Genomic DNA, 57671 nt, shown 5'->3' on the forward strand with positions numbered 1-57671 from the left:
ACCATTGAGAATGTTGCACAAAAAGGTAGTTTAGCAATAATCAAAGTAGACAAAGATTCAAGAAAACGTTTAGCAGGTGCAGAATTTAAATGGCGTGATACAGTGACAGGAAAAGAAGGAACTGTTGTAGCTGACAAAAATGGTCAAGCGTTGATAACAGATTTACCAGTCAATCGTGTATACGAAATTACGGAAATAAAAGCACCAAACGGATATATCTTAAATAACAAGACCTACCGAATTATCCTAACGACTAATTTTGCTGATAAGATTGGTTACTATACCATTGAGAATGTTGCGTTACGTGGCAATTTAAAATTAGTAAAACAAGATGGTTACTCAAAACAACGTTTAGCAGGCGCACAATTTAGATGGCGTGACACAGTGAACGGGAATACAGGCGTAGTAACCGCTAATACTAATGGCGAAGCAACTTTGTATAATTTTTCTGTTAATCGGATTTATGAAATTACAGAAATAAAAGCACCAAATGGTTATGTACTTGACAGAACAGTGCATAGAGTTCTTTTACCCGCAAATTATGCTGGAAAAACCTACACGTTCACCAAAAATAATCAAGCACAAAAAGGCGCCATCAAAATTATTAAGCAAGATGGATATACGAAACAACGTTTAGCAGGCGCACAATTTAAATTCCGAGACACAACCAATAATTATACTGCAACGTTTACAGCTGATAGGAACGGTGAAGTACTGATTCCTGGATTAGCTGGTGATCGTATCTATGAGATTACAGAAATCAAAGCGCCAAACGGCTATACCATAGATAGACGTGTTCACAAAGTTGATTTACGTGGACAAGGTGGTAAAACCTATACATTAGTCTTAAATAATCAAGCACAAAAAGGCGCCATCAAAATTATTAAGCAAGATGGATATACGAAACAACGTTTAGCAGGCGCACAATTTAAATTCCGAGACACAACCAACAATTACACAGCAACGTTTACAGCGGATAGAAACGGTGAAGTACTGATTCCTGGATTAGCCGGTGATCGTATCTATGAGATCACAGAAATTAAAGCACCAAACGGCTATACTATAGATAGACGTGTTCATAAAGTTGATTTACGTGGACAAGGTGGTAAAACCTATACACTAGTCTTGAATAATACATCACAACAGGGCGCTATCAAAATTATTAAGCAAGATACGGATACAAAACAACGTTTAGCAGGCGCAAAATTTAGATTCCGTGATACGACCAATAACTATACTGCAACATTTACAGCAAATGGAAATGGTGAAGTACTGATTCCAGGATTATCGTCAGATCGTATTTATGAAATCACCGAGATTCAAGCGCCAACTGGGTATGCGTTGGATAGTAGGGTCCATCGGATTGACTTACGAGGCCAAGGCGCAAAAACGTATACGTTAGTGTTAAACAATAAAGCAAACTATGGTGCTATCAAAATTATTAAACAAGATGTTGAAACAAAAGTACGTTTAGCAGGCGCTGTTTTTGAATGGAAAGATACAACTAACGGCTATACACAAAGAGTGACAACTGGGGGAGATGGTACAGTTACTATCAGTGGACTATCCGTAAACCGAGTGTATGAAATTAGAGAAGTTCAAGCGCCAGCTGGTTATTCACGAAATACTACGCCAACACGTGTCAGTCTGATGCAAAATCATGCGGGTCAAACAATTGCAATTGTTCGAGAAAATCGCAGAATACCAGTTTATAATCCACCGCCACCAACAGTTTGGCCCTATGTGCCGCCAATCACTAACTATAATCCACCTGTGTACTATAATCCGCCAAGATATTATTATGGGGGATGTGTCATGGTCATTGTGGTGGTGTGTTGGTAAAAAACAAATAGAGAGAAAGGAGTATCTAATGAGTCAATCCGCTTTACCGAAACTTGGGGTGATTTCAACGGGCGCCCTTTTTGTGACTGATTTAATTGGTGTTATTCTTCTTTCAATCGTCACTTCCTACATTCTATACCGTTATTTTTTGAAACGAGGACAAATTACATGATTTATTTATATCAGTTATACAAAGTAATTATGTTCATTTTCTTAACCTATTTATTTACAAGTTTATTTCTCAGTTTTCGAACAAGAAAAAAAACAGGAAGAGAAGTCGAAGTAGCAGAAGAATTTTTCTGCTACTTTCTTGTACCGTGTGTAAACGAGGAGAAAGTCATCGGAGGAACATTAAAAAAACTGGTTGCTTTACCAATTCAGAAAAAGATAATTGCGATTGATGATGGATCAACGGACCAAACCAAAGCAATGATGGATAGTATTGCTGGTCCAATCCAAGTTCTGTCTCGTCAATTTCCCAATGCACAACAAGGCAAAGGAGCCGCTTTGAACCACGCTTTCCAAATTGTATTAGCCGATGCAGAAAAAAAAGACTATTCACGAAATCAAATATTGGTGGGAGTAGTGGATGCAGATGGTTTTTTTAGTGAGAATATTGTCAATGAACTAACTGATGTTTTTGCAGATACGACAGTCTGTGCTGCACAAACAAGAATCAAAATGAAAGATGTTACAAGTTTTATGTTTATTGCACAAGATGTTGAGTTTTTTACGATTAATAATTTTATTCAAAAGGCACGTCGGGCAACAAAAACCATCGGACTTGGTGGCAACGGTCAGTTTTTTCGGTTATCCATGATTACCGAACACTTAGGCTATCAGCCTTGGGGAAATGCTTTGTTGGATGACTATGAGTTAACCATTAAATTAATGCTGAAAGAGTTATCGATTGCTTATATTGACGAGGCCTTTATGGCTCAAGAAGCACTGAGAGATGTGAAACGTTTTATTCGTCAACGAAGTCGTTGGGTTCAAGGAAATTTAGATTGTCTAGCGTATTTACCCAGGGTGATCAAATCAAAGTCATTAACGCTAAGGCAGAAGTGCGGCATCTATTATTTTTTAGCGCAACCCTTTATTAATCTCGTCGCAGGAATCCTCGTTTTTGTTTTAACTGGGCTTCAACTGCAACACTTGTATAGGTTAGGTTTTTCGTTATCTCTAGGTATTAGTTTTGCTTTGGCTGTCGGTATTTCGCTAGTTTTCGGCATTTTTTTTACAATCAACTATTATCGCGAGTTGAAAAATTTTCAATTAGAAGTACCGGCAAAATTGGGGCTAATTAGTTTACCTTTTACTATTTCCTACATGTACTTAATTTTATTCGTTAGTGTGGTAATGGCTTATTATCGGTTTATTAAAGGTAATAGCACGTGGATAAAAACGGAACGCAATTGATTTTTTATTGCACTTTCCAGAGTTGCGTGGTATTATTTTTAATAGTTTAATAGCAACATGGTGATGGTGTTCACCACGAACTATTTATTGGACGAATAAATTAATGACGCCTACCAAACGGGAGAAGTGTACCCTTTGGTAGGCTTTTTCTGTACGCTAGGATCGGCGATAAGAAAATTGTAAAGGAGCATGTAAAGTGAAAAAAGAAACAAAGCAACTACTATCAATTGGCGGGTATATGGCAAAATGGTTGCTCATTACCGCAATTATTGGTTTATTTATGGGGGCGTTATCCGCCTTTTTCTTAAAGAGTCTCACTTATGTAACAGATGTTCGTTTAGCAAATCCTTGGTTACTCTTTATCCTCCCCATTAGCGGTGTCGTTTTTACGTATTTATATACGCGTTTTGGGAAAAATGCTAGCCGAGGAAATAACTTAGTGATTGAACAAGGCAATGGCGGGGAAGAAGATATTCCCTTGCGCTTAATTCCTTTAACATTGTTTGGCACGATTACTACGCACTTATTTGGTGGTTCCGTTGGTCGTGAAGGGACGGCGGTGCAAATGGGAGGCGCAATCGCGAATGCTGTAGGAAAAGTCTTTAAACTGTCCGCTTTGGAACGACAAGTAATTATTATTAGCGGAATTAGTGCAGGGTTTAGTTCTGTTTTTGGCACACCATTAGCGGGAACGGTTTTCGGATTAGAAGTTTTGGCAATTGGAAAAGTTCGTGCAGAGGCACTTTTCCCAAGTTTTTTTGCAGGCTTATTTGCTAATTTTGTAACTGAAAGTTTTGGTGTGACACATCCGCATTATCCGATGGGCAAAATTCCGACTTGGTCGGTTGAACTATTTGTAAAATTATTTTTGGCATCGATTTGTTTTGGCTTGGCAGGTTGGGTTTTTAGTCGTTCCATTGTCTTTTTAAAAAAGACCTATGCAAATTGGTTTGCTAATGTCTACCTTCGTGCGTTTCTTGGGGCGTCCATTGTCGTTCTGTTTGTGCTCGTCTTAAACAACCAACGTTATTTAGGCTTGAGTTTACCTTTATTAGAAGATGCATTTGCAGGTAATGCGCAGCCTTTTGATTTTGTTGGGAAATTATTCTTTACGGTGTTATCCTTGGGTGCCGGATTCCAAGGAGGAGAAGTGACGCCATTGTTTGAAATTGGGGCTACGTTAGGTAGTTCTTTGGCCCCTTTGTTACATCTGTCAATTCCTTTTTTAGCAGGTTTAGGATTTATTGGTGTTTTTTCTGGCGCCACGAATACGCCGATTGCTTGTTTCATTATGGGCATTGAACTATTTGGTAGTGAAGCGGCGGTCTATTTTTTCATGGTCTGCTTAATCAGTTTTATGTGTTCAGGAAATAGCGGTATTTATGCTTCACAACAAAGTTTGTATCGCAAAGGAACAGCAGAATATCCTCTCTTTAACGCATTAAAAAATCGACGTAAATAAGATGTTTTTTTACGAAAATATGCTAAACTAGAGAAGATGAGGTGAAGACATGAAAGACTATCAATATCCATTAGATTTAGATTGGACGACAGAGGAAATGGTGATTGTCACTAATATGTGGACAGCAGTTGAGCAAGCCAACGAAACAGGCTTACCTGTTGACAAATTTTTAACAACTTATCAACAATTTAAAACGGTCGTTAAAAGTATCGGCGAAGAAAAACGCTTAGGTCGTGAATTTGAAAATGCTTCAGGATATTCGTTATATCGTACGCTTCAACAAGCTAAAAAACAGGGAAGCGGCAAATTAAAGCTGGGGGATGATTAGATGACTGAAACGCAAAAATTTGTTCAAACAATTCAAAGTTGGCTTTTTGAAGCAGCCGATGTGATTCGGATGAACTTGGAATCAGAGTTAACCGTTCAACAGAAAAATGGCCGCACCGATTTAGTGACAAATATGGATGAACAAACCCAAGAATTTTTAATGAATAAAATTCAAACAAATTTTCCCGAAGATCAAATTTTAGGGGAAGAAAAAGGCTACAATACTTTAAAAAGTTTTGCTGGTCGCGTGTGGATCATCGATCCGATTGATGGCACAATGAATTTCGTGATGGAAAGAGAAAATTTTTGTATTATGTTAGCTGTTTATGAAGACGGCATTGGTAAATTAGGTTTTATCTATGATGTGATGCGAGAAGAACTTTATTGGGGTGGCAAAGGGCTTGGCGTTTATCGGAATAATCAATTATTAAAAGCGCCTACTATGAAAGCCTTGGCAGATGGATTATGGGGCATGAATGCTTACATGCATGGAAAAAATATTCATCACGCAACGGAAATCGGACAAGCAAGCATGGGCGTGCGTATTAGCGGTTGTGCAGGTTTGGAAATTATTGCCATGTTAAAAGGCAACCATCATGGCTATTTATCTAATCTAAGTCCTTGGGATTATGCAGCAGGCTTAGTACTTTTGGAAGAATTTGGGTTTAAATACTCTGGTATTACAGGAAAACCATTAACTTTTGCTGGCCGTGAATACTTTATTGCAGCAACTCCTGAAACCTATGATGAAGTATTTACCCGATATTTAAATGAATCGGAATAATCAAAGAAGAGCGTTGCTGAAAGGTAAGGCTCTTCCTCTTTTAAAAGAGAAAAATTTGTAAAAAAATGTCCTTGTTTTCAGAAAAAGCCGAATAATTTCTAAAACTTTCATTATTTTTGCAGGCGAAAGCCTTTTTTTAATGAAAAAAGTTTGCTATAATAAGCAGTCGGCTTTTATGGACTTAAGTAACATAAGCGTATATAGATAAGGAGCAATTAAATTGAAATACAGAGATGATATTCGTAACGTGGCAATTATCGCCCACGTTGACCATGGTAAAACAACCTTAGTAGATGAACTTTTAAAACAATCTGACACTTTAGATGGACACACACAATTACAAGAACGTGCAATGGATTCCAATGCACTTGAAAGTGAACGTGGAATTACTATCTTAGCAAAAAATACAGCCGTAGATTATAACGGTACACGTATCAACATTCTAGATACACCAGGACACGCGGACTTCGGTGGTGAAGTAGAACGTATCATGAAAATGGTAGACGGTGTTGTTTTAGTTGTCGATGCGTATGAAGGAACAATGCCTCAAACACGTTTCGTATTGAAAAAAGCATTAGAACAAAAAGTAACACCAATCGTGGTTGTTAACAAAATTGACAAACCTTCTGCTCGTCCTGAACACGTAGTAGATGAAGTTTTAGAGTTATTCATCGAATTAGGTGCAGACGACGATCAATTAGATTTCCCAGTTGTTTATGCTTCTGCTTTAAACGGAACTTCAAGTGAATCAGATGATCCAGCAGATCAAGAGCCAACAATGGCCCCAATTTTTGATAAAATTATTGAACATGTGCCAGCTCCAGTTGATAATTCAGACGAACCACTTCAATTCCAAGTCTCATTACTAGACTACAACGATTACGTTGGACGTATTGGGATTGGCCGTGTGTTCCGTGGCACAATGAAAGTCGGCGACCAAGTTGCGTTGATGAAATTAGATGGCAGCGTGAAAAATTTCCGTGTAACGAAAATTTTAGGTTTCTTTGGCCTACAACGTGTGGAAATTGATGAAGCAAAAGCGGGCGATTTAATTGCCGTTTCCGGAATGGAAGACATTTTCGTTGGGGAAACAGTTGTAGATGTTCACAATCAAGAAGCATTACCAATTCTACACATTGATGAGCCAACCTTACAAATGACTTTCTTAGTTAACAATTCTCCATTTGCGGGACGTGAAGGAAAATACATCACTGCTCGTAAAATCGAAGAACGTTTAATGGCTGAGTTACAAACAGACGTATCTTTACGTGTTGATCCAATTGGCCCAGATTCTTGGACTGTATCAGGCCGTGGCGAATTGCATTTATCAATTTTAATTGAAAACATGCGTCGTGAAGGCTATGAATTACAAGTTTCTCGTCCAGAAGTTATTGAGCGTGAAATTGATGGGGTTAAATGTGAACCATTTGAACGCGTTCAAATTGACACACCTGAAGAATACATGGGTAGCGTGATTGAATCACTAAGTTTACGTAAAGGCGAAATGCAAGATATGATTAATGCCGGTAACGGACAAATGCGTTTAATCTTCTTGGCACCAGCTCGTGGCTTAATTGGTTATTCAACAGAATTCTTATCAATGACTCGTGGTTATGGTATTATGAACCACACCTTCGATCAATACTTACCAATGATTCAAGGAACGATTGGTGGCCGTCATCAAGGTGCGCTAGTTTCAATCGATACTGGTAAAGCAACGACTTACTCAATCATGAGTATTGAAGAACGTGGTACAGTTTTCGTTGAACCAACGACAGAAGTTTACGAAGGAATGATTGTTGGGGAAAACAACCGCGACAACGATTTAACTGTGAACATCACAAAAGCTAAACAAATGACGAACGTTCGTTCGGCAACGAAAGACCAAACATCAGTCATCAAAAAACCGAAAAAATTAACGTTAGAAGAATCATTAGAATTCTTGAATGAAGATGAATACTGTGAAGTAACACCAGAAAGCATCCGTTTAAGAAAACAAATTCTTAACAAAAACGAACGCGAAAAAGCAAGCAAGAAAAAGAAAAAAGCTGAATAATTTTTCGACAAATAAACATTTAAACCAACTATGCTCGTTTTACTACGAAAATAGTTGGTTTTTTTGATGGCAAAAACGAATTAATGCGTATTTTAAGATAAAGTTATTTTTTTATGTGTGGATAACTACTCGTTATCCACAACAAGCAAATGTCGTTATTTTTGAAAGCTTTTGATAGCAAGCTTTCACAATTTTTCATTCTTTTTGATGTTTCACGTTAACTGGTGTTTCACGATTGTGTCTTGTTTTAACACACCTTGTTCCTGTTAGATTAGCGTGTTAAAATGACTTGTAGAACAAAGATTGGAGCGCAATAAATGAGTGCATTACAAGAATTATTAAAAGATACATTTGGCTATGATGATTTTCGGCCAGGACAAGAAACGATTATTCGTCATGTATTGCGACAAGAAAATGTCTTAGGCATTATGCCAACAGGTGGAGGCAAATCGATTTGTTATCAGTTGCCAGCCTTACTTTTGGATAATTTAACATTGGTGATTTCACCATTAATTTCTTTAATGAAAGATCAAGTAGACGCCCTGAATTTAATGGGAATTCCAGCTACATATATCAATAGTACCATTTCCTATCAAGAAATGAATCATCGTATTCAATTAGCGGTTAACAAAGAAGTCAAGCTATTGTATGTTGCGCCAGAGCGATTAGAATCTTATGATTTTCAACAGATGCTGACACATGTACCGATTGATTTATTGGCAGTAGATGAGGCACACTGTATTTCACAATGGGGGCATGATTTTCGTCCAAGCTATTTGCGTTTAGCAGAGATTATCGATCAATTTCAACAACAACCAACTGTGATTGCACTAACAGCTACAGCAACGCCACAAGTAGCGGAGGATATTGTCAAGCAATTAAGAATTCCATCAGAAAATGAAATCAAAACAGGATTCGCTCGAGAAAATCTATCTTTTCAAGTCGTGAAAGATCAAAACAGAGACGTTTTTCTTTTGGAATATTTAAAGATGAATACTGGGCAATCAGGTATTATTTATGCAAGCACGCGGAAGGAAGTTGAACGAATTTATCATTTATTAGAAAATAAAAAAATTGCGGCTGGGATGTATCATGGGGGCATGAGTGAACAGCTACGTAGTGAAAATCAAGAAGCGTTCTTGTATGATCAAGTGCAAGTGATGGTAGCAACAAATGCCTTTGGTATGGGGATTAATAAGAGTAATGTTCGTTTTGTCATTCATGCACAAGTACCAGGAAATATTGAATCTTATTATCAAGAAGCCGGCCGAGCTGGTCGTGACGGTCTGCCTAGTGATGCTGTGTTAATGTTTGCTCCACAAGACTTGCAAATTCAACAATACTTTATTGAACAATCTGAAATGACCATTGATTATAAGCAGAAAGAGTACTTGAAATTACGGGAAATGTCACAATATGCGAATGCACAAATGTGTTTACAAAAATATATTTTACGCTATTTTGGTGAAGAAGGGACGGACTGCGGTCGCTGCTCGAATTGTCTGGATAATCGAGAATTAGTCGATATTACGGTCGATGCCCAAAAAGTCTTGTCTTGTGTAAAACGTATGGGAGAACGTTTCGGTAAGGGCTTAGTTGGTAAAGTCTTGACTGGTTCAAAAGATCAAAAAATTGATCAATGGCATTTTGATCGTTTGCCAACATACGGACTAATGAAAGGTCGCACCCAAAAAGAAGTCACACAGCTGATTGATTATTTGACAGCAGAACGTTATTTAATTCCTTCTGATGGGCAATTTCCGTTGTTATCAGTCTCGACAGAAGGTGTTCAGGTGCTTTTAGGGGAACGGAAAGTCTTCCGAAAAGAAGACCAAAAAGTTCGAAAAGTAGCAGTGGATGATGCCTTGTTTGAACGATTGCGCGAATTACGTATGGACATGGCTCAAGAGGCAGGCGTGCCGCCATATGTAGTCTTTTCCGACAGTACACTTAAAGAAATGTGTGAAAAATTACCGCAAACAACGATTCAATTATTGCAAATAAAAGGGGTCGGCCAAAATAAATTAGATAAATATGGTACCGCCTTTTTAGAAGTAATTAAAGAATATCAAGAGACAAAAAAATGATATAGTTTGTTATTTTATTTAAAATTAAAAGCAGAAAATAAGAAAAAAGTCTTTTAATGTATTTGTTGTTGTAGTGATAAAATAAGCTTGTTATATAAAGAGATTTCTTACTTAATATATCGCTTGGTTTTAGAAAATTTCTTAAAGGAAATTTTCTGAAATCATCATGTATCTAACTGAGAATTATGTTATAATTATTTAATTAAGATAGGGAGGTTCTGTACAAATGGACGAAGGAATTTCAAAGAAATTTGCCATTCAATTATTAGAAGACGATGCAGAACGCATTAAAATGCTTATTCGTAATCAAAAAAACAGTTTGTGCATTTCTCAATGTAAAGCATTTGAAGAAGTGGTGGATACACAAATGTATGGTTTTTCAAGACAAGTGACCTATGCGACCCGTTTGGGGATTTTAACTAATGATGAAGGACATCGCTTACTAAGTGATTTAGAACGCGAATTGAATCAATTATATACAGATGTTTATGAAGAAACACAAGAAAAAAACGAGATTGGCAAGGAGGGTTAAGCTTTGCCAAACAAAGTAAAGAAACGGCATTTGCTAGACTATAGTATTTTTATTCCATATTTAATTTTAAGTATCGTGGGATTGATTATGGTATATAGTTCCACATCCGCATTACAAGTAATGAAAGGTTTTTCACCTACGTCATTCGTTATTAACCAGGTTGCCTTTTGGGTAGTAGGGTTAGTTGCAATGTTTTTTATTTATAAGATGAAAACATCCGTTTTCCAGAATCGAAGTTTTATCATGTTTGCCATTGCAGTAATTACGGTTATGGTTTTAGCCGTTCGGATTCCTGGTATCGGGAAAGAAATTAATGGCGCACGTGGTTGGATTGAGATTGGTGGATTTTCGATGCAACCAGCTGAGTATTTAAAAATCATGGTTGTCTGGTATTTGTCTTATATTTTAGCACGGCGACAAAAGACAATTAATGGAGGCATGGATCAATTTAAACAAGCTGCCGGGCGCCCGTTGATGCTCGTTTTTGTATTAATTGCTCTAGTTGCAATCCAGCCTGACTTCGGGAATGCGGCTATTCTAACATTAATTACCATCGTGATGGTTTTAGCAAGTGGGATTAATTATATGTATACCTACTTGGTCGGTGGCTTGGGCATTTTAGGTAGTATCACGGCTATTCAGTTATTAATTATGTCTAAAGGAAAAATTTTCCCAGCGCGTTATCAATATATTTATAATCGTTTTGCTGTTTTTAAAAATCCATTTTTAGATGAACGGAACTTAGGCCATCAGTTAGCTAATTCTTATTATGCAATCAGTAATGGCGGCTGGTTTGGCAAAGGTCTAGGGAATAGTGTTCAGAAAAAAGGCTTTTTACCAGAAGCACATACGGACTTTATCTTTGCGATTACTTTAGAAGAGTTAGGCATTATCGGCGGTCTAGCGATTTTAGGATTGTTGATGTTTATGATTGCGCGAATTATTTTAGTCGGTGTACGCTCGAAGAAACCTTTTAATTCACTAATGTGTATTGGAATTGGTACAATGTTATTAATTCAAGTCTTTATTAATGTTGGTGGGATTACTGGGATTATTCCATTAACAGGAATTACTTTCCCGTTCTTGAGTCAAGGTGGGAATAGTTTGCTGATTATTTCGATTGCTGTGGCCTTTGTCCTGAATATCAGTGCAGATGAAACACGTCAGAAATTAGAAAATGAGTACTATTTATCTTTAGAACAGAACCAATAAATTTGAAGGAAATTGATGGTAGGAGTGACGTTATGAAAAAGGTATTAGTTGCCAATCGTGGCGAAATTGCGATTCGAATTTTTAGAGCTTGTACAGAATTAGATATCCGTACAGTAGCGATTTATGCTGCAGAAGATGAGTATTCTGTTCATCGTTTCAAAGCAGATGAAGCGTATTTAGTTGGTAAAGGGAAAAAACCAATTGAAGCCTATTTAGACATTGAAAATATTATCCAAATTGCCAAAAAATCGGGAGCAGATGCCATTCATCCTGGTTATGGCTTTTTATCTGAGAACTTACGCTTCGCCGAACGTTGTGAAGAAGAAGGAATCATTTTTGTCGGACCTAAAACACATCATTTAGATATTTTTGGCGATAAAATTAAAGCGAAAGAAGCAGCTGTAGCTGCGGGGATTGCTTCGATTCCAGGCTCAGATGGGCCAGTAGCAACGGTGGAAGAGGTCGTAGCCTTTGGTGAAACGCATGGCTTTCCTATCATGATTAAAGCTGCTTTAGGTGGCGGCGGTCGCGGGATGCGGGTTGCCCACGATGCCAAGGAAGCACGAGAAGGTTACGAAAGAGCAAAAAGTGAAGCGAAAGCAGCCTTTGGTTCTGACGAGGTTTATGTTGAAAAGTATATTTCTAATCCTAAACATATCGAAGTACAAATTTTAGGCGATCATCATGGGAATGTCTTGCATTTATTTGAACGTGATTGTTCTGTTCAACGGCGCCACCAAAAAGTGGTAGAAGTCGCACCATGTGTATCAATGAATGAAGAACAACGAGCAGCCATTTGTTCGGCTGCTGTGCAGTTAATGGCGCATGTCGGCTACGTGAATGCGGGAACGGTTGAGTTTTTAGTAGAAGGGGATCAGTTTTATTTTATTGAAGTGAATCCTCGTGTTCAGGTAGAACATACTATCACAGAAATGATTACAGATATTGATATTGTGATCTCTCAATTACAAATTGCGCAAGGGCTTGATTTGCATAAAGATATGCATTTGCCAAAACAAAACGAATTGACATTAAAAGGCGCGGCTATTCAATGTCGGATTACGACTGAAGATCCACTGAACCAGTTTATGCCAGACACAGGGAAAATCGATACGTATCGTTCACCAGGTGGTTTTGGTGTGCGTTTAGATGTAGGGAATGCTTATTCTGGCTACGCTGTGACACCCTACTTTGATTCTTTATTGGTTAAAGTCTGTACGCATGGTTTCTCTTTTGAACAGGCAATCAGTAAAATGCAACGCTGCTTAAAAGAATTTCGGATTCGTGGCGTGAAAACAAATATTCCGTTTTTACAAAATGTTGTGAGCTATCCAGCGTTTCAATCTGGCGAAGCCAAAACAACCTTTATTGATAATACACCTGAATTATTTGAATTTCCTCGTATGCGCGATCGTGGCAATAAAACGATGAAATACATTGGAGAAGTAACGGTCAATGGGTTCCCTGGTATTGAACGAACGGAGAAAAAATATTTTGAAGCCCCGCGCGTGCCGACAGATATTGAAGTTCCAGAAAAAGTGATCACAGCTAAAAATATTCTAGACGCTCAAGGAGCAACCGCCGTCATCGATTGGGTTAAGAATCAAGAAAGTGTGTTAATGACAGATACCACGTTCCGTGATGCGCACCAAAGTTTATTAGCTACTCGTGTGAGAACACAAGATTTTAAAGCAATTGCTGGTCTAACTGATGCAGCCCTGCCTGAGCTGTTTTCTAGTGAAATGTGGGGTGGCGCTACGTTCGATGTTGCCTATCGCTTCTTAACCGAAGACCCATGGCAACGTTTAAGAAAAATTCGTCAGTTGATGCCAAACACACTTTTACAAATGCTGTTCAGAGGTTCTAATGCGGTAGGCTATCAAAATTACCCTGATAATGTTATTGAAGAATTCATTAAAGAATCTGCTCGCCAAGGAGTCGATGTTTTCCGAATTTTTGATAGCTTAAATTGGATTCCTCAAATGGAAAAAAGTATTCAAGTCGTTCGGGATACCGGAAAAATTGCGGAAGCAGCAATTTGTTATACTGGGGACATCAATGATCCAGCCCGAGCAAAATATAATGTTCAATATTACCTTGATATGGCTAAAGAATTGGAAAATTTAGGTGCACAAATCATTGCGATTAAAGATATGGCTGGCTTATTGAAACCACAAGCTGCTTATCGTTTAATTAGTGAATTAAAGGCAGCCACGGATTTACCAATTCATCTCCACACCCACGATACTAGTGGTAATGGGATCATCACATATTCAGCAGCTACTAAAGCAGGCGTTGATATTGTTGACGTCGCAATGAGTGCGATGAGTGGTGCAACTAGCCAGCCAAGTATGAACAGTCTATATTATGCTTTAGTCAATGGTGAACGGACGCCAACTATTAACATTGATAATGCACAGAAAATCAATCATTATTGGGAAGATGTGCGCATGTATTATCAACCATTTGAAAATGGCTTAAATGCCCCGCAAACAGAAGTCTATATGCATGAAATGCCTGGTGGTCAATACTCTAATCTGCAGCAGCAAGCAAAAGCGGTAGGCTTAGGGCACCGTTGGGATGAAATCAAAAAAATGTATCACACAGTGAATTTGATGTTTGGCGATATTGTAAAAGTGACGCCATCTTCAAAAGTCGTGGGAGACATGGCACTCTTCATGGTTCAAAATCATCTGACAGAACAAGATGTTTATGCGCGTGGCGAAGAACTAAGTTTTCCTGAATCAGTTGTGACTTTTTTCCAAGGTGATTTAGGTCAACCAGTTGGTGGGTTCCCGAAAGAGCTCCAACGAATTATTCTAAAAGGTCGACCAGCCTTCACAGAGCGGCCAGGTGACTTAGCAGCACCTGTTGATTTTGCGAAAGTACAAGAAGAATTAGCCGAAAAAATTGGGTATCAACCTAAATTGGAAGAAGTTTTAAGTTATTTAATGTATCCACAAGTATTTTTAGAGTATCGTCAAAAATACGAAACCTTTGGAGATATAACCTTATTAGATACGCCAACATTCTTTAATGGTATTCGTCAAGGAGAGACATTGGAAGTTCAAATTGAACGAGGAAAAACGTTAATTATTCGTTTAGATGAAATTGGCGAACCTGATATTGACGGAAACCGTGTCTTGTTCTTCAATTTGAATGGGCAACGTCGTGAGGTTTTAGTTAAAGATGCCTCTATTAAGTCAGCTGTTCAAGTAAAACAAAAGGCGGAACCAACTAATAAAGAACAAATCGGCGCAACGATGTCTGGTTCTGTTCTACAAGTATTGGTCAAACGTGGCGATAAAGTAGAAAAAGGTCAGCCGTTGCTGATTACAGAAGCCATGAAAATGGAAACGACTATCGAAGCACGTTTTGCGGGCACGGTAGATCACATTTATGTTGAAGAAGGCGAAGCAATCAGCTCAGGTGATTTGTTGTTAGAAGTGAAAGAAAAATAAGATGAGAGGGGAAAAAATGAAGCGATTTTGGGCCTTTACTGCTGTTTTTTTAACAGTTCTACTCATCGGATATTTAGAGCCAGTTTTTTTCCCTGCTGAAAAACCAACCGAAACAGCTCAAAGTGGGCGCTTATCCAGCGCTCACACCGCTGTTCCTCATGAAGAATTGCCAGCTTCTGGCTACGCAGCATACATAGGGAAAGATGTGGAAACCTTTATCCGCCAGTTTGGCAATCCTAAAGAAAAAATTAAAACAGGTCGTACGTATGAATTATGGACGTTCGGTTTGACGATGAATGATTACTTAGAAGTCAACGTTCGAGAAAATAAAGTCATCGCAATTAAGGCCTTTAACAATGACAAAATGATAGAACCGTTTAAGATAGATATGAAGCTTGCTGACTTGTCTGATTTAATGACGATTTATTCTAATTTTGCATTTAATTTTCATCATGAAGCTTACGATGTCGAGCTGATGGAAGAAGATATGAACTATCGACCACTGGTTGCTTTTGATAATGGCAGTTTTGCGGTGTTATTTTTTAATCAGCGGACAGGCGGTTTAATGGCAGTTAATTATGTCAATAAAGAAACGTTGCTCACGGAAATGCCTTATCAATTAAATGAAGGTTCTCCTCTGCCAGTTGATATAACGCAATCAATGACCTTCGATCCTGTTCAAAGTAACCAAGCGATTTATGTCATGAATCTGGTTAAACAGCAAGAAAATCAAGCTGCTTTTTCAGTTTCCACACAAAGTCAAAAAGATGCCCAAACATTGTATCAAACGATGGCCAACCATACACCAACAATTTTGTCAGCAAATCGACAAGCAGAATTGTTACAAACAAGAGAGGAACATACGGCTATTCACCCCTTTCATTTGACTAAGGACGAATTTTCTTTATTAGTTAAAACGAGCAAACTTTCGTTGAGAGAACCAGCAGGTATTTTCCAAGAACCTGTTTATGATAGTACCTTTACTATTTTGTCATGGTTTTCGGACCCGCAATATGATAGCTATTTTGCTGAGTCAGAAACGACAGAATTGGGCGTTGCCTTTTCCAATGAAGGTGTGTTAGTCTTATTAGAGAAACGACCAGAAAATAGGCAAATCACGGAGAGTAGTGAAAAGTTATGATTGTGACAGAACATTTATTTGCAATTGAAGATCAAACAGAATGCTTAATTTCAGCACTTTTAGAAAGTGATGCTGTTCAAAACTATAAAGAAACAAAAAAAGCTATGTATGCTTCAACGGAAGTTGCTCAGTTACAAAAAGCATTTTTAGAATCTAAGTCAGCCTTTGAACGAGTAGAGGCTTATGGGATTCATGCACCCGATTTTCGGGAGAAACAACGAGCCCTACGTAAAGCAAAGCGGGCGCTTGATTTAAATGAAATCGTTGCAAATTATCGTTTTGCTGAGACAAACGTTCAAACGTTGCTAGATACAATTGGTTTAAAGATTGCGCAACTAATTTCTGAAGATATTAAAGTAGATGCTGGAAATCCTTTCTTTGAACGAGGAAAGAAACATTCAGGTTGTGGAGGAAGCTGCCATGCAAGCTAAAGAAGAAAAAGAATTTACGCTTCAAGAGCGTCGTTGCCTAATTGTTTGGGTATACACATTAAAACCGTTAAAACAGTTACGCCGATATGGACTGATTCACTATGTTTCACGAAAAATGAAATATGTGGTGATTTACATGAATGAAGAAAATATTGAAAGTAACATGGAAAAAATTAATCAGTTACATTTTGTTCGTAGTGTCGATAAATCGTATCGACCAGATGTCGAAATGAATTTTGCTGAAAAAATTGGTACCAAAGCGGCTTATCAAGAACAAGAAGACGATGGCTATGTAGTAGAGGAATTATCTACAGAGATTCGCTTAGCAGAGAATGTCTAATGCAAAAGAGTGAGAAATGTTATGAGAAATTTCAAACATTTTTCACTCTTTTTGTTATAATGAATTATAAAAGAATGATTGATAAAGGAGTCGAAACAATGCGTGTTATTTCTGGAGAATATGGTGGCCGACGCTTGAAAGCGTTAGATGGCGACAATACTAGGCCCACAACAGATAAAGTAAAAGAATCTATTTTTAATATGATTGGTCCATATTTCGACGGTGGAATGGCGCTGGATTTATATTCAGGAAGTGGCGGGTTAGCGATTGAAGCCGTTTCTCGTGGAATGGACAAAAGTATTTGTATTGAAAAGAATTTTGCTGCACTAAAAGTAATTAAAGAAAATATTGCGATTACAAAAGAACCAGAAAAATTTGAAGTTAGAAAAATGGATGCTAATCGTGCCTTAGAACAGTTTTATGAAGAGAAGCTACAATTTGATTTGGTCTTATTGGATCCGCCCTATGCCAAACAAGAAATTGTTTCACAATTAGAAAAGATGTTAGAACGGCAGTTATTAACAAACGAAGCCGTTATCGTTTGTGAAACAGATAAAACTGTCAAATTACCGGAAACGATTGGCACACTAGAAAAAACAAGAGAAACCGTTTACGGAATCACTCAAGTAACGATTTATCGTCAGGAGGCGTAAGATGCGTAAAATTGCTCTATTTCCCGGAAGTTTTGATCCGATGACAAATGGTCATTTAAATTTGATTGAACGCAGTGCGAAGTTATTTGACGAAGTCATTATTGGCGTTTTTATAAATACAAGTAAGCAAACATTATTTACGCCAGAAGAGAAAAAATATTTAATTGAAGAAGCAACTAAAGAAATGCCAAATGTGCGTGTTATCATGCAAGAAACCCAGTTAACTGTGGAAAGTGCAAAATCATTAGGGGCTAATTTTTTGATTCGTGGCATTAGAAACGTCAAAGACTACGAGTACGAGAAAGACATTGCTAAAATGAATCAACATCTGGCGCCAGAAATTGAAACGGTTTTTCTATTAGCAGAAGAATCCTATGCACATGTAAGCTCCAGTTTACTAAAAGAAGTTTTACGTTTTGGGGGCGATGTGTCTGACTATCTTCCTCCCAATATTTATCACGCGTTAAAACAAAAGAAGAATGACTGGAGCTAAAATAATGAATAAAAAAACAGAAAAATTTTCGTTTAAATCACTCATTCCAATGGTATTGGCATTGCTGCTAATTGGTTTGTTTATCGTCCCAATTCCTTATTATATTGAAGGACCAGGAACGACAGAAAATTTAAAAGAGTTTGTAACTGTTGATGGAAAAAAAGATACGCAGTCAGGTGCTTTTTATTTAACAACGGTGGGCATTCGTTCGGCCACTATTTTTTCTGCCATAAAAGCAAACTTTTCGGATTTTCAAGAAGTCATGTCCAAAAAAGAATTAATGGGAGATAGTAGTAATAGCGAATATAATCGAATTCAACAATACTATATGGATTCCTCAAAAAACGCCGCAATTGAGCAAGCCTTAAAATTAGCGAAGGTTCCATATGAGATGAAATTTAAAGGTGTCTATGTGTTAGCGATGGAAGACAACTCAAGTTTTAAAGGAAAAATTGAAGTTGGCGATACCGTGACAGGCGTGGATGGTAAATCTTTTAAAAGCAGTGAAGAATTAATGAATTACATTAAAGCACAAAAAGTGAATCAAAAAGTCACTGTTCAATTTATTCAAGATGGCAAAGCAAAAGAAGCGACCGGCAAATTAATTGAATTGCCAACAGATAAAAAAGCGGGGATCGGTATTGGTTTGACTGATCATACTGAAATTGATTCTTCTATCCCAGTATCTATTGAAGCGGGTGATATTGGTGGGCCATCGGCCGGGTTAATGTTTACTTTGCAGACCTATGAACAATTAAGTCATAAAGATTTACGTAAAGGTCATGAAATTGCCGGAACAGGTACGATGAACAGTCAAGGAATCGTTGGTAGAATCGGAGGCATTGACAAAAAAGTTGTAACTGCCAGTGAGAACGGCGCAGAAATTTTCTTTGCACCTGATGATGAAATAACTTCAGAAATGAAAAAAGTTGAACCGAAAATCAAATCGAATTATCAAGAAGCACAAGAAGCTGCGAAAAAAATTGGGACAAAAATGAAAATTGTCCCAGTAAAAACGGTTCAAGATGCCTTGAACTATCTAGAAAAATTAAAATAAAAGTGTGCCTGGGCCAAAAATTACTAGTGATTTTTGGTCCAGGCGCATTTTTTTGTTAAAAAATGCGTAATTATATTTTGAAGGGAGGACAAACGATGGATTGGTTGAAACAGTTACCCAAAAAGTGGCTATTGCTAGGTAGTGGTGCGTCTATAGTTATTTTGATAACTCTATTCGTGGGCATTTATTTGATGGTTAATAAGGAGCCACGTGTAGACACCACAATGTGGGAGGAGACAAGTCTGACCACTACGGCAGAGGCCACCACAGATGCCACAAAAGAAAGGGCAGAAACAATGATCTATGTTGATATTAAAGGCGCAGTGAAAGTACCAGGAATCTATCAACTAAAAAATCAGCAGCGGATTTGGGATGCTTTAGCTTTAGCTGGAGGCGTGAGTGAGGAAGCTGATACCGCCCAGGTCAATTACGCTCAAAAAGTAAAAGATCAAATGATTATTTACGTGCCCAAAAAAGGAGAACCAGTGGCACAGTCATTAGAAACACTGCAGGAATCAGCACCTGCTCAGCAAAATCAGGAGGAAAAGATCAACCTTAATACGGCAACAGAAGCAGAGCTACAAACGATTTCAGGAATCGGTGCGAAAAAAGCACAAGAGATTATTCGCTTTCGTGACGAACAAGGACCGTTTAAAACCGTCGAGGAACTGAAAAATGTTCCAGGTATTGGAGAGAAAACAGTAGAACGTTTAAAAGACATGTTGACAGTGACTGGCTAACTTTTAACAGAAAATTCCTGAGAATTCTTGACTATGGGATGCGGATAACATACTATTTGTAATAAGATTAAATGATTTGGCAAATCGAACACAGGAGTCATTAAAAATAAAGGAGGTTTATTATGGAACGAATTCCATGGGACCAATATTTTATGGGACAAAGCGTCTTATTATCATTAAGAAGTACTTGCACACGGTTAACTGTCGGAGCAACCATTGTTCGCGACAAACGAATTATTGCAGGAGGTTACAATGGTTCAGTCAGTGGCGGAACGCATTGTATTGATGAGGGATGTTATGTTGTTGATAATCATTGCGTTCGAACAATCCACGCAGAAATGAATGCAATTTTACAATGTGCGAAGTTTGGCGTCCCTACAGAAGGGGCAGAAATTTATGTGACACATTTCCCTTGCCTGCAATGTACAAAGATGATTTTACAAGCAGGGATTAAAAAGATTTATTATTTAAAGGATTACCGTAATGATGAGTACGCCCTAAATTTAATTGAACAAGTAGGTGCCACGGTTGAAAAAGTGACTTTAGTACCAAAATATTTTGCCGAATTACAATGGGGAGAAGAATTTGCCACACTTGAGGACAATCCTTCCTCAGCTGAGGAATAATTGGTTCTTCGTAGCTCTGCTGACTAGTTGTGGGCTGTGGTGTCTTTTCGCACCTAGTTTATTAGGAGCTCTTCTTCTTTCTATGACTGTTATCCGTATTGTCTGTACAAAAAGTTTTCCTGTTATATTGGGAGGTTTTTTGTGCAGTTTTTTAATAGTAGGTGGCATATTGATTTTCCAGTGGTTAAAGCCAGTCTCTTTGTTGCCTAAAGAAGTCCGCTTGTCAGGACAGCTAACGATATTGCCAGATGAAATACAAGTAGATGGCGATCAAGTAAAATTTTCTGCCAATTGGATCGTAAAAGGAAAAAGTCAGAAAGTGATGGCATTTTACCAATTAAAAAGTGTGAAAGAAAAACAGCAATGGCAACAACTAGCCACAACCATTCAAGCAACCGCTGTAGGTATTTTAGAATCGCCCCAAGGTCAAACCAACAAAAATGGCTTCAATTATCAACTATTTTTAAAGAATCAAGGAATCGAAGCTATTTTATTCATTGAGGAGATAGGACAACCGCGTTCCTTTTTTTCTTGGCGGTTTAAAGAAATCATTAGCGGCTGGCGGAAATGGGCGATGGTACATATTCAGAAAAATTTTGGTGATACTAGTGCAATGTACATGAATGCGTTGCTTTTAGGTTTTCGTAATGAAGAATTTGCTGAAATAAGTGATAAATTTTCAGCATTAGGCATTTTGCATCTTTTTAGTTTGTCAGGGATGCATGTTTCTTTTTTCATTCGTCTATTTCGCTTGCTGATGCTAAGAATCGCTCGCCGAACGCAAGAAAGTTATTTTTTGTGGCAATGCGGTTTTTCTCTGATATATGCTGGTTTAACAGGATTCTCAGTCAGTGTCATGCGGGCGCTTTTACAAACAAACCTCAATACGTTCAATCGACGGTTTAATTGGCAGGTTCCGGCCCTCGATTGTTGGAGTTTAACTCTCTTAGTGCACTTGATTGTTCAGCCAACCCTCTTTTTTTCAGTCGGCGGTCAATTTAGTTACTTACTTTCCTTTGTTCTGCTGTTTTTAGAGCAAACATTGGTTGGTTATTCTTCGCCTTTTATTAAAAATTGTTTAGGCTCTTTCCTATTGGCTGTGGCTTCCTTACCTATTTTAGTCCAATCATTTTATGAATGGCCCTTGTTAGGAAGTTTCTTAACATTTCTCTTGTTACCAATTTTTGAACGGTTCTTGTTACCGCTTTTGACGTTGAGCTTTTTTCTAGTGATTATTATGCCAGCACGTTATTTAGCAGCCTTGCTCGAACCACTATTTTTAACAATGAATGGCTTATTTGAGTGGGTGCTAGTTCACTTAAATCCGAAGCTGACCATCGGCTATTTAAATTCTTGGATACAAATTAGTTTGTTATTACTAATCGGACTTTCAATGATTTATTTAGCAGACAAGTCTAAAAAAATTTTTTTCTCAATCGGACTACTAATTGTTTTGATAAATAGTAAATACCTTTCGCCAATTGGCATTGTTGCAATGATCGATGTAGGCCAAGGGGATAGTTTGTTTATCCAAGCGCCTTTTCACAGAAAAAATACACTGATCGATACAGGGGGGCGGTTGTCTTTTGGCAAAGAAGCTTGGCGGCAACGGAAAAATAGTCGATCAGGAGCAGAATATTCAGTGATTCCTTTTCTCAAAAGTCAAGGAGTCAAACGTTTAGATGAAGTGATCATCACACACGCACATGAAGACCATTTTGGCGATTTATTAGCCATTGCGCAGAAGGTTCCAATTTCTGTTCTTTATTTCCCTAAAGGAGCAGCTGAAGCCAATTTTTCGTTTCGCCAAGTCTTGAAACAACTCCAAAAAAGCGGAACAGACTGTCGGCCAATTTTAGCGCCCAAGCGAATTAATGGACCCATTTCTTTTCAAATTTTATCGCCAAATAAGAGCAGTATTGGGGGCAATAATGACTCGATAGTGTTTTCCACACAATTAGGCGGACGGCATTTTTTATTTACTGGTGACTTGGAAGCCGAAGGAGAAGAACAAGTGTTGGCTCGCTATCCCCAGTTGAAAATCGACATCTTGAAAGTCGGTCATCATGGTAGTAAAACGTCGTCTACTAAAAGATTTATCAAACAGCTTAATCCGCGAGAAGCATTGATTTCAGCTGGACTGAATAATCGTTTTAAACATCCTCATCAGGAGACATTAGCGACGCTGGAGGAGCAAAAAATAAATTATTATCGGACCGATCTTCAAGGAATGATTTATTATCAATGGTTACCCTGGCAAGGGCTTTCTAAAGCCAAATTTGTTAAAGAACAAGACTAGTATTTCCAGAAGTAACATGATAGGATAAACAAGAGAAACGAGAAAAGGAGCGAGCCAATGGAGTTACAAAAAGCTTTGAAAGAAGTGCGAGAGCAAAAAATCGCTCCAGTGTATTTATTAATAGGAACAGAACTTTATTTAACTGAATTATTTAAAACAACATTGATGAAAGAATTGTTGACGGAAGAGGATGATCAATTTAACTTTTTCTCATTTGATATGGAGGAAACACCTTTAAGTGCAGCGATTGCTGAAGCGGAAACAATTCCGTTTTTTGGTGATTATCGCCTTGTCTTTGTGGAAAATCCTTACTTTTTAACTGCCGAAAGAAAAACAAACGGTGTGGAACATGATGTCAATCTTTTATTGAATTATTTGGAAAGTCCATCACCAACAACTGTTCTTGTTTTTATGGCCTCTTATGAAAAATTAGATGAACGCAAAAAAATTACCAAAGCATTGAAAAAAAATGCCACAGTAGTTGACGTCAATCCAATGGATGAAAAGGCTATTCGTCAGTACATTTCTCAAACGATTGAGAGTGAAGGGTACACTATTCGCTCCGATGCTTTTGATTTATTACTTCAATTGACAGACTTGAACTTATCAAAAATTATGGGAGAATTACAGAAGCTGTATTTATATGCCCTTGAAACGAAGACAATTACACGAGGTGCGGTTCAAGAATTAGTCCCTAAGTCTTTGGAACATAATGTTTTTGACTTAACCAACGAAGTACTTTCTGGAAACAGTGAAAAAGCTGTTCAATTGTATGAAGATTTACTTTTACAAGGAGAAGAAACCATTAAGTTAAATGCAATCTTATTGAATCAGATTCGCCTTTTTCTACAAACAAAAATTTTGGCTAAGATGGGCTATCAACAAGCGAATATCGCTGATACATTAAAGGTTCATCCTTATCGAGTCAAGTTAGCGTTACAACAAGTCCGACGATTTGAATTGTCTCGATTAGAAAGACTTTATGATGAATTAGTTGAAAATGATTACCGCATGAAAACGGGCCAAATGGATAAAGAATTACTATTCCAATTATTTATTTTAAAATTGACTGCAGAAGCAAAATAAGAAAGTACCAGAGACAATCGTCATACAATGATTGTCTCTGGTACTTTCTTATTATTTAGCTTCTAATAGTTCTTCTTTTCCGTGAACAAGCTGTGTCAACATGGCACAGAAAGGTGTTGCTACGTTGTATTTTTGTCCTTTGCGCCAAACGGCACCATTGATGTAATCAATTTCTGTGAGACGATGATTTTTAATTAAATCTTGATACATAGACGGATAGTGCAAGCCAATACCGTTTGGATCATAAGTTTGAGCAATATGTGTATAGACTTCTGCTTGATCTAAATGAATGGCTTCTTTTTCTGCGACTGCTGCAAATTCACCGATTAATGTTTTAACAAGGGATTCACTAACAGGTAGTGCACCAAATTCAGCAATATTACAATCAAGGATTGTACACAAACCATTTAGCGTACCATTGACACAGGCTTTCCGCCAAATAGAGTAGCGAACATTGCTACTATAGCTTGGATTTAAACCAGCTTTTTGGAAGACATCAACGACTTCTAAAGCAAATTCTTTACCAGAAGGATCAATATTTTCTAATTCAATTTCGCCATCACCTAAAAGTTTAACACGTCCCGGTCCTTCTAAACCAGCTGTCCACATGGTAATGCCAACCAAGATGTTTTCTTTTGGCACATATTTTTCTAGTACATCTTCATGACCTAAGCCATTTAATAAACATAGTACATACGTTTTTTCAGTAATCATTGGTTGAATCGCTTTAAACATTGCATCTAATTGTTGTGCTTTGGTTAAAGCAATAATTAAATCTACTTGTTCATTTTGATGGTCAATTTCTTCTGGTGAGAAGATTGGTAGTTTTGCGACAACTTCTTCTCCATTAAAATCAGCGATTAAACCATTTTTACGAATGGCTTCAATGTGCGCGGGCCATTGATCGATTAAAGTTACATCATTTCCGCCTTGATGCAACATAATTCCTAAACGGCTGCCCATAGCGCCGGCACCAGCAATTGCAATTTTCATGTGTATCCATCTCCTTAAAAGTTCTTTAACCGTTATTATTATACAGCAACTTTCCTAAAAATGAATAAATGGGACTTGCAAATTTGTTATTTTTTAAATGTTTCCTAAAAAGTAAGGATTGCATCAAATGGTAAAGTAAGCTAAAGTAAAGCGTGGAAAAGTTTATAAATGAAAGTAGAGGAATCGTTAATGACGAAAGAAAAATTTTGTCGAGAATCACGAGTGATTCAAACACATCGTGTATTTCCCTTTGATTTAAATCCCTTTGGTGCACTATTTGGTGGGAAATTAATGTCTTTAATTGATGACGCCGCATCCATTTCCGTTTCACGACATTGTCGGAGAGGGGCAGTTACAGCATCTTTAGATAACTTAAATTTTTTAAAACCTTTAAAAGAAAATCACTCAGTGTGTGTTGAAACGTTTGTTTCTGGCGTGCATCATAAATCGATGGAAGTATTTGTTAAAGTTGTAGGAGAAGATTTAACAACTGGAGAGCGTTATTTAGCGGCGACTTGTTTTACAACTTTTGTAGCCATTCCGTCTCATATGAATCCCGAAAGTGACTTCCAATTAGCGGCAGTCGTCCCAGAAACTGCAGAAGAAAAGTTGATTTGTTCCAATTATGAAACGAGAAGACAACAACGTTTAGCTTTGCGAGAAGAGACTAAATTATTTAGTCAACATCTCACAACAGATTTACCGTGGATTGATTCACCTTTATAAAAAAATGTCCGAGTCTTTGTGAAAACAGACTTGGACATTTTTTGATGAAAAAAGAAGCTAACATGAATGCTAACTTCTATCTCACATTATTTAGCTAATTTGCTTAAACGAATTTTATCGCGGTTAGCTTTGTTTTTATGGATTAAACCTTTAGTTGCAGCCATATCAACAGCTTTAACAGCTTCGTTGTATAAAGCATCGACGTTATCAGCTCCAGCAGCTACAGCTTCTTCAAATTTCTTGATTGCTGTACGCATTGCGTTTGTTTGAGATGAATTTTTCGCATTCGCGTTAGCACTTGTACGTACGCGTTTGATTGCAGATTCGATATTTGGCATTTGTTTCACCTCCGATGATTTAGGTTTTACACTGGTCAGCCAATGTAATTCAACAGTAATCATTATACCTAATCCATTGTTCCATTGCAATAAAAGACGACAAGTTTTTTTCCTTAACAGACAATTTCAAGAAAAAAATAAGAAAATTTGCCAGAGCCTTAAGAAAAAAGCATACATTTTTTTTAAAACATGCTATGATAAAATAGATAAATGAAAAATGGTGGTGTCTTTGTGAGTATTGCATTATTGGTAACGATTACTTTGGTAATGGGTGTAATTTTTGTTAACGGTTGGACGGATGCGCCGAACGCAATTGCAACCGCTGTCTCGACTCGGGTGTTAAAACCGAATGTCGCAATTTGGATGGCTGTTGTGATGAACTTTTTAGGTGCATTAGTCATGACCTTTTTTAATGCCCAAGTAGCTGAAACGATTAGTAACATTGTTAGTTTTGACGCAAATGGAAACGCTTCACAGGTGGCTTTGGCTGCTTCGCTTTTTTCAATTGTGGTTTGGGCAGTTGCTGCGTGGTATTTTGGTATTCCCACAAGTGAAAGCCATGCGTTAATTGCCGGCTTGACTGGTTCGGCAATGGCATTAGGTGGTTTGGGTGCAGTCAATGGCTCGGAATGGGTCAAAGTGCTTGTTGGTCTAGTTGTTTCTACCGTTATGGGCTTTGGCGGCGGTTATTTGATTGCCAAACTTGTTGTGAAAGCTTTCTCGGCTGTGCCTAGAAGAAAAGCCAACAAATTTTTTACGGTTGGGCAAGCCTTTGGTGCAGGAGCTAATGCTTTTTTACATGGTGCGCAAGATGGGCAAAAATTTATGGGCGTGTTCATGTTAGTGCTTTTTTATAATAATTTAGTCGAAAAAACAGGTGGCGGTTTTGTGATTCCGTTATGGGTTATGGTTCTGTGTTCCATTACAATGGGCATTGGAACTTCTGTGGGCGGCATGAGAATCATTAAATCAGTCGGGATGGATATGGTAAAACTCGAACGCTATCAAGGCTTCACTGCAGATTTAAGCACGGCTATTTGTTTATTTTTAGCATCGGCTTTCGGGATTCCAGTTTCAACTACTCATACAAAAACAACAGCGATTATGGGAGTAGGTGCTTCTAAGCGAATCTCAAGTGTTGACTGGCGTATCGTGAAAGAAATGCTGATAGCATGGATTTTAACTTTCCCAGGATGTGGGCTGATCGCTTATGTGATGTCAAAATTATTTATTGCAATTTTTTAAGGAGAGAAAAACATGGCACGTAAAAAACAATTTGATTATTTTGGAGAATTAAACCAGTTAGCAACAAATGCTTATGAAGCGGCAAAGGTTTTGCAAGAAATTGTAGACAATTATTCATTAGAAAACTTAGTAAAAAAATCAGAAGCGATTCATCAATTGGAAAAAGAGAATGATGAAATTGTTCGCAAAATTTTAAATGAACTCTATATTTCCTTTATTACGCCAATTGATCGAGAAGATATTGTCGATATTACGGATCACTTAGATAACATTATCGATAGCATTAATAGTTTGTCTTATTTACTTGATCATTTAGTTGTCGAAGAAATGATTGCGCCCGCGCTAGAATTAACTGCTTATATTGTTAAAGCGACAGAAGGCGTTAAATCAGCAACGAAGGAATTTGCAAAATTTAAAAATTCTAAAACGTTAGTTTCATTGATTGATGAAGTGAATACGATTGAATCTCAAGGCGATAAATTATACAGTAGCGCCATGAAAGATTTGATGACTAACGAAAAAGATTTATTAAAAGTTATCAAGTGGAAAGATGTTTATGATCAGCTTGAGCGCACGATTAATGATTGTGAATCAGCTGTTAATATTATTGTCGGAATTGTCATCAAAAATACGTAAAGAAAAGAGGGGGGAGCTGTTGGTTAAAGTAATTATTGATGCTGATGATTTTGGGATGTCAGAAGCGATTAATCATGGCATTATCAAAAGTTATGTCGATGGTTTAACGACGTCGACACTTTTGATGCCCAATTTACCAACAGCAGAACACGCCGTTGCGTTAGCAAAAAATTATCCAGGCTTATTTGTAGGTCAGCATACGAATTTTTTATTAGGGAAACCTTGTGCGGACCCATGTATGATTCCTTCACTGGTAGATGAACAAGGCAATTTTCATCGCTCTTCTTATTATCGTCAACAAAAGCAAGTAACCTTCGTATATGAAGAAGTACGACTTGAAACGATTGCACAATTGACGCGTTTTAAGGAACTAACTGGACATTATCCTGAACATTTTGATTGCCATTCGATTGGGGATGAAGTGGTTGATCAAGTATTTTTAGAATTAGCAGAAGAGTACGGACTTCATACAACCCTGAAATATAGTGGGGAAAAAGAATATCCACCGCAACAAGGTTATTTCCAGGTGACACATTTGTTAGAGTCTGGCGCGTTATCTTATATTCACGAAGGCGTATCAGTGGAGAATTTTTTAGAAGATGACTTTGGTTTATTACGGATGCCGGAATCGGCAATTGCTGAGATGCATTTTGATGTTGGGTATTTGGATCAATTTGTGTTAGACAATTCTTCTTATACCACTTTACGCTGCAAAGAATTAGCAACGATTTGTGATCTTCGTGTTCGTCAGTGGTTTGAAGAACAGGGGATTGAGCGAATAACGTTTGGCGATTTAAAAAAATAAAACCGTTGCTTTCGACAGTGAAAGCAACGGTTTTGTTTTTATGAGAATAACCAGTAGCCAATTAAAATCGCACCTAAAATTACACGATACCAACCGAAAACTGTAAAATCGTTTTTCTTCAAGTAATTCAATAAGAATTTAATCGCAATGATGGAAACAACGAAGGCAACAATAGAGCCAGTTAATAAAATAATGATTTCTTCTGACCCAAACGTATTTCCTTTGGCCAAGAATTTAAAGATTTTTAAAAAACTTGCTCCAAACATTACTGGAATTCCTAAGAAAAATGAAAACTCTGTTGCAACAAAACGTGAGGCCCCAATTAAGATTGCCCCTAAAATGGTCGCTCCTGAACGTGAAGTTCCTGGAATTAATGCCAGTACTTGGAAAGCACCAACGATTAAAGCGGCTTTATAAGTGAAGTCTTTTAGATTAGTACACTTCGGTGCAACATTTTTATTTCGTTTTTCAATGATAATAAAAGCAATCCCATAAACAATTAACATAATCGATACTGTTAAAAAGTTATAAAAATGTGCATCTAAATAATCATCAAATTTTAGACCAATAACTGCCGCTGGTAAACAAGCGACTAAGACTTTAGACCAAAGAATCCAAGTATCTTTTTTCTCTTCGCCATTTTTCTTTGGTGAGAAAGGATTCAATTTGTGGAAGTATAAAATAACAACCGCCATAATCGCTCCCAATTGGATAACGACGTTGAACATTTCCATAAAATCTTTACTTAGATCGAGTTTAATAAACTCATCCACTAAAATTAAATGTCCGGTACTACTAATTGGAAGCCACTCGGTAATTCCTTCGATAATACCAAGAATAATTGCTTTCCATAGGTTAGCAAAAAGCATGTCACCATTCCTTTCTGAAATAAATGCAAAATACATCAAGTATAAGTATACCCGCTGACAAAGTAAATGCCAATGCAAATTCTTATTTTAAAATAAATTTTAGAATTATACAAAGGTGCCACTTGTAATTCATGAAACTTTTTTCTATACTAGTGATACTTTAAAAAATGGGGGAAGAGAAATGTTTGGATTTTTGAAGAAAAAGAATGAAGTTGTCGAAAATAATACAATGTATGCCGTTGCCAATGGAACCGTTATCCCAATTAGTGAAGTGAATGATCCTGTTTTTTCACAAAAAATGATGGGAGATGGCTATGCAGTAGTTCCAGAAAATGGTGAAATTTATGCACCTATTGAAGGAGAAGTTTTAAGCGTTTTCCAAACAAAACATGCCATTGGTTTAAAAATGACAAACGGTCTTGAAATTTTATTACACATGGGTATCGATACGGTAGAGTTAAACGGGGCACCGTTCACTATTAAAGTGAAAGAAGGCGACCAAGTGACTGCAGATACGGTGGTCGCAATTGCTGATTTAGAGGCAATTAAAGCAGCTGGTAAAGGAACTGAAATGGTTGTCATCATTACCAACATGGATAAAGTAGCACAATTTTCGTTAGAGAAAACTGGCGTGGTTACAGCTGGTACACCAGTTGGCTCTGCCACAGCCAATTAATGCATTAGACGAGGTCGGGACAGAACCGTTTAGCTCCGAGAAATAAGAAGAAATTTCCGAAAATTGATCTTTGATTTTTGGAGAATTTCGGCTTATTTCCGAAGGAGTTGGTTCTGTTCCCGCCGTTTATCAGTTTTTGAGCGTGGAGCAAAAATCCAAATTGATTTTTGTTCCACGCTCGTTTTTTTTGAACATGAATAAAATTTTATTTTGGAATTAAAAAATATTTAGAAAAATAGTTGAAATTTTATTTCAAACAAGTTATAATGAAAGCGTATTAGAGAGGAGCTAAAAAGATGTATGGTATTTCAGTTTTTCTTGGTGAAGAGATTACAAACGATACAATTATTTATATCAAAAAGATGAAAGCGCTTGGATTTGATGGTATTTTCACTTCTTTACACATTCCAGAAGATGATACTTCCCTTTATCGCCAACGCTTGACTGATTTAGGGGCAATTGCTAAGGCAGAAAAAATGAAAATTATGGTAGATATTTCAGGTGAAGCGTTAAAAAGAGCGGGTTTTTCTTTCGATGAATTAGAGCCTTTAATTGAGTTGGGCGTAACTGGCCTCCGGATGGACTATGGCATTACGATAGAACAAATGGCTCATGCTTCACATAAGATTGATATAGGATTGAATGCTAGTACCATTACACTTGAAGAAGTGGCTGAGTTAAAGGCTCACCAAGCGGACTTTTCTCGCTTAGAAGCTTGGCATAATTATTATCCAAGACCTGAAACAGGCATTGGAACAACATTTTTTAATGAAAAGAACCGCTGGCTTAAAGAATTAGGCTTACAAGTTTTTACTTTTGTGCCAGGAGATGGGCAAACAAGAGGCCCAATTTTTGCTGGTTTACCAACATTAGAAAAACATCGGGGGCAAAATCCTTTCGCCGCTGCCGTTGGTTTGATGGCTGATCCTTATGTCGATGCTGTTTATATTGGTGATCCCACAATTAGTGAGCGAACCATGGCTCAATTTGGTTATTATCACCAAACCAATCAATTTCTGTTAGAAGTAGCACCTAGCAAGAGCCGCTATTTGAAACGAATACTTGGGACTCATACCAATCGTTTAGATGCTGCAAGAGATGTTTTGCGAAGTGAATTATCAAGAACGAGTGAAATGTTCAGAAAAGATGAAATTGCAACGATTGAGTCAGAGCAGACTGAAGCACGTCCAGTGGGAACCGTAACGATTGATAATGAAAGATATGGTCGCTATATGGGAGAAATTCAAGTCACACTGGTGGACTTTCTGAAAGATGAAAAAGTCAATACGATTACACGAATTATTGAAAAAGATCAAACGATATTGCCATTAATCAAGGCAGGCAATCAATTTACGCTAGTCACGGAAGGAACGATAGAGAATGAATTTAGAAAACTTAACAACTGAACGTAGAAATGAAAATACAATGGGCTTAGATGAGATGAGTGTCAAAGAAGCTTTACAAAAAATGAATCAAGAAGACCAAAAAGTTGCAATTGCAGTGGGTCAAGAATTAGCAGCTATTGAACCAGTGGTAGAAGCCATCATCAAAAGCTTCAATCAAGGAGGCCGCTTGATCTACATGGGCGCTGGTACGAGTGGTCGGTTAGGTGTCTTAGATGCAGCCGAATGCGTACCAACTTTTGGCGTCGAGCCAGAGATGGTTCAAGGCCTCATCGCTGGTGGTCAAAAAGCAATGACTGTCGCAGTAGAGGGTGCCGAAGATTCAAAAGAACTAGGTCGTCAAGATTTAGTTGATCTAAAATTATCAGCAAATGACATTGTTGTTGGGATTGCAGCCAGTGGTCGGACGCCTTATGTAATTGGCGGTTTAGAATATGCTACAACGGTGGGAGCAGCTACTGCAACTGTGGCATGTAATAAAAATGCCGAAATTAGTAAATATGCGCAAATGCCGATTGAAGTAGATGCAGGACCTGAATTTTTAACAGGTTCGACTCGCTTGAAATCTGGGACAGCTCAAAAATTAATTTTAAATATGTTATCAACTATTTCCATGATTGGTATTGGGAAAGTCTACAATAACTTAATGGTTGATGTAAAACCAACCAATGAAAAATTAGTGGAGCGTTCCAAACGGATTATTATGGAAGCAACGGGTTGTAGTTATGAAGTTGCCGAACTAAAATTTGTAGAAGCAGAAGAAAATGTGAAGTTAGCAATTGTAATGATTTTAACTGATAGTACTAAAGAAGAAGCAACACAAAAATTAATTGACGGGAATCAATTTATCAAGAATACATTAAATTAAGGAATTAGGAGGGTGTTTTAACATGGCAGAAGAAAGAATTAAACGCATTGCTGATGGGATTTATAAAGAAGTTGGTGGTCAAGAAAACGTGGACAAAGTCATTCATTGTATGACTCGTGTTCGTATGGATATCCGCGATTATGACAAAGTGGATATTGAAGGATTGAAAAAAATTGATGGCGTTATGGGCGTCGTAGAAGACGATACGTTGCAAGTAGTTGTTGGTCCAGGGACTGTTAACAAGGTTGCACAAGAAATGGTAGATCAAGCAGGTGTCAAATTGGGAGAACCATTTAATCATGGCACCACAACTGATGATTCAGCAGGCAAATCTGGAAAAGATTTAGTAGAAGAAAAAGCCGCTCAAATGAAAGCACAACAAAAAGCGAAACAAAATAACACTTCACCATTTAAAAAAGTGTTAAAATCCATTTCTAGTATCTTTGTTCCGATGATTCCTGCCTTTGTTGGGGCTGGTATTATTGGCGGGATTGCAGCTGTTATGTCTAACTTAGTTGTTGCTGGTGATATTTCAGCTTCATGGCAACAATATATTGATGTCTTAAATATCATTAAAAATGGGATTTTTGCTTATTTAGCTCTTTACACTGGGATTAACAGTGCCAGCGTTTTTGGTGCAACGCCAGCGTTGGGTGGTGTTATTGGGGCAGTCACAATGTTGACAGGAATGAATCCAGATGCACCAATCAGTAATATTTTCACTGGGGGAACATTATCTGCAGGACAAGGCGGAATTATCGGTGTTATTTTTGCCGTATGGTTATTATCATTGTTAGAAAAACAATTGCATAAAATTGTCCCAGAATCAATTGATATTATCGTAACGCCAACCATTTCACTTTTAGTGATTGGCTTAGCAACTATTTTCTTAATCATGCCTGTAGCCGGAGCTATTTCTAATGGCTTAGTTGGTATTATCAATGTTGTCTTAGAAAAAGGTGGCATGGTTGCTGGCTTTACTCTTGGTTTAACCTTCTTGCCAATGGTAATGTTTGGTTTACATCAAATTTTGACGCCAATCCACATTGAAATGATTAATCAAACAGGGATGACTTTGTTATTACCAATCTTGGCCATGGCTGGTGCGGGACAAGTCGGTGCAGCTTTAGCATTATGGATTCGTTGTAAATCAGATAAAAAATTAGTTGAGATGATTAAAGGTGCCTTGCCAGTTGGAATTTTAGGTATTGGTGAACCATTAATCTACGGAGTTACTTTACCATTAGGACGTCCATTCATTACTGCTTGTATCGGCGGTGGTATTGGTGGTGCGGTGATTGGGGCCTTCGGTAATGTTGGTGCGATTGCTATTGGACCAAGTGGGGTGGCTTTAATTCCATTAATTGCCAACAACCAATGGCTTGCATATGTATTAGGTTTATTGGCCGCTTACGCAGGTGGTTTTGTAGCAACGTTATTCTTTGGGATTCCTAAAGATATGCAAACAACTAAATAATAAATAGAAAAAAGGAGAACTTGGCTTCTCCCTTTTTCTTTGTTAAAATTTAATTGCGTAGGAAATGGTGTATCAGGAGGGGTGTTTATGCAACAAAATATTGTCTTATCTATCCAAGATCGTCTACAACAATTACCAAAATCAGAACGAAAAATCGCAGAATATATTTTAAAAAATACAGAAACAGTTATTTCAATGAATGCGCAAGATCTAGCGAAACAAGCAGGATCAAGTCCAGCGGCAATTATTCGCTTTTGTCATTCTATGGATGTGAATGGCTTCACAGAGTTGAAACTTTTATTATCTGCAAATCTTGGCCAAATGAAGCAGCAAATGTATACTGAAGTTACTAAAGGGGAATCAACAGCTGATATTAAACAAAAGTTACAGGCGCGCTTTGTTCATGTGGTTGAGCGAAGCGGTCAGACATTAGAGGATGTCGCAGTGAATGAAGCCGTTGATTTGTTGGAAAAAACAGAAGTAATTTTTGTCTATGGATTAGGTGCCTCTTCGTTGGTTGCTCAAGATATTTATCAAAAGTTTACGCGATTAGGCCGAACGGTATTTACAACATTGGACCATCATTTATTTGCTTCTATGTTAGGCTCAACAGAAAAGCCTAGTGTTTTTATTGTTATTTCTAATTCTGGAACGAATAAAGAAGCAAGTACTTTAGCTGATTTAGCGAAGCAGCAAGGGATTCCTATTATTAGTATCACACAAGATGAAAAATCAGTGATTGGTGAAAAAAGTGATATCGTCCTCCAAACCTCTAGTGGGGAAGACGTGCCATTGAGAAGTGCGGCTACTGTTTCCTTGGTGGCACAATTGTATGTAGTCGATGTTTTATTTTTTGCTTATGCAGCAAAAAACTATAAGGAAACCTTAGAAAAAATTCAAATCTCAAGAAAAAATGTAGAACGTTTAAAAGAATAAATAAAAAGAGAAGGGTATCTGTCATTTTGACAGATACCCTTCTCTTTTTTTACTATCAACGGCGCTTTTCAGCGATCTTTTTTCCCTTTTCAATATAAGAAATATCATTAATTCCTTGAATGGTAAATGTTCCTTTTTCGTAAGTTAAGGTCGTCACGCTACCATTCTCCAGCGCCATCTGCATAGGCAAACTTGCATCAATTAAGGAAAGTAAAAAGGAAATTGTTAGTCCATGGGAAACCACCATGACTTTGCCGCCACCATTTTTTTCTCGATGATGAGCGATATCTTCGAAACCAGACCAAACACGATCACGGATAACTTCATAAGGCTCCGCCCAGTCAGCCGTATCGGCTTCAATAATAGCATTTGCTAACTCGCGATAGGTAATCTTCGTGGTCATCATGTCCTCATAACTTTTAAAAGCTAAAATGCGTGGCACCACACCCCAAAGTTCACCATCATAGCCACCATCTAAAGAACCAAAACACCACTCACGAATCCGTTTATCGGTTAGGTAAGGAATCTTTTGGTGGTTTTGATGTTCTTGTAAAATAATCTGAGCGGTTTGCATGGCACGACCACTATCACTACTATAGGCTTCCTTAAAGTCTATGTCTCTAAGACCTAAGCCTAAATGATAAATGCCTTCTTCTCCTTGTTTGGTTAAGGGGGTATCTGACCAGCCTTGGGTACGGCCAATCGTATTAAACATCGTTTTTCCGTGACGAATAATATAAAGTGTCGTTGCTTCAGTCATTGCTACTCCTCCTAAGTTTCTTTAAATAGTGAATAAATCTCTAATTAAAAAATGGGTTTGTGGCTTTTTCATGTTGAATGGTTGTGGCATCACCGTGACCTGGATAAACAGGAAATTCTTCCGGTAAAGTGAATAGATAGGTCGTAATGCTGTGTAATAATTGTTGCATGTCACCAGTGTGTAAATCGGTACGACCAATACTACCTTTAAACAATGCATCCCCAACAACAACAAAATCATCAAAGACAAAGCTGACGCTACCAATTGAATGACCAGGTGTTGGGACTACGGAAAATTTCATGCCGCCAATTTCATAATCGGTTAGTTTAAATTCATGTTCGGCGGGTTGAACAATAATATTTGCTATATCATCATGTCTGCCTAATCCTGAAAGATTCAAAATAGGATTGGAAAGCCACGCTTGTTCTAATGGACTAACATAAACAGGGATTTGATAATGATGGCGCAATTCTTCTACCGCACCAATATGATCATAGTGAGTATGTGTTAATAAAATAGCGGCTGGTTTCTTCCCTAAACGGGTAATTTCTTGAATTAGTTTTGCTCCTTCTGCACCTGGATCAATAATTAATAATGCTTCTTCATTATAAACAAGATAACAGTTTTCTTGAATAACACCTGTTCTAATTTGTTCGATCTGTATCATCTCAGGACCTCCTAAAGTTCTAACGATTCTCTTCAAGTATACCGAAGAATATTAAGAATAGAAAGTTTTCTTGTTTATCCAAAGAAAAAATAAATCATTCTTAGAATGTTCGGTTTTTGCTTGTTTGAACATGGATTTTAAAAAAAAAAATCACATTTTTATAGTTATTAAGCGAAAGTTTATGTATAATCTTCATGTGATAGTAAGGAGGAGTATTAAATGTTTCATTTTGTAATAAAAGGAACAGGTTTTTCTAGTAAAAATTTGCAAGAGATTAAAGTTTATGAAGAGACACTTTTTTGTATAGATGAGGCCGGAGTAATTCAGGAAATAATTGAACCAGATGCTGAAGCGTATGAAACTGTGCTAGCAGAACAAAAAGAGGCACAACGTTTTCAAGAATTGCCCCAAGATTCTTATCTTTTACCTGGCTTTGTTGATTTACATGTCCATGCACCTCAGTGGGCACAATCTGGGACCGCCTTGGATATTCCATTGTATGAATGGCTGAATACGTACACGTTTCCTTTGGAGTCCAAATTTGCAGATTTAACATTTGCCCAACAAGTCTATGATGAACTGGTAACCCAATTGTTAGCTTATGGGACAACAACAGCCCTTTATTTTGCAACCATTCATTATGAAGCTAGCCGTCGTTTGGCAGAGATTTGTGCGGAAAAAGGGCAGCGTGGCTTAATTGGTAAAGTTGTAATGGATGATCTTAATGAGAATCCTGAATACTATCGTGATCAAACAACGCAACAAGCATTAGAAGAAACGGAACGGTTTATTCAAGAAATTCAAACATTAGCGCAGCAAACAAAACAAGGCGTGTATCCCGTTGTAACTCCGCGTTTCATTCCTAGTTGTACAGAGGAAGCACTTAAAGGATTAGGAGAATTAGCAGCGAAATATCAAGTCCATGTTCAAAGTCATTGTAGTGAGAGTGATTGGGAACATCAATTTGTTCAAGAACGTTTTGGAAAAAATGATGCCCAAGCATTGAATGATTTTGGTTTATTAACAGAAAAAGCAGTGATGGCACATGCAGGCTTTTTAGAAGAAGCAGATATGAATTTATTCCATGAAACAGGGACGGCTGTAGCGCACTGCCCAATCTCTAATGCTTATTTTGGTAATGCAGTAACACCGATTGCAAAATTAGTACATCAACATCAAGTAGAAGTTGGTTTAGGTAGTGATCTTTCAGGTGGTTTTTCACCAAGTCTTTTTGACAATTTAAAGCAAGCGGTTATTTCTTCTAGAATGTTAGAAGATGGCGTCGATGCTACAAAAAAACCAGAAGTACGAGGTGTTAAAACAGCACGGATTACCGTAAATGAAGCGTTTTATTTAGCTACTGCTGGCGGTGGCCAAGCGCTAAGTTTGCCAATTGGAAAATTAGAAAAAGGGTATGCTTGGGATGTTCAAATTATTAATACAAGCTTGTCACAAGCACGAATCCCTAAAAATCCAGGGGAATCATTGCTTGATATTTTCCAAAAAATCTTATATTTAGCACGACCAGAAAATATTCGAGAAGTCTGGGTACAAGGTGAAAAAGTACATGATAAAAATCTAATGTCAGCAACTAAAGGAGTATAAAAAATGAGTGAAAAGAAACAAAATAATCTTCATTTAACAGTGGGGCCAGAAGATTCAGTATCTTTTGGGCAGGCCACTATGTTAGGGATTCAGCATGTCTTAGCAATGGACGTGTACGTCGTACCTGTGATCATTGCTTCAATTATTGGGATTAGCACAGCACAAACGTCTTCTTTAATCCAAGCGACATTCATAGCAGCAGGACTTGCCACGATTATTCAATCTCATTTTTGTATGAGATTACCAGTTGCGCAAGGCCCTTCATTTATTCCAATCGGGGCAATTGCAGGAATTTATTTTGCCAATAACCAACAAGGAAATGGCTGGGGCGCAGTTTTAGGTGCTAGTTTAGTAGGAGCAATTGTTGTTATTATATTAGGATTTACTGGTATCTTTAATCGTTTAATCACTAAATTTGTTCCACCAATTGTGGGAGGAACAATTATTTTTGTGGTGGGGCTTTCGTTAATGCCAGTCGCTTTATCGGATAATATTTACCATGCAAAAGGGGAATTAGGACAAAATATTTTATTAGCATTTATAGCAGCGGGGACGTTGATTTTCTTTGCGCTCTTAGGTTCTGCTTTGAAAAAAGGGCGGATTTTCCGCGTTTCTTCTGTCATTTTGGCATTATTATTTGGGAGCATCGCGGCACAATTATTAGGGGTACTTGATTTATCAGCCGTTAGTGAAGCGGCTTGGTTTAGTTTGCCTCAGTTACCATTAGTTAACTTTTCTTTCCAATTTGATTGGTCAGCTATTGCCACGATGTTAGTTATTTATCTGGTTTTAATGGCGGAAACAACAGGCACTTGGTTTGCTGTGAGTCATGTTGTCGCTGAACCTTTGACCGAAGAAAAAATTAATCGCGGCGTAATTGGTGAAGGCTTAGGTTGCTTAGTTTCTTCATTCATTGGCGGCACGCCAGTAACTAGTTACTCTACAAATGCTGGGATTATTTCAATCACTGGAGTTGCTAGTCGCAAGGTTTTTGTGGCTGCAGGTGCGTGGTTTGTCTTATTTGGCTTATCTGGAAAACTTTCCACCTTGATTTCGGCCATTCCGGCACCAGTTATCGGCGGTGTTTTTGTGGTTGTTTGTGGCATCATTTCTGTAAGTGGAATGAAAGTCATGAGTGATGTAACAATTCATGAAAAAGAGATGTATGTAATTGCCGTTCCGATTATTATGACATTAGCGTTGACATTGTTACCAAAAGAGTTTTTGGAAACTCTACCACAATTTTTACAATATTTATTTAGTTCACCCGTGGCAACTGCCTCAATTGTTGCTATTTTATTGCAGGCCATTTTACCAAACGTTCAAGAAGGGTAAAAAGATTAATTTTCGTTAAAACGCCTTTGACAAGTGGCGGTAAATAGTGTAAATTAACAATGGTGTTTGTAAACACGAACGTTAAATGACCGAATGTTCGGTTTTTACGTTATTTTTGTAAATAACTAGGAGGCAGTAAGTATGAAAGTTTTTGATTATGAAGATGTCCAATTAATTCCCAATAAATGTATCGTGAATAGTCGTTCTGAATGTGATACTACAGTAACTTTAGGAAAACATTCGTTTAAAATGCCTGTCGTTCCAGCGAACATGCAAACAATTATTGATGAAACGATTGCGGAAACTCTTGCTGAAAATGGTTATTTTTATATCATGCATCGGTTTGATGAAGAGGCGCGAGTGCCATTTATTAAAAAAATGCAACAAAAGGGCTTGATCACGTCAATTAGTGTGGGCGTGAAAGAAGGGGAATACGCTTTTGTTGAAACGTTAGCCCGAGAAGGTTTAGTTCCTGACTACGTGACAATTGATATCGCCCATGGTCATTCAAATGCGGTGATTAATATGATTCAACACTTAAAAAAATTTTTACCAGAAACGTTCGTTATTGCGGGCAATGTTGGAACACCAGAAGCCGTTCGCGAATTAGAAAACGCTGGAGCCGATGCCACCAAAGTGGGGATTGGACCAGGAAAAGTTTGTATTACTAAAATTAAGACTGGCTTTGGGACAGGTGGCTGGCAGTTAGCGGCTTTACGTTGGTGTGCCAAAGCTGCTCGGAAACCAATTATTGCAGATGGTGGAATTCGGACCCATGGAGACATTGCAAAATCTGTGCGTTTTGGGGCAACTATGGTCATGATTGGTTCACTATTTGCTGGACATGAAGAATCACCAGGTGAAACAAAAGTGGAAGATGGCGTTGTTTACAAAGAATACTTTGGTAGCGCCTCTGAATTCCAAAAAGGCGAAAAGAAAAACGTTGAAGGGAAAAAAATCTGGTTACGCCATAAAGGGAAGTTGGCAGATACTTTAGTCGAAATGCAACAAGATTTACAATCTTCCATTTCATACGCGGGAGGTCGCGATTTAGAAGCGATTCGTAAAGTTGATTATGTGATTGTAAAAAATTCTATTTTTAATGGTGATACCATTTAAGATTCAACTATAGACTGAAAAGAAGACAGCACGTAGTGCAGAAATTAAAATGATTTCTGCATTACGTGCTTTTTTTACTTTACCTATCGTAGTAATCGTGTTAAGATAATTACAACGACAGACGTAGTACGATAGTTGAAGTACTTGAGGGAGGAATTTATGTGATTGGTAGTGATGCAATTCGAGGATACAACGATACCTTTATTCTCTCAATCTTACAATCCGGCGCTTCATATGGTTATGCGATTTCTAAACGCATTCGTGAAATTTCTAAAGAACAATATTCGATTAAAGAAACGACACTTTATTCTGCTTTTACACGTTTAGAGAAAAATGGCTACATTGAATCATTTCCAGGAGAAGTAACGCATGGCAAAAAGCGGACCTATTATCAAATAACCCGTGCAGGAGAGCGTTATTTAGAGGAAAAGTTACTAGAATGGGAAGTAACAAAAGACGTCGTCGAAGCATTTGTAAAGGAGATGGGAAAATGAAAATTATAGAAGAATTTATTGATAGCTTATTTTCAGGCGTTGTTGAAACATCTGAAACAAAACAATTAAAGGCGGATTTATTAGCAAATGCTGAGGATCGTTATGAAGATTTGCTCAGCCAAGGAAAATCGGAAAATGAAGCAATTGGTACAATTATTTCTGAATTTGGTACTATTGATGAATTAATGGAAGAATTGAATTTAGAAAATAAACAAGTGGATGAAACAAACGATTCAATGAACGGTTTGCCAGAAATTTCAGTGGAGGAAGGACTTGACTATTTAGCTGTCCAACGTAAAGGTGCTATTCAAATTGGTCTTGGTGTTGTTGCAATCATGGTGGGTGTTGGCTTGCTGGTTGGTATGCGTGGTGTTCTTTCTAACGGTCTCGGTTTAGTTTGTCTTTTCATAGGTGTGGCAATTGGCGTTCCATTATTTATTGTTGCTGGTAATCGGTTTGTTGCAATGGATAAACAACTGGGGCAACGATTGATTCCGACTAAGTTAAAAAAAGAAGTTGCACAAAGAGAACAAAGTTTTCAACGATCATTTATTTTTTGTATGGCAGCGGGCGTCGTTTTTTGTATTTTGGGTTTAATCCCAGTTGTTGTCTTTAGTAGTGGCCTTCATCTGATGATGCGCCGTTCCATGCATCAAATGATGGGCGGACAATATTATAATGGAACGATGGGGATTAGTTGGCTCTTCTTTTTAGTATCGGTTGGTGTCTTCTTGTTTATATTTGGTGGAGTAATTAAAGGAAGTTTTAATAAATTGTTGAATGAAACTTATTTTTATTCAGAACATGTTGGTCATCCTGATTTTGCCCCTCAACAAACAAAAACAGAGGAAGGACCTGTGGGAAATCCTGTCGGTGCAATTATTGCATCCGTTTATTGGCCCTTAGTTGTTGCACTCTATTTATTTATTAGTTTTGTTTTAGGGGATTGGCGGTTTAGTTGGTTAATCTTTATGTTCGCAGGAATCTTTTATAACACCATCCAAGCATTTTTACACAAACATTGAGACAAACCTGTTAATAGTAAAACAGAAAAGTGGGACATTCGTCAAAACGGCTGTCCCACTTTTCTTGTATTTTCGATTGACAAAAGCATTAAACTGGATTACTTTTAACTCATCCAATTGTTGAGGTGATGGCTATGTGGCAACTTAAAAAAGAACAAAGTGTTCCCATTTATCGGAGTATTATGGAAATGATTGTTCAAAAGATTCAAACAGGCGAATTATTACCAGGTGAAAAAATCCCTTCGGAACGTAAACTGGCAGAATACTTGTCTGTCAATCGTTCAACCGTTGTTCATGCATTAGATGAACTGGTGGACTTAGGCTGGATTGTGCGAAAAAGAGGGAGTGGAACGATCGTCAACGAAGGAAAATGGGGGGTAATGATGACGCCACGAACGGATTGGCATCGTTATTTAGAACAAAATGTGTTCAAACAAGTTCATCCCTTGGTGGCAGAGATTGAGTTACGTGCTAAACAAAATTTGCCGACTGACTTAGATATGTATACAGGTGAGTTACCGTTAGACTTAATTCCCAGTTTCGATTTTCCAGCATTAAATTGGAAACAATTTTTAAAAGAGGAAGCACAAGATGAATTAGGTTATTTGCCGTTAAGAAAAGAAATCCAAGCCATTACAGCAACGGAATATCAGCTTCATTTACCAAGTGAAAGTTTATTGCTTACTTCAGGTGCGCAACAAGCACTTTTTTTAGTTTTGCAAGTTTTATTGAGACAAGGAGATAGTGTTGCCGTAGAAGATCCATCTTTCTTCTATGCCTTACCAATTTTCCAAGCTGCTGGTGTGCGCTTATTTGGTGTACCCATGACAGAGGAAGGGATTGATCTTGAAGCGCTAGAACAAACAATTCGACAACATCGCATCAAAATGGTTATGGTTAATCCTTCCTTTCAAAATCCCACTGGGACAGTAATGCCTTTAAGAAAAAGAGAACAGCTTGTGAAAGTCTGTCAAACGTATCAAGTTCCTATTTTAGAAGATGATGTTTTTGGGCAGTTAAGTTTTATCCCGAAAACAGAAATTCCTCCTTTAAAAAAATTAGATCCAGATAATGTCTTGTATATCGGTTCGTTGTCAAAAATTTTAGGTTCGACCACGAAAATTGGTTGGTTAAGTGCGCCCGCCTCCGTGACGAAACAAATTGCAGAAGCCAGAAAAATGATGGATGTTTCGTTGAGTATTTTTCCGCAGATGCTCGCTAAAATGGCGATTGAAGATTCTTCTTTTTCTGAAAAAATTACGTTATTAAATAAACAAGTGGAACAACGAGCAACAGCTGTATATCAAGTATTTAAATCGTTACCAGAATGGGAAGTTTCGCCAGTAAAGGGCGGCTTTTATTTATGGGCACATTGGCGTCAAGGGGCACTTAAGCCAGAAGATTGGCAAGTGTTTTTACGAGAAGGTGTTTTGGTAGCACCAAGTGTCGCTTTTAGTGAAAAACGTGGAAGTATTCGCTTGAATTGTTCCAGAATTTCACCAGAAGAAATGCCTCTTTTTTGTGAGCGAATGGTACGGATTACACGACAGCTTTCTGAAAATAGACAAACAAAAATAGAACAGTAAGTAAGATTTTTCTTATAAAAATCATTTGCTGAGAGAAAACGCTACAACTTCCCTTTTCTAAACGAATATCCAATGCTATACTTAAAAAGTAAAAACAAAAAAACAAATGAGGTGTTTTCCATGTCTTGGGAACAAGTTTACCAACAATGGTTAAATGAAGAAAATATTCCAGAAAATTTAAAAAATGAATTAAAGGACTTAAATACAGATCCTGAAAAATGTGAAGATGCATTTTACGCACCATTAGAATTTGGGACTGCCGGGATGCGTGGAATTTTAGGCGCCGGTATTAATCGGATGAATATCTTTACAGTTCGTCAAGCGACAGAAGGGCTTGCACGTTTTATGGATACGCAAAATCCTGAAACAAAACGTCGCGGTGTAGCCATTGCCTATGATTCACGTCATATGTCTCCAGAATTTGCAATGGAAGCAGCTAAAACATTAGCTAAACATGATATTCCTTCTTTTGTGTTTGAAAGCTTACGACCAACACCAGAATTATCTTTTGCAGTCCGCTACTTTAAAGCTTTTGCGGGAATCATGATTACGGCTTCTCACAATCCAGCTGCCTATAATGGCTACAAAGTCTATGGTGAAGACGGTGGTCAAATGCCGCCAGCTGATGCAGATGCATTAACTAAATATGTTCGTAGTATCGAAAATCCTTTGAAAATTGATGTCTTATCAGATGAAGAAGTTGCCCACAGCGGTTTAATTAACATTGTTGGTGAAGAAGTCGATAATGCGTATTTGAAAGAAATTAAAACAGTTACGATTAATCAAGAATTAATTAACGAAATGGGTAAAGAATTAAAATTAGTTTACACTCCCTTACATGGAACTGGGAAAATGTTAGGAGAAAAGGCATTAAAACAAGCCGGTTTTGAAAAATTTGTTTTAGTACCTGAGCAAGCTGTTGCTGATCCTGACTTTACTACAGTTAAGTCACCAAACCCTGAAGAACATTCGGCATTCGAATATGCGATTCGTTTAGGGGAAAAAGAAGGCGCTGATTTATTGATTGCAACAGATCCAGATGCTGATCGTTTAGGTGCTGCTGTGCGGATGCCAAACGGAGACTACCAAGTATTAACAGGAAATCAATTAGGTTCAATTATGATTCATTATATTTTAGAAGCCCATCAACAAGCAGGCACGTTGCCTCAAAATGCTGCGGTTCTAAAATCAATCGTTTCTAGTGAACTTGCTACAGCGATTGCTGAGAAATATAATACGAAGATGTTTAATGTTTTAACAGGTTTCAAATTTATTGCTGAAAAAATTCAACAATACGAAGAAGACCACAGTCAAACGTTTATGTTTGGTTTTGAAGAAAGTTATGGTTACTTAGTGAAACCTTTTGTTCGTGATAAAGATGCAATTCAAGCGTTAGTTTTATTAGCAGAAGTAGCGGCTTTCTATAAAAAACAAGGAAAAACATTATACGATGGTTTACAAGATATCTTTGAAGAATTTGGTTACTTTGAAGAAAAAACTATTTCCGTAACAATGAGCGGAATTGAAGGCAGCGGTAAAATCAAAGCTTTAATGGCAAAATGTCGTGAACAAGCGCCAACTGAGTTTGCCGGGATTCAAGTTGCTCAAACGGAAGATTTTAAAGAATTAACACGCACTTTTGCAGATGGTCAAACAGAACAATTACAAACGCCTCCTTCTGATGTGCTGAAATATCATTTAGAAGATGGCAGTTGGATTGCTATCCGACCATCAGGAACAGAACCAAAAATTAAATTCTATCTAGCGACAAAAGCAACAAGTAGTTCAGAAGCTTCTGAAAAAATTGCTGCGTTTGAAGCAGTCGTTAATGAATTAACAAAATAAAATAAACGAAATAAGCTGTACGGAAAAAAGTACGAATGTTAGTGTTTGTGTCAAAAGCTAATTGACTTTTGACACAAACACTTTATTTAACTAAGGAGGGAATGCTATGAAAATTGGCTTTATCGGTGCTGGCAGTATGGGCGGTGCCATGATTAAAGGGTTACTGAAAGCTGAGGCAGTCAAGAAGGAACATTTATATGTGAAAGGTGGCTCAAGTGGAACAGCAGAAGCACTTCAAAAAGAGTGGGGCTTTCAACTTGTCACAGATTATGCACTTTTCCAAGAATGTAAGGTTATTTTTATTGCGACAGGAGCAAAGGTCGTGTTACCTGTCCTTCAGGAATTAGCCCCTCATTTTTCCAACGAAAGTCTATTGGTTTCTGTTGCAACAGGTCATACCATACAAGAAGCACAAATGGCCCTTGGCAATAAAGAAGCCAAAGTTGTTCATGCCATTCCTAATACACCAGTTAGCGTGAATCAAGGCGTGATTGGCGTAGCCTTGGCACCAACAATTGAAGGCCAAACGAAGGACCTGGTAATGGAACTTCTTGCTACTTTAGGGTTAGTCAAAGAAATTCGTGAAGCGCAACTGGAAACTTTTGGTACTGTGGCTGGTTGCAGTCCAGCTTTTGTTGATATCTTTATGGAAGCATTGGGAGATGCAGCAGTCTTAGAAGGGTTACCAAGAGACTTATCTTATGAAATTGTCGCTCAAATGATAAAAGGAACGGCGACCTTAGCCTTAGACACGAAAAAACATCCAGGAGCATTGAAAGATGAAGTGACTTCTCCAGGAGGAAGTACGATTCGCGGTGTTGTAGCTCTAGAAAAAAATGGCTTCCGTTATGCCGTGATGGATGCAGTTCAGCAAGCCAACCACGAATAGATGAAGAAAGTTGGAAAATCGACAAGTTTGTCATTTTTCCAACTTTCTTTGTGCCATATTTTTCGTAGGAAAGAACAATCGCAGTTCTTATTTTAAAAAACTCTGTGTTATAATGAGTGCAAAGTGAGGCGACTATAATGAAACAAATGGAAGAAATCAAACAAGTAAGTCAATTATATAAAGTATTAAGTGATCCAACACGTTTAAGAATTTTGCTACTTTTAAAAGAAGGCGAGCATAACGTAACGGCGATTAGTGAACAATTGGAAATGGAACAGTCCGCCGTTTCTCATCAACTAAAATTATTAAGAGATAGCCGGGTTGTCAAGGCACGTCGCGAAGGAAAAACGATTTTTTATACATTAGATGATCATCATGTAATAGATATTTTAAATCAGACCTTTGAGCATATTGAACATCGATAAAAAGTAGGAAAAAATAGCGTAACTAGAATAGCGCTGTTGATGGAGGTAAAAATGAAGGATACCTTAAAGATCGGGTTACTAGGATTAGGGACTGTAGGCACTGGCGTTTTAACTCTCTTGAAAGAACATCAAGAGAAAATTTCACAAGTGACAGGAATGAATGTAGTCATTGAAAAAGCATTTGTCCGAAATCTTGAAACGAAACAAGCGCAAGCGGAAGAATACGGTCTGTCTTTAACAACTTCAATTGATGATATTTTAGAAGATAAAGAGATTCAAATCGTTGTGGAATTAATGGGAACCATTGAACCAGCCAAAACGTATATCATGAAAGCTTTAGAAAAGGGCAAACATATTGTGACTGCCAATAAAGATTTACTGGCGCAACATGGGAGTGAATTAGTAGCGTTAGCCCAAAAACATCATTGTGATTTATATTACGAAGCAAGTGTTGCTGGCGGGATTCCTATTTTAAGAACAATTGCTAATAGCTTAGCGGCAGACAATATTCAACAAGTTTTAGGAATTGTGAACGGTACGACGAATTATATGCTTACGCAAATGGTTTCTGCTGATAAAAGTTATGAAGAAGCTTTAGCAGAAGCGCAAGCGTTGGGATTTGCTGAAGCGGATCCGACAAATGATGTCGATGGAATCGATGCAGCCTATAAAATGGTTATTTTAAGTCAATTTGCTTTTGGGATGAATGTTTCATTACCACAAGTTGATATTCGTGGAATTCGCGGATTGTCTTTAGATGATGTCGCTATGGCTAAACAACTGGGGTATGAAATCAAATTGATTGGCTCTGCTGAACAAAATGAGAATAGTATCTCGGTGGAAGTGGCGCCTATGCTAGTCAATCAAAAGCATCCTATTGCATCTGTTCGTAATGAGTACAATGCAGTATTTATAAAAAGTGCAGGCGTGGGCGAATCAATGTATTACGGTCCAGGAGCTGGCGCTAAACCGACAGCAACCAGTGTTGTCAGTGATTTAATTACGATTGCTAAAAACATTCGCTTGACAACGACTGGCCATATGTTCAATTCGTATCAACATAAAACCCAATTGACGCGTTCCGAAAATGTATTTGGGCAGTACTATTTTTCGTTAGATGTTCCAGATACACCAGGACAATTTTTGCAGTTGACACAATTAATGACTAAAGCAGAAGTCAGCTTTGATCAATTAGTTCAACAGAGATCAGATGGACAGCGAGCAAGAATTGTTGCCATTACACACCAGATATCAAAAGCACAAATGCAACAAGTTGTGACAGCTATTCAAAATACGGAAGCCTTTCAGTTATTGAATGTAATGAAGGTTATAGGAGATGAGTAAACATGTATGAAGGTTTGTTAAAACAGTATCAAGCGTATTTGCCCGTAACAGAAAAAACACCAATGATTTCTTTAGCCGAAGGAAATACGCCACTGATTCCTTTACCTAATTTATCCAAAGAATTAGGTATTCAATTATATGGAAAATACGAAGGCTTAAATCCCACTGGCTCATTCAAAGATCGCGGGATGGTGATGGCTGTAGCAAAAGCGGTAGAAGAAGGTGCCAAAGCGATTGTTTGTGCTTCTACAGGAAATACTAGTGCCGCCGCTGCTGCGTATGCCACAAGAGCAGGTATTAAAGCGTATGTAGTGATTCCAGAAGGGAAAATCGCACTGGGAAAATTGGCGCAAGCTATTATGTATGGGGCGGACATTATTTCGATTCCAGGTAACTTTGATGAAGCATTAAAAGCGGTGCGAGAGATTGCGAAAACTGAGGCAGTTGCGCTAGTTAATTCAGTGAATCCTTATCGCTTAGAAGGGCAAAAGACAGCAGCTTTTGAAGTTTGTGAACAATTAGGTCAAGCGCCCGATGTCTTAGCGATTCCAGTTGGAAATGCCGGCAATATTTCCGCTTACTGGAAAGGCTTTAAGGAATGGCATGAAAAACAAGGAACAACTTTACCAAGAATGCATGGTTTTGAAGCAGAAGGTGCCGCAGCGATCGTGAAAGGCCAAGTGATTGAGCAACCTGAAACCGTGGCAACAGCGATCCGGATTGGAAATCCTGCTAGTTGGCAATTAGCAGAACAGGCACGTGATGAATCGGGTGGTTTCATTGATGCCGTGACAGATCAAGAAATTTTAACGGCTTACCGAAAAATTGCTGCTCAAGATGGGGTTTTCATTGAACCTGGTTCGGCTGCTTCATTAGCTGGAGTCATTCAACATGTTAAAAGCGGTAAAATCAAAGCAGGTGAAACCGTCGTGGCAGTTTTTACTGGTAACGGGCTGAAAGATCCTGATACAGCAATGGAGACAGAAGTAGCTATTTCAAAAATGAGTGACGTGGAAGAAATGCGTCTGCACTTACGAAAAGGAGTCGCAACACTATGAAAATAAGAGTACCTGCCACTAGTGCCAACTTAGGACCTGGCTTTGATTCATGTGGCATTGCATTATCCGCTTATTTAACAATCAACGTTTTAGGTGAAAGTGAATTTTGGGAAATTCAACATACTTTGGGAGAAGAGATCCCTACTAATGAAGAGAATTTATTAATTCAAACGGCATTGAAAATTGCACCAGAATTAACACCAAAAGTTATTCGGATGGTTTCTGACATTCCTCTTGCAAGAGGACTAGGCAGTAGCTCAAGTGTAATTGTAGCAGGAATTGAATTAGCTAACCGACTAGCACATTTAAATTTGTCCCCTAAAGAAAAGGTCCGTTTGGCCACAGAGATGGAAGGACATCCTGATAATGTGGCCCCAGCTATTTTAGGAGATTTCGTGGTGGCTAGCCATGTAGAAAACCAAGTCTACCATGTCAAACATCACTTTCCAATGTGTGATGTCATTGCATTTATTCCAGAGGAACCGTTATTTACCGAAAAAAGTCGTGCTGTTTTGCCCGAAAAATTGGCTTATAAAGAAGCGGTTACGGCCAGCTCAATTGCCAATGTTATGATTGCCGCAATTTTAAACGGAGATTTACCTTTAGCAGGCAAAATGATGGAACAAGATAAATGGCATGAAACGTATCGTCGTTCATTGGTTCCTCATTTAAAAGAAATTCGTCGTTTAACTCAGCAAAAAGGTGCTTATGGCTCTTTCTTAAGCGGTGCTGGTCCAACTGTGCTAATCTTGTCGCCAGAAGAACGAACCAACGAAATTGTTCAAAGCTTGGAGAAATTATCTACCAAAGCGAGCATCCAAATTTTCAATATTGATCAAGAAGGCGTTCAAGTCTTTTAAAAAAAACGAGAAAAAATCACTAGTGATTTTTTCTCGTTTTTTTTTTAATCCTCGGATGTTTCCGTGGAATAATAGCTATGGTCTTCTAAGTTCAAAGCATTAAGAATCATTGAGGCAGTTTCTTCAATTGAAAGAGAAGCGACATCAATAACGATACAACCTAATTTTTGATAAAGATCATTAGCAAAAGCCAGTTCTCGCCGAATTTTTTCAATATCTGAATAAGAAGTATTTTCAGGCAATCCATATGCGCGCATTCGTTCTTTACGAATCCCGTTTAAAACATTGGGATCATTGGTTAAGCCAACAATTTTTTTAGGGTCCATTTCGAATAATTGTTTCGGTAAATGTGCTTCAGGAATTAGTGGCAAATTAGCAACTTTTAAGTTCTTGTTGGCTAAAAAGAGACTTAGCGGTGTTTTAGAAGTTCGGGAAACGCCAAGAAGTAACACATCCGCTTCTAAAAAGCCTCGTGGGTCCTTGCCATCGTCATATTTGACAGCAAATTCCATTGCTTCAATTCGTTTAAAATAATTTTCATTCAGATGATGTAAGGCACCTGGTTCCCGCATAGGTGCGACACCTGTTAATCGTTCGATTTCCGCAACAGGTGGTGTCAAAATGTCAAAATGGAACAATTGATGCTCATTGAAAAATTGATTAGCAATCGCCACGAGATGATCATTAATGATAGTATGCAGTACCATGGCCTCTGCTTTTTTGGCATCTTCTAACGCTTGCACCAGTTTATCTTCGTCTTTAACGAATGTTCGTCTAATCAAAGTAAAATCAACAGTGGGGTACTGGGCCATTGAAGCAGCCGCCAATTTTGAAGCGGTCTCGCCAGCAGAATCTGAGATGACAAAAATCGTCACACATTTTTTTTCTTCAGAAATAGTCATAGAAGGTAAGTCCTTTCTTGCATTTTTAATAATTTTATTATACCATAAGTCCAGAATCTATTTCGTAATGATTCTGATTTAGGTTGTTGAGGGAGGAAATGGCGATGGCACCAGTAAAAACCAATATTGAACAAGCCTTAGAAACCATGAAAGCCAGTGGATTAAAATATACTAAAAAACGAGAATTACTGATGAGCTATTTGATTAAGCGAAATCGGTATGTTTCTGCACGTGAAGTGTATGAATTTATGAATGAAACCTTTAAAGGAGTCAGTTATGATACGGTTTATCGTAACTTGCATGACTTTGAGCGCTTGGAATTGCTGGAAAAAACAGAATTAAATGGCGAGCAAAAGTTTCGCTTCCGTTGTTGCCAAGAGGTGGAACATCATCATCACTTTATTTGTACGGTTTGTGGCAAAACGGAAGAAATTCACATGTGTCCGATGAATTTTTTTGAAGAACAGTTAAAAGGTTGTTCAATTGAAGGACATCGCTTTGAAATCCTTGGTCGTTGTGCCGATTGTTGCGAAAAATAGCGAATAAGACGAAAAATCAAACAAAAATTTCGTATTTTATCAGTAGAGTGGTTGACGGTTATTTATGCTTTAGCTATAATATAACAAGGACAGTATTTTAATTTGTGGGTTTTTCCCACAAATAAGAAAAACGGTTACTTTTTAAGCTCGGAGGGAGGGAATAACATGTCAAAAACAGTCGTTCGTAAAAACGAATCTCTTGATGATGCTCTTCGTCGCTTCAAACGTTCCGTTTCAAAAGCGGGTACTTTACAAGAATCACGTAAACGTGAATTCTACGAAAAACCAAGTGTAAAGCGTAAGAAAAAATCTGAAGCAGCTAGAAAACGTAAAAAATTCTAGTTTTGAATGAATTGGAGTTGGTGGTATGTCATTGCTAACCACATTGAATGACGACATTAAAACAGCGATGAAAGCTAAAGACAAAGAAACTTTAGCCGTACTTCGTATGTTAAAGACTGCCATTCAAAATGATCAGATTAAAGCGGGCCGTGAATTGAACGGAGAAGAAGAACTCACTGTATTGTCTCGTGAGATGAAACAGAGAAAAGATTCTTTATCAGAGTTTGAAAAGGCGGGACGCGACGATCTTGTTGAAAAAGTAAAAGTTGAAATAGCAATTGTTGAAAAATATATGCCTCAACAACTAACAGAGGAAGAAATTCGTCAACTAGTTCAAGAGGTAATGACGCAAACTGGCGCCACTTCACCAAAAGATTTTGGTAAAGTGATGGGCGCTATGATGCCGAAAGTCAAAGGCAAAGCCGATGGCAACCAAGTTAACGCAATTGTGAAAGAATTATTACAAGAAAACTAAGAGCGTTATCGAAACTAGGACAGGATACTGTCCTAGTTTTTTTATGTAAAGAGAAAACCGGTAGCTTTTTACGGTTTTCTCTTTTTTGACTTTCAAAGTCAAATCAGGTACGACTTCTTTTTAAACAGATAAGAATGTGGTATCATTGTAAAGGACTATATAATAAAGGAGATGGACGTTTTTTGACAGATAATCAGTCAAAATCTTTGGAATTAATACTTACTGATTCTGATGATGCACACATGCTTTTAGGAACACATGATAAACATATCAAATTTTTAGAAGAGAATACCCACGTAACGATTAATAGTCGTGGCGAAGTTATTCAGTTAATTGGCGAATCATCAGAGGTAGAGTTAGTCGCTTCCGTGTTAAGAGCGCTACAAACATTAATTCAACGAGGCATCAAAGTGCATACGCCAGATGTCGTTTCTGCTTTAAAAATGGCCAAAGCTGGAAATTTAGAGGCGTTTATTGCCATGTATGAAGAAGAAATTATGAAGGACCATCATGGTCGGGCAATCAGAATTAAGAATGTTGGTCAAAAAAAATATATCGATGCAGTTAAAACTCATGACGTCATTTTCGGGGTGGGACCTGCGGGGACAGGAAAAACCTTTTTAGCCGTGGTGATGGCGGTAGCAGCTTTGAAAAAAGGCGAAGTACAAAAAATTATTTTAACTCGTCCAGCGGTGGAAGCTGGCGAAAGCTTGGGCTTTTTACCAGGTGACTTAAAAGAAAAAGTCGATCCTTATTTACGTCCAGTTTACGATGCCTTATATCAAATTTTTGGTATGGATCATACAAATCGTTTAATGGAACGCGGCGTTATTGAAATTGCCCCGCTTGCTTATATGCGTGGTCGTACATTAGATGATGCTTTTGTCATTCTAGATGAAGCACAAAATACCACGGTTGCCCAAATGAAAATGTTTTTAACTCGTTTAGGGTTTAGTTCAAAAATGATTGTTAATGGAGATACTAGTCAAATTGACTTGCCACGTGGTGTAACAAGTGGTTTAGTTAACGCCGAGCGTACGTTAAAAGACATTGAAAAAATTGCCTTTGTAAATTTTGAAGCCAGTGACGTTGTGCGTCATCCGGTTGTAGCACAAATTATTCAAGCCTATGAAAAGGAACAACAAAAGCATTCCTAAGCAGTTAGGGAAGGAGTGAAAGTACCTTTTGAAAAAAGTACTTACAAAGTTAGGGGATCGTTTAGGTAAGGCCTATTTACCTATTTTATTAGCCGTTTTTTCTCTTCTTTTATTTATGATTATGTTTGGCAGTGTCCATCAGAAAAGAGTAGAAATTAAAGAAGGTCAACTGGCCGAGAAAACCATTCGTGCAAATAAAAATATCGAGAATACCTACGAAACAGAACAAAGAAAAAAATTGGCAGCAGAAGCTGTCACCCCCGAATATATTTATCAAGAAGATACGGCATCTGTCCAACATAATCGTATTGATAAGTTATTTAAATTGATTGATTCTGCGAATGAAAAAGTAGACAAAGAGTACAGCAATAAGCAAGCGAAGGCCAAAAAGGAAGAAACGATTCCTGCGCCGACCGTGGAAGAACGAGTAGCTAGCTTAAAGTCATTGTTTGAATCTTTACCGCAAGATGAAGTTACGTTTTATCAAAGTTTTCCTAATGTTTTTTATCAAACAATCTTTACATTAACCTCTGAGCAATTGGATAAGGTTCGTTCAGAAAGTTTGATGTTGGTGGATGACGCAATGCAAAATCACGTTCGAGAATCTGATTTGGATAAAATTCGCCAAGAAGCTAACGGTAAAATTCAATACTTAGATATTACGAGTACCATGCAACAAGTCATTCGTTACATTGTTAACCAAGGGATTGTGGTAAACGATATTGCCAATGAAAAACGAACAGAAGAGCTGCGTCAAAAAGCGATGAATGCTGTTCAACCCGCAATGATTTATCAAGGCGAAATTATTGTTCGTGAAGGTACTCAAATTGATGCAAAAGCGGTCGAAAAACTTGAGTTACTAGGAATGACTAGTCAAAATACCTCTATTTTTCCGATGGTGGCATTAGCATTAGCTATTTTACTTCAAGTTGAAGTGTTAATTTTCTTTACAAAACAAGTGACTGAGCCTTCGCGACAACGCTCGTTTATTATCTTTTACACGGGTGCTATGCTAATCAGTGTTATTTTAATGAAATTCTTCCAGATTTTCCAAACAGAGCAGTTGATGTATATTCCCTTGTTCTATCCGGCAGCCTTTGCGCCGCTGATTCTAAATCATTTTGTAAATCGTCGTTCAGGGATAATCGCTGCCATTTTCCAAGTCGTTTTTGCGTTATTTATCTTTTATAATTCTATTGGCACAAACTCGTTGACGGTTATTCTGATTATGTACTTATTCTCAGGATTTCTAGCAACAGTTGTTAAACGGAAACGGATGAGTGAGCAAGTTTTCCCAGCTTTAATGTGGGTAGTGGTCTTTCCTGTTTTCATGGCGGTTGTCTTAATGATTTATCAAGGAATGAGTTTAACAGATGGTAAAACGTGGACAGCTTTAATTTGTGCAGGTGCAGGAACGGTACTTTCATTTTTAGCAACAATGGGCTTGCATCCATATATCGAATTATTAGTGACTGATGATAGTATGATTGTCTTGAATGAATTAAGTAATCCGAACCATCCGTTGTTAAAACAACTGTTAGAAGAAGCGCCAGGTACCTATCATCATAGCATGATGGTGGCTAGTTTGAGCGCTAACGCTGTTGCTGAGATTGGTGGACGGTCGCTATTAACACGAGTTGCTTGTTATTACCATGACATTGGCAAAATTAAACACGCCAATTTCTTTGTGGAAAACTTACCTGCTGGCGCAGAAAATCCACATAACTTTTTATTGCCAGAAGATAGTAAACAAATTATTTTTGGCCACGTAATTGATGGCGCCAAAATTTTAGAAGAGTACAATATGCCGCAAATGGTGATTGACATTTGTCGTCAACATCATGGCACAACATTGATGAAATTTTTCTATGTGAAAGCAAAAGAACGCAATCCTGAAATTAAAGAATCAGACTTCCGTTATCCTGGGCCACGTCCACAAACACGAGAAGCAGGGATTGTGAGTATTGCTGATACTTGTGAGGCTGCTGTGCGGGCGATGGATCATCCGACCAACGAAAAAATTCAAGCCTTTGTGCATAATGTGATTCAAGATAGAATTTCAGATGGCCAATTAGATGAATGCGGGTTAACGATGAAAGAGATTCGCATCATTGAAAAATCATTAATTAATGGATTATGCAGTACCTTCCATTCACGGATTAAGTATCCAAAAATGAAAGCTGAAGCAGAAGAAATGAAAGATGAACAAGAAAAGAGAGATGACTAATGGATATTACTTTCATTGATGAAACCGAGAAAGTACCAACAGAAGAAATCAAAGAAATCGAAAATTTGCTGCAATTTGCAGCGGGTTTTCTAGAAATTGCCGAAGATACGGAGATGTCGGTGACTTTTACAGATAACGCAGGTATCCAAGTGATTAATCGTGACTATCGGGGCAAAGATATGCCTACAGATGTCATCAGTTTTGCTTTAGAGGATGAAGGGGAAGACGAATTGCCAATTATTTTTGATGATGAAGAGTTGGCAGAGCTACCACGTAATCTAGGTGATTTAATTATTTCAACAGAGCGAGCAGCAGAACAAGCAGTTGAATATGGGCACACATTGGAGCGAGAAATGGGCTTTTTGGCAGTACATGGCTTTTTACATTTGAATGGGTACGATCATATGGAACCTGAAGATGAAAAAGAAATGTTTGGTTTACAGAAAGAGATTTTAGATGCGTATGGCCTTAAAAGATGAGCAAACAGGAAAAAATAAACATTTTATTAATTCATTAGAATTTGCCTGGCAAGGAATCAAAACAGTTTTTCGAGAAGAACGTAATATGCGCAAACATGTGGCGTTTGGCGTCACGGCCATTGTGTTTGGTTTCTTGTTTTCCTTAACACTTGCTGAATGGCTGTGGTTGTTATTGGCCGTTTTTCTTGTCTGGTTGGCAGAAATTATCAACACAATTTTTGAAAATGTCGTAGATATGTTTACGGATTTTCACTTTCATCCAATCGGAAAAAAAGTCAAAGACATGGCCGCAGGAGCTGTTTTATTAACAGCCGGTTTCGCAGTGCTAGTAGGACTAATTCTATTTGTACCAAAAATTTTACAAATCATTCAAATGTGGAAATAAGAGGAGAAATACAATGACAACTGAACATAAATCTGGTTTCGTAGCCATTGTCGGCAGACCAAATGTTGGAAAATCAACATTGTTAAATCGAATTGTCGGCCAAAAAATTGCAATTATGAGTGACAAAGCACAAACAACTCGTAATAAGATTCAAGGAATTTATACAATTCCTGAAGCACAAATTGTTTTTATCGATACTCCAGGGATTCACAAACCTAAACACCGCTTAGGCGATTTCATGGTGGAAAGTGCCTACAATGCGATGCGTGAAGTAGATGCTACTTTATTTATGGTAAGTGCTGATCAAAAACGCGGGAAAGGTGACGACTTTATTATTGAACGATTGAAAAATAATAATAGTCCAGTCTACTTGATTATTAATAAAATTGACAAAGTCCATCCAGATGATTTATTGAGTATTATTGAAGACTATTCGAAACAAATGGACTTTAAAGAAATTATTCCCATTTCTGCCACTGAAGGAAATAATTTTGAGCATTTGATGGATGTTCTCGTTGAGCAAATGCCAGAAGGACCACAGTATTTCCCTGATGACCAAATTACGGATCATCCAGAATATTTTATCGTTTCCGAATTAATTCGTGAAAAAGTGTTACTTTTAACAAGAGATGAGATTCCTCATTCTGTCGCTGTCGTTGTGGACTCAATGAAACGGGATGAAAACGATAAAGTCCATGTCCAAGCAACCATTATTGTGGAACGGGACAGTCAAAAAGGTATCATTATTGGCAAAGGCGGAAAAATGCTGAAACAAATTGGTACCAAGGCGCGTCAAGATATTGAATATTTATTAGATGACAAAGTGTATTTGGAGCTTTGGGTAAAAGTCCAAAAAGACTGGCGTGACAAAAAAATCTATTTACAAGATTTTGGTTATCGCAAAGAAGAATATTAAGAAAGTAGTGTTTGGGAAGCGAGTGTATAAACGAACTTTCCAAACACTACACTAATTTACATAAGAAATGGAAGTGAATTGAATGGCATTAGGGGAGACCAAAGGCATTATTTTATTTACGAAGGATTTTAAAGAGAAGGATAAACTCGTCAAAATTTTTACAGAATCCTATGGGAAATTGATGTTTTTTGTGAAAGGCGCGCATCGAAAAAATAAT

57 protein-coding genes and 1 riboswitch (1 of these 58 running past the window's edge) are annotated in these 57671 nt (G+C 37.7%); of the genes, 51 read left to right on the forward strand and 6 right to left on the reverse strand.

Going from position 1 to position 57671, the window contains the following annotated elements:
• From AB3I72_RS11785 to holA, 21 genes are all read left to right on the forward strand, one after another.
• Positions 1–1842 (forward strand): SpaA isopeptide-forming pilin-related protein (locus tag AB3I72_RS11785; protein WP_368023960.1); only part of this gene is annotated, 1842 nt, incomplete at its 5' end.
• A gap of 28 nt (positions 1843–1870) precedes the next feature.
• A complete protein-coding gene (locus AB3I72_RS11790) occupies positions 1871–2014 on the forward strand; it encodes a hypothetical protein (RefSeq protein ID WP_061101311.1) in 144 nt (47 codons plus the stop codon).
• Positions 2011–3261, forward strand: a complete 1251-nt coding sequence (locus tag AB3I72_RS11795; protein ID WP_061101310.1) for a glycosyltransferase family 2 protein — start codon at positions 2011–2013, stop codon at positions 3259–3261. Before AB3I72_RS11790 ends, AB3I72_RS11795 begins: the two co-directional genes overlap by 4 nt.
• Positions 3262–3311: 50 nt before the next feature.
• Positions 3312–3381, forward strand: a riboswitch (Fluoride riboswitch).
• A gap of 76 nt (positions 3382–3457) precedes the next feature.
• Positions 3458–4723, forward strand: coding sequence for a voltage-gated chloride channel family protein (locus tag AB3I72_RS11800; RefSeq protein ID WP_368023961.1), 1266 nt, complete (start codon positions 3458–3460; stop codon positions 4721–4723).
• Positions 4724–4772: 49 nt separating this feature from the next.
• Positions 4773–5051, forward strand: coding sequence for a UPF0223 family protein (locus AB3I72_RS11805; protein WP_002356679.1), 279 nt, complete (start codon positions 4773–4775; stop codon positions 5049–5051).
• On the forward strand, positions 5052–5834 hold the full coding sequence (locus tag AB3I72_RS11810) for an inositol monophosphatase family protein (RefSeq protein WP_002379684.1): 783 nt from the start codon (positions 5052–5054) through the stop codon (positions 5832–5834).
• A gap of 220 nt (positions 5835–6054) precedes the next feature.
• Entirely contained in the window at positions 6055–7890 is a 1836-nt protein-coding gene (gene typA / locus AB3I72_RS11815; RefSeq protein ID WP_002356682.1) for a translational GTPase TypA, read from the forward strand.
• Between the two features lie 317 nt (positions 7891–8207).
• On the forward strand, positions 8208–9977 hold the full coding sequence (gene recQ / locus AB3I72_RS11820; RefSeq protein ID WP_002368957.1) for a DNA helicase RecQ: 1770 nt from the start codon (positions 8208–8210) through the stop codon (positions 9975–9977).
• 226 nt (positions 9978–10203) lie between these two features.
• Positions 10204–10509: a YlaN family protein gene (locus AB3I72_RS11825; protein ID WP_002356684.1), complete on the forward strand. Its 306-nt coding sequence runs from the start codon at positions 10204–10206 to the stop codon at positions 10507–10509.
• Positions 10510–10512: 3 nt separating this feature from the next.
• Positions 10513–11721 (forward strand): FtsW/RodA/SpoVE family cell cycle protein, encoded by a 1209-nt coding sequence (locus tag AB3I72_RS11830; protein WP_002356686.1) that lies wholly within the window; start codon positions 10513–10515, stop codon positions 11719–11721.
• A 32-nt stretch (positions 11722–11753) separates the two neighbouring features.
• Positions 11754–15182 carry a pyruvate carboxylase gene (locus AB3I72_RS11835; RefSeq protein ID WP_002372200.1) on the forward strand — a complete coding sequence of 1143 codons (3429 nt, stop codon included), beginning with the start codon at positions 11754–11756 and terminating at the stop codon, positions 15180–15182.
• A 16-nt stretch (positions 15183–15198) separates the two neighbouring features.
• Entirely contained in the window at positions 15199–16323 is a 1125-nt protein-coding gene (locus AB3I72_RS11840) for a CAP-associated domain-containing protein (RefSeq protein WP_002379682.1), read from the forward strand.
• Positions 16320–16754 carry a YlbF family regulator gene (locus AB3I72_RS11845; protein WP_061101306.1) on the forward strand — a complete coding sequence of 145 codons (435 nt, stop codon included), beginning with the start codon at positions 16320–16322 and terminating at the stop codon, positions 16752–16754. Before AB3I72_RS11840 ends, AB3I72_RS11845 begins: the two co-directional genes overlap by 4 nt.
• Positions 16744–17094, forward strand: coding sequence for a YlbG family protein (locus AB3I72_RS11850; protein WP_002359714.1), 351 nt, complete (start codon positions 16744–16746; stop codon positions 17092–17094). The genes AB3I72_RS11845 and AB3I72_RS11850 overlap by 11 nt, the downstream gene beginning before the upstream one ends.
• 74 nt (positions 17095–17168) lie before the next feature.
• A complete protein-coding gene (gene rsmD, locus AB3I72_RS11855) occupies positions 17169–17747 on the forward strand; it encodes a 16S rRNA (guanine(966)-N(2))-methyltransferase RsmD (RefSeq protein ID WP_260646280.1) in 579 nt (192 codons plus the stop codon).
• Between the two features lies 1 nt (position 17748).
• Positions 17749–18240, forward strand: a complete 492-nt coding sequence (gene coaD / locus AB3I72_RS11860; protein ID WP_061101305.1) for a pantetheine-phosphate adenylyltransferase — start codon at positions 17749–17751, stop codon at positions 18238–18240.
• On the forward strand, positions 18227–19297 hold the full coding sequence (locus AB3I72_RS11865) for a SepM family pheromone-processing serine protease (RefSeq protein WP_002382735.1): 1071 nt from the start codon (positions 18227–18229) through the stop codon (positions 19295–19297). Before coaD ends, AB3I72_RS11865 begins: the two co-directional genes overlap by 14 nt.
• Before the next feature lie 62 nt (positions 19298–19359).
• Complete coding sequence (locus AB3I72_RS11870) at positions 19360–20037, forward strand: helix-hairpin-helix domain-containing protein (RefSeq protein WP_061101304.1); 678 nt, start codon at positions 19360–19362, stop codon at positions 20035–20037.
• Between the two features lie 122 nt (positions 20038–20159).
• Complete coding sequence (locus tag AB3I72_RS11875; RefSeq protein WP_002395327.1) at positions 20160–20663, forward strand: ComE operon protein 2; 504 nt, start codon at positions 20160–20162, stop codon at positions 20661–20663.
• 34 nt (positions 20664–20697) lie between these two features.
• On the forward strand, positions 20698–22962 hold the full coding sequence (locus tag AB3I72_RS11880; RefSeq protein ID WP_181035427.1) for a DNA internalization-related competence protein ComEC/Rec2: 2265 nt from the start codon (positions 20698–20700) through the stop codon (positions 22960–22962).
• A gap of 57 nt (positions 22963–23019) precedes the next feature.
• Entirely contained in the window at positions 23020–24048 is a 1029-nt protein-coding gene (holA, locus tag AB3I72_RS11885; protein ID WP_002381565.1) for a DNA polymerase III subunit delta, read from the forward strand.
• 51 nt (positions 24049–24099) lie between these two features.
• On the opposite strand, the gene AB3I72_RS11890 is transcribed toward holA, so the two are convergent.
• A complete protein-coding gene (locus AB3I72_RS11890; RefSeq protein WP_061101302.1) occupies positions 24100–25041 on the reverse strand; it encodes a ketopantoate reductase family protein in 942 nt (313 codons plus the stop codon).
• A 168-nt stretch (positions 25042–25209) separates the two neighbouring features.
• On the opposite strand from AB3I72_RS11890, the gene AB3I72_RS11895 reads away from it, so the two are divergent.
• The gene (locus AB3I72_RS11895) at positions 25210–25767 is read left to right on the forward strand and encodes an acyl-CoA thioesterase (protein WP_002382741.1); all 558 of its coding nucleotides are present in this window, start codon (positions 25210–25212) and stop codon (positions 25765–25767) included.
• 86 nt (positions 25768–25853) lie between these two features.
• Here AB3I72_RS11895 and rpsT read toward each other — a convergent pair whose 3' ends face one another.
• Positions 25854–26105, reverse strand: coding sequence for a 30S ribosomal protein S20 (gene rpsT, locus AB3I72_RS11900; RefSeq protein ID WP_002356703.1), 252 nt, complete (start codon positions 26103–26105; stop codon positions 25854–25856).
• 210 nt (positions 26106–26315) lie between these two features.
• On the opposite strand from rpsT, the gene AB3I72_RS11905 reads away from it, so the two are divergent.
• From AB3I72_RS11905 to AB3I72_RS11915, 3 genes are read left to right on the forward strand one after another with little or no spacing between them, the layout of a single operon-like run.
• Positions 26316–27350 carry an inorganic phosphate transporter gene (locus AB3I72_RS11905; RefSeq protein WP_025191163.1) on the forward strand — a complete coding sequence of 345 codons (1035 nt, stop codon included), beginning with the start codon at positions 26316–26318 and terminating at the stop codon, positions 27348–27350.
• Between the two features lie 12 nt (positions 27351–27362).
• Entirely contained in the window at positions 27363–27986 is a 624-nt protein-coding gene (locus AB3I72_RS11910; RefSeq protein ID WP_002356705.1) for a DUF47 domain-containing protein, read from the forward strand.
• A 19-nt stretch (positions 27987–28005) separates the two neighbouring features.
• Positions 28006–28791, forward strand: a complete 786-nt coding sequence (locus AB3I72_RS11915; RefSeq protein WP_061101301.1) for a ChbG/HpnK family deacetylase — start codon at positions 28006–28008, stop codon at positions 28789–28791.
• Between the two features lie 38 nt (positions 28792–28829).
• On the opposite strand, the gene AB3I72_RS11920 is transcribed toward AB3I72_RS11915, so the two are convergent.
• On the reverse strand, positions 28830–29660 hold the full coding sequence (locus AB3I72_RS11920) for an undecaprenyl-diphosphate phosphatase (RefSeq protein ID WP_002356708.1): 831 nt from the start codon (positions 29658–29660) through the stop codon (positions 28830–28832).
• Positions 29661–29775: 115 nt separating this feature from the next.
• Here AB3I72_RS11920 and AB3I72_RS11925 point away from each other — a divergent pair, with 115 nt between their 5' ends.
• The 5 genes from AB3I72_RS11925 (at position 29776) to AB3I72_RS11945 (ending at position 35020) form a co-directional block, all read left to right on the forward strand.
• Positions 29776–30336 (forward strand): PTS glucose transporter subunit IIA, encoded by a 561-nt coding sequence (locus tag AB3I72_RS11925; RefSeq protein ID WP_002380597.1) that lies wholly within the window; start codon positions 29776–29778, stop codon positions 30334–30336.
• Between the two features lie 296 nt (positions 30337–30632).
• Positions 30633–31742: a DUF871 domain-containing protein gene (locus AB3I72_RS11930; protein ID WP_368023962.1), complete on the forward strand. Its 1110-nt coding sequence runs from the start codon at positions 30633–30635 to the stop codon at positions 31740–31742.
• Positions 31717–32607, forward strand: coding sequence for an N-acetylmuramic acid 6-phosphate etherase (gene murQ / locus AB3I72_RS11935; RefSeq protein ID WP_002381571.1), 891 nt, complete (start codon positions 31717–31719; stop codon positions 32605–32607). Before AB3I72_RS11930 ends, murQ begins: the two co-directional genes overlap by 26 nt.
• Before the next feature lie 22 nt (positions 32608–32629).
• Positions 32630–34084, forward strand: a complete 1455-nt coding sequence (locus AB3I72_RS11940; RefSeq protein WP_061101299.1) for a PTS transporter subunit EIIC — start codon at positions 32630–32632, stop codon at positions 34082–34084.
• Between the two features lie 87 nt (positions 34085–34171).
• Positions 34172–35020 carry a MurR/RpiR family transcriptional regulator gene (locus AB3I72_RS11945; protein WP_061101298.1) on the forward strand — a complete coding sequence of 283 codons (849 nt, stop codon included), beginning with the start codon at positions 34172–34174 and terminating at the stop codon, positions 35018–35020.
• Positions 35021–35075: 55 nt separating this feature from the next.
• Here the strand turns inward: AB3I72_RS11945 and AB3I72_RS11950 are convergent, their stop codons facing one another.
• Both AB3I72_RS11950 and AB3I72_RS11955 read right to left on the reverse strand, forming a co-directional pair.
• Positions 35076–35780 carry a histidine phosphatase family protein gene (locus AB3I72_RS11950; protein WP_002364444.1) on the reverse strand — a complete coding sequence of 235 codons (705 nt, stop codon included), beginning with the start codon at positions 35778–35780 and terminating at the stop codon, positions 35076–35078.
• A gap of 40 nt (positions 35781–35820) precedes the next feature.
• Positions 35821–36447 carry an MBL fold metallo-hydrolase gene (locus tag AB3I72_RS11955; RefSeq protein ID WP_002356716.1) on the reverse strand — a complete coding sequence of 209 codons (627 nt, stop codon included), beginning with the start codon at positions 36445–36447 and terminating at the stop codon, positions 35821–35823.
• A 219-nt stretch (positions 36448–36666) separates the two neighbouring features.
• Between AB3I72_RS11955 and guaD the strand changes: the two genes are divergently transcribed.
• The 12 genes from guaD (at position 36667) to thrB (ending at position 50032) form a co-directional block, all read left to right on the forward strand.
• Positions 36667–38052, forward strand: a complete 1386-nt coding sequence (gene guaD / locus AB3I72_RS11960; RefSeq protein WP_368023963.1) for a guanine deaminase — start codon at positions 36667–36669, stop codon at positions 38050–38052.
• Positions 38053–38055: 3 nt separating this feature from the next.
• The gene (locus AB3I72_RS11965; protein ID WP_002359736.1) at positions 38056–39387 is read left to right on the forward strand and encodes a nucleobase:cation symporter-2 family protein; all 1332 of its coding nucleotides are present in this window, start codon (positions 38056–38058) and stop codon (positions 39385–39387) included.
• Positions 39388–39528: 141 nt separating this feature from the next.
• Positions 39529–40506, forward strand: a complete 978-nt coding sequence (guaC, locus tag AB3I72_RS11970; protein ID WP_002362677.1) for a GMP reductase — start codon at positions 39529–39531, stop codon at positions 40504–40506.
• Positions 40507–40667: 161 nt separating this feature from the next.
• Complete coding sequence (locus tag AB3I72_RS11975) at positions 40668–41000, forward strand: PadR family transcriptional regulator (protein WP_002382752.1); 333 nt, start codon at positions 40668–40670, stop codon at positions 40998–41000.
• Positions 40997–42025: a permease prefix domain 1-containing protein gene (locus tag AB3I72_RS11980; RefSeq protein WP_002415717.1), complete on the forward strand. Its 1029-nt coding sequence runs from the start codon at positions 40997–40999 to the stop codon at positions 42023–42025. Before AB3I72_RS11975 ends, AB3I72_RS11980 begins: the two co-directional genes overlap by 4 nt.
• 134 nt (positions 42026–42159) lie before the next feature.
• Positions 42160–43611: a PLP-dependent aminotransferase family protein gene (locus tag AB3I72_RS11985; protein WP_025188663.1), complete on the forward strand. Its 1452-nt coding sequence runs from the start codon at positions 42160–42162 to the stop codon at positions 43609–43611.
• A gap of 120 nt (positions 43612–43731) precedes the next feature.
• Complete coding sequence (locus tag AB3I72_RS11990) at positions 43732–45456, forward strand: phospho-sugar mutase (RefSeq protein ID WP_010816656.1); 1725 nt, start codon at positions 43732–43734, stop codon at positions 45454–45456.
• Positions 45457–45562: 106 nt separating this feature from the next.
• Entirely contained in the window at positions 45563–46345 is a 783-nt protein-coding gene (gene proC, locus AB3I72_RS11995) for a pyrroline-5-carboxylate reductase (protein ID WP_002382757.1), read from the forward strand.
• A gap of 116 nt (positions 46346–46461) precedes the next feature.
• Positions 46462–46770, forward strand: a complete 309-nt coding sequence (locus tag AB3I72_RS12000; protein ID WP_002382758.1) for a helix-turn-helix transcriptional regulator — start codon at positions 46462–46464, stop codon at positions 46768–46770.
• Between the two features lie 51 nt (positions 46771–46821).
• Positions 46822–48114, forward strand: a complete 1293-nt coding sequence (locus tag AB3I72_RS12005) for a homoserine dehydrogenase (RefSeq protein WP_010715370.1) — start codon at positions 46822–46824, stop codon at positions 48112–48114.
• 2 nt (positions 48115–48116) lie between these two features.
• On the forward strand, positions 48117–49172 hold the full coding sequence (gene thrC, locus AB3I72_RS12010) for a threonine synthase (protein ID WP_002356733.1): 1056 nt from the start codon (positions 48117–48119) through the stop codon (positions 49170–49172).
• A complete protein-coding gene (gene thrB, locus AB3I72_RS12015) occupies positions 49169–50032 on the forward strand; it encodes a homoserine kinase (RefSeq protein ID WP_002420036.1) in 864 nt (287 codons plus the stop codon). Before thrC ends, thrB begins: the two co-directional genes overlap by 4 nt.
• 44 nt (positions 50033–50076) lie before the next feature.
• Here the strand turns inward: thrB and AB3I72_RS12020 are convergent, their stop codons facing one another.
• Entirely contained in the window at positions 50077–50934 is an 858-nt protein-coding gene (locus AB3I72_RS12020; RefSeq protein ID WP_002382760.1) for a pyruvate, water dikinase regulatory protein, read from the reverse strand.
• A gap of 98 nt (positions 50935–51032) precedes the next feature.
• On the opposite strand from AB3I72_RS12020, the gene AB3I72_RS12025 reads away from it, so the two are divergent.
• The 9 genes from AB3I72_RS12025 to recO all read left to right on the forward strand — a co-directional run.
• Positions 51033–51473, forward strand: coding sequence for a Fur family transcriptional regulator (locus AB3I72_RS12025; RefSeq protein ID WP_002387080.1), 441 nt, complete (start codon positions 51033–51035; stop codon positions 51471–51473).
• Between the two features lie 165 nt (positions 51474–51638).
• Positions 51639–51815, forward strand: coding sequence for a 30S ribosomal protein S21 (rpsU, locus tag AB3I72_RS12030; RefSeq protein WP_002356740.1), 177 nt, complete (start codon positions 51639–51641; stop codon positions 51813–51815).
• Positions 51816–51840: 25 nt separating this feature from the next.
• Positions 51841–52290, forward strand: a complete 450-nt coding sequence (locus tag AB3I72_RS12035; RefSeq protein WP_002356741.1) for a GatB/YqeY domain-containing protein — start codon at positions 51841–51843, stop codon at positions 52288–52290.
• A 134-nt stretch (positions 52291–52424) separates the two neighbouring features.
• On the forward strand, positions 52425–53447 hold the full coding sequence (locus AB3I72_RS12040; protein ID WP_002356743.1) for a PhoH family protein: 1023 nt from the start codon (positions 52425–52427) through the stop codon (positions 53445–53447).
• 28 nt (positions 53448–53475) lie between these two features.
• The gene (locus AB3I72_RS12045) at positions 53476–55674 is read left to right on the forward strand and encodes an HD family phosphohydrolase (RefSeq protein ID WP_002382763.1); all 2199 of its coding nucleotides are present in this window, start codon (positions 53476–53478) and stop codon (positions 55672–55674) included.
• Positions 55674–56153, forward strand: a complete 480-nt coding sequence (gene ybeY, locus AB3I72_RS12050; protein ID WP_002356745.1) for an rRNA maturation RNase YbeY — start codon at positions 55674–55676, stop codon at positions 56151–56153. The genes AB3I72_RS12045 and ybeY overlap by 1 nt, the downstream gene beginning before the upstream one ends.
• Positions 56137–56538, forward strand: coding sequence for a diacylglycerol kinase family protein (locus AB3I72_RS12055; RefSeq protein WP_002382764.1), 402 nt, complete (start codon positions 56137–56139; stop codon positions 56536–56538). The genes ybeY and AB3I72_RS12055 overlap by 17 nt, the downstream gene beginning before the upstream one ends.
• A 13-nt stretch (positions 56539–56551) precedes the next feature.
• Positions 56552–57454, forward strand: a complete 903-nt coding sequence (era, locus tag AB3I72_RS12060) for a GTPase Era (protein ID WP_002359745.1) — start codon at positions 56552–56554, stop codon at positions 57452–57454.
• Between the two features lie 82 nt (positions 57455–57536).
• A protein-coding gene (gene recO / locus AB3I72_RS12065; protein ID WP_016614529.1) for a DNA repair protein RecO crosses the window boundary here: on the forward strand, positions 57537–57671 show its beginning. The gene runs 660 nt beyond the window's last position; 135 of the gene's 795 nt are visible here — the first part of the coding sequence; it begins with the start codon at positions 57537–57539; its stop codon lies beyond the right edge, outside the window.

The organism is Enterococcus sp. GC34, from assembly GCF_040886645.1.
GTDB classification, from domain to species: Bacteria; Bacillota; Bacilli; order Lactobacillales; family Enterococcaceae; genus Enterococcus; species Enterococcus faecalis.

Excerpts from the sequence above, each read along its gene's own strand:
- AB3I72_RS11870 (WP_061101304.1), top strand. The coding sequence starts at position 19,360 with ATGCGTAATTATATTTTGAAGGGAGGACAAACGATGGATTGGTTGAAA.
- AB3I72_RS11890 (WP_061101302.1), bottom strand. The coding sequence starts at position 25,041 with ATGAAAATTGCAATTGCTGGTGCCGGCGCTATGGGCAGCCGTTTAGGA.
- rpsU (WP_002356740.1), top strand. The coding sequence starts at position 51,639 with ATGTCAAAAACAGTCGTTCGTAAAAACGAATCTCTTGATGATGCTCTT.
- AB3I72_RS11805 (WP_002356679.1), top strand. The coding sequence starts at position 4,773 with ATGAAAGACTATCAATATCCATTAGATTTAGATTGGACGACAGAGGAA.
- AB3I72_RS12035 (WP_002356741.1), top strand. The coding sequence starts at position 51,841 with ATGTCATTGCTAACCACATTGAATGACGACATTAAAACAGCGATGAAA.
- rpsT (WP_002356703.1), bottom strand. The coding sequence starts at position 26,105 with ATGCCAAATATCGAATCTGCAATCAAACGCGTACGTACAAGTGCTAAC.
- ybeY (WP_002356745.1), top strand. The coding sequence starts at position 55,674 with ATGGATATTACTTTCATTGATGAAACCGAGAAAGTACCAACAGAAGAA.
- AB3I72_RS11905 (WP_025191163.1), top strand. The coding sequence starts at position 26,316 with ATGAAAAATGGTGGTGTCTTTGTGAGTATTGCATTATTGGTAACGATT.
- AB3I72_RS12005 (WP_010715370.1), top strand. The coding sequence starts at position 46,822 with ATGAAGGATACCTTAAAGATCGGGTTACTAGGATTAGGGACTGTAGGC.
- AB3I72_RS11950 (WP_002364444.1), bottom strand. The coding sequence starts at position 35,780 with ATGACTGAAGCAACGACACTTTATATTATTCGTCACGGAAAAACGATG.
- AB3I72_RS11810 (WP_002379684.1), top strand. The coding sequence starts at position 5,052 with ATGACTGAAACGCAAAAATTTGTTCAAACAATTCAAAGTTGGCTTTTT.
- AB3I72_RS11790 (WP_061101311.1), top strand. The coding sequence starts at position 1,871 with ATGAGTCAATCCGCTTTACCGAAACTTGGGGTGATTTCAACGGGCGCC.
- AB3I72_RS12040 (WP_002356743.1), top strand. The coding sequence starts at position 52,425 with ATGTGGTATCATTGTAAAGGACTATATAATAAAGGAGATGGACGTTTT.
- AB3I72_RS11940 (WP_061101299.1), top strand. The coding sequence starts at position 32,630 with ATGGCAGAAGAAAGAATTAAACGCATTGCTGATGGGATTTATAAAGAA.
- AB3I72_RS11895 (WP_002382741.1), top strand. The coding sequence starts at position 25,210 with ATGAAAGTAGAGGAATCGTTAATGACGAAAGAAAAATTTTGTCGAGAA.
- holA (WP_002381565.1), top strand. The coding sequence starts at position 23,020 with ATGGAGTTACAAAAAGCTTTGAAAGAAGTGCGAGAGCAAAAAATCGCT.
- AB3I72_RS11795 (WP_061101310.1), top strand. The coding sequence starts at position 2,011 with ATGATTTATTTATATCAGTTATACAAAGTAATTATGTTCATTTTCTTA.
- AB3I72_RS11835 (WP_002372200.1), top strand. The coding sequence starts at position 11,754 with ATGAAAAAGGTATTAGTTGCCAATCGTGGCGAAATTGCGATTCGAATT.
- AB3I72_RS11990 (WP_010816656.1), top strand. The coding sequence starts at position 43,732 with ATGTCTTGGGAACAAGTTTACCAACAATGGTTAAATGAAGAAAATATT.
- thrB (WP_002420036.1), top strand. The coding sequence starts at position 49,169 with ATGAAAATAAGAGTACCTGCCACTAGTGCCAACTTAGGACCTGGCTTT.
- AB3I72_RS12055 (WP_002382764.1), top strand. The coding sequence starts at position 56,137 with ATGGCCTTAAAAGATGAGCAAACAGGAAAAAATAAACATTTTATTAAT.
- era (WP_002359745.1), top strand. The coding sequence starts at position 56,552 with ATGACAACTGAACATAAATCTGGTTTCGTAGCCATTGTCGGCAGACCA.
- AB3I72_RS11965 (WP_002359736.1), top strand. The coding sequence starts at position 38,056 with ATGAGTGAAAAGAAACAAAATAATCTTCATTTAACAGTGGGGCCAGAA.
- AB3I72_RS11825 (WP_002356684.1), top strand. The coding sequence starts at position 10,204 with ATGGACGAAGGAATTTCAAAGAAATTTGCCATTCAATTATTAGAAGAC.
- AB3I72_RS11980 (WP_002415717.1), top strand. The coding sequence starts at position 40,997 with ATGAAAATTATAGAAGAATTTATTGATAGCTTATTTTCAGGCGTTGTT.
- coaD (WP_061101305.1), top strand. The coding sequence starts at position 17,749 with ATGCGTAAAATTGCTCTATTTCCCGGAAGTTTTGATCCGATGACAAAT.
- AB3I72_RS11910 (WP_002356705.1), top strand. The coding sequence starts at position 27,363 with ATGGCACGTAAAAAACAATTTGATTATTTTGGAGAATTAAACCAGTTA.
- AB3I72_RS11985 (WP_025188663.1), top strand. The coding sequence starts at position 42,160 with ATGTGGCAACTTAAAAAAGAACAAAGTGTTCCCATTTATCGGAGTATT.
- thrC (WP_002356733.1), top strand. The coding sequence starts at position 48,117 with ATGTATGAAGGTTTGTTAAAACAGTATCAAGCGTATTTGCCCGTAACA.
- rsmD (WP_260646280.1), top strand. The coding sequence starts at position 17,169 with ATGATTGATAAAGGAGTCGAAACAATGCGTGTTATTTCTGGAGAATAT.
- AB3I72_RS11875 (WP_002395327.1), top strand. The coding sequence starts at position 20,160 with ATGGAACGAATTCCATGGGACCAATATTTTATGGGACAAAGCGTCTTA.
- AB3I72_RS11920 (WP_002356708.1), bottom strand. The coding sequence starts at position 29,660 with ATGCTTTTTGCTAACCTATGGAAAGCAATTATTCTTGGTATTATCGAA.
- AB3I72_RS11945 (WP_061101298.1), top strand. The coding sequence starts at position 34,172 with ATGCAACAAAATATTGTCTTATCTATCCAAGATCGTCTACAACAATTA.
- murQ (WP_002381571.1), top strand. The coding sequence starts at position 31,717 with ATGAATTTAGAAAACTTAACAACTGAACGTAGAAATGAAAATACAATG.
- AB3I72_RS11955 (WP_002356716.1), bottom strand. The coding sequence starts at position 36,447 with ATGATACAGATCGAACAAATTAGAACAGGTGTTATTCAAGAAAACTGT.
- AB3I72_RS11850 (WP_002359714.1), top strand. The coding sequence starts at position 16,744 with ATGCAAGCTAAAGAAGAAAAAGAATTTACGCTTCAAGAGCGTCGTTGC.
- proC (WP_002382757.1), top strand. The coding sequence starts at position 45,563 with ATGAAAATTGGCTTTATCGGTGCTGGCAGTATGGGCGGTGCCATGATT.
- recQ (WP_002368957.1), top strand. The coding sequence starts at position 8,208 with ATGAGTGCATTACAAGAATTATTAAAAGATACATTTGGCTATGATGAT.
- guaD (WP_368023963.1), top strand. The coding sequence starts at position 36,667 with ATGTTTCATTTTGTAATAAAAGGAACAGGTTTTTCTAGTAAAAATTTG.
- AB3I72_RS12025 (WP_002387080.1), top strand. The coding sequence starts at position 51,033 with ATGGCGATGGCACCAGTAAAAACCAATATTGAACAAGCCTTAGAAACC.
- AB3I72_RS11930 (WP_368023962.1), top strand. The coding sequence starts at position 30,633 with ATGTATGGTATTTCAGTTTTTCTTGGTGAAGAGATTACAAACGATACA.
- AB3I72_RS11845 (WP_061101306.1), top strand. The coding sequence starts at position 16,320 with ATGATTGTGACAGAACATTTATTTGCAATTGAAGATCAAACAGAATGC.
- AB3I72_RS11840 (WP_002379682.1), top strand. The coding sequence starts at position 15,199 with ATGAAGCGATTTTGGGCCTTTACTGCTGTTTTTTTAACAGTTCTACTC.
- AB3I72_RS11865 (WP_002382735.1), top strand. The coding sequence starts at position 18,227 with ATGACTGGAGCTAAAATAATGAATAAAAAAACAGAAAAATTTTCGTTT.
- AB3I72_RS12020 (WP_002382760.1), bottom strand. The coding sequence starts at position 50,934 with ATGACTATTTCTGAAGAAAAAAAATGTGTGACGATTTTTGTCATCTCA.
- guaC (WP_002362677.1), top strand. The coding sequence starts at position 39,529 with ATGAAAGTTTTTGATTATGAAGATGTCCAATTAATTCCCAATAAATGT.